This window comes from Arenibacterium halophilum (assembly GCF_005938225.1).
GTDB lineage: Bacteria > Pseudomonadota > Alphaproteobacteria > Rhodobacterales > Rhodobacteraceae > Arenibacterium > Arenibacterium halophilum.
In genome coordinates this window covers 339338-397008 of record NZ_VCPC01000001.1, presented here as the reverse complement: position 1 = coordinate 397008, position 57671 = coordinate 339338, and the positions used below count along the sequence as shown (strand labels likewise).

48 protein-coding genes, 3 tRNA genes and 2 pseudogenes (1 of these 53 cut by a window edge) are annotated in these 57671 nt (G+C 62.0%); 30 read left to right on the top strand and 23 right to left on the bottom strand.

Features of this window, described 5'->3' with window-relative positions:
* Positions 1–68: 68 nt before the first annotated feature.
* The 3 genes from FGK64_RS01905 to FGK64_RS01895 all read left to right on the top strand — a co-directional run bounded on the left by FGK64_RS01905 (position 69) and on the right by FGK64_RS01895 (position 3876).
* The gene (locus FGK64_RS01905) at positions 69–554 is read left to right on the top strand and encodes a (2Fe-2S)-binding protein (protein WP_138862109.1); all 486 of its coding nucleotides are present in this window, start codon (positions 69–71) and stop codon (positions 552–554) included.
* Between the two features lie 74 nt (positions 555–628).
* Positions 629–2992, top strand: a complete 2364-nt coding sequence (locus FGK64_RS01900) for a xanthine dehydrogenase family protein molybdopterin-binding subunit (protein ID WP_138862108.1) — start codon at positions 629–631, stop codon at positions 2990–2992.
* Positions 2993–3090: 98 nt separating this feature from the next.
* Complete coding sequence (locus FGK64_RS01895) at positions 3091–3876, top strand: FAD binding domain-containing protein (RefSeq protein WP_138862107.1); 786 nt, start codon at positions 3091–3093, stop codon at positions 3874–3876.
* Positions 3877–3938: 62 nt separating this feature from the next.
* On the opposite strand, the gene infC is transcribed toward FGK64_RS01895, so the two are convergent.
* The 8 genes from infC to cysG all read right to left on the bottom strand — a co-directional run bounded on the left by infC (position 3939) and on the right by cysG (position 11672).
* Entirely contained in the window at positions 3939–4400 is a 462-nt protein-coding gene (gene infC / locus FGK64_RS01890) for a translation initiation factor IF-3 (RefSeq protein ID WP_246057690.1), read from the bottom strand.
* Between the two features lie 197 nt (positions 4401–4597).
* Entirely contained in the window at positions 4598–6019 is a 1422-nt protein-coding gene (locus FGK64_RS01885) for a calcium-binding protein (protein WP_138862105.1), read from the bottom strand.
* 144 nt (positions 6020–6163) lie between these two features.
* Positions 6164–7021, bottom strand: coding sequence for a ferredoxin--NADP reductase (locus FGK64_RS01880; RefSeq protein ID WP_138862104.1), 858 nt, complete (start codon positions 7019–7021; stop codon positions 6164–6166).
* A gap of 68 nt (positions 7022–7089) precedes the next feature.
* Complete coding sequence (locus FGK64_RS01875) at positions 7090–7491, bottom strand: DUF934 domain-containing protein (RefSeq protein WP_138862103.1); 402 nt, start codon at positions 7489–7491, stop codon at positions 7090–7092.
* Positions 7488–8240: a phosphoadenylyl-sulfate reductase gene (locus FGK64_RS01870; protein WP_138862102.1), complete on the bottom strand. Its 753-nt coding sequence runs from the start codon at positions 8238–8240 to the stop codon at positions 7488–7490. Before FGK64_RS01870 ends, FGK64_RS01875 begins: the two co-directional genes overlap by 4 nt.
* Positions 8241–8253: 13 nt before the next feature.
* Positions 8254–9918 (bottom strand): nitrite/sulfite reductase, encoded by a 1665-nt coding sequence (locus FGK64_RS01865; protein WP_138862101.1) that lies wholly within the window; start codon positions 9916–9918, stop codon positions 8254–8256.
* A 48-nt stretch (positions 9919–9966) separates the two neighbouring features.
* Positions 9967–10278 (bottom strand): DUF2849 domain-containing protein, encoded by a 312-nt coding sequence (locus FGK64_RS01860; RefSeq protein WP_138862100.1) that lies wholly within the window; start codon positions 10276–10278, stop codon positions 9967–9969.
* Positions 10278–11672, bottom strand: a complete 1395-nt coding sequence (gene cysG / locus FGK64_RS01855) for a siroheme synthase CysG (protein ID WP_138862099.1) — start codon at positions 11670–11672, stop codon at positions 10278–10280. Before cysG ends, FGK64_RS01860 begins: the two co-directional genes overlap by 1 nt.
* 157 nt (positions 11673–11829) lie before the next feature.
* Here cysG and FGK64_RS01850 point away from each other — a divergent pair, with 157 nt between their 5' ends.
* From FGK64_RS01850 to FGK64_RS01820, 7 genes are all read left to right on the top strand, one after another.
* The gene (locus FGK64_RS01850) at positions 11830–12303 is read left to right on the top strand and encodes an Lrp/AsnC family transcriptional regulator (protein ID WP_138862098.1); all 474 of its coding nucleotides are present in this window, start codon (positions 11830–11832) and stop codon (positions 12301–12303) included.
* A 126-nt stretch (positions 12304–12429) separates the two neighbouring features.
* Positions 12430–14121 carry a sensor histidine kinase gene (locus FGK64_RS01845; RefSeq protein ID WP_246057646.1) on the top strand — a complete coding sequence of 564 codons (1692 nt, stop codon included), beginning with the start codon at positions 12430–12432 and terminating at the stop codon, positions 14119–14121.
* A complete protein-coding gene (locus tag FGK64_RS01840) occupies positions 14121–15341 on the top strand; it encodes a sigma-54-dependent transcriptional regulator (protein WP_138862096.1) in 1221 nt (406 codons plus the stop codon). The genes FGK64_RS01845 and FGK64_RS01840 overlap by 1 nt, the downstream gene beginning before the upstream one ends.
* A gap of 267 nt (positions 15342–15608) precedes the next feature.
* A complete protein-coding gene (locus FGK64_RS01835) occupies positions 15609–16610 on the top strand; it encodes a DctP family TRAP transporter solute-binding subunit (protein ID WP_138862095.1) in 1002 nt (333 codons plus the stop codon).
* A 102-nt stretch (positions 16611–16712) separates the two neighbouring features.
* Complete coding sequence (locus tag FGK64_RS01830) at positions 16713–17399, top strand: TRAP transporter small permease (protein ID WP_138862094.1); 687 nt, start codon at positions 16713–16715, stop codon at positions 17397–17399.
* A gap of 6 nt (positions 17400–17405) precedes the next feature.
* The gene (locus FGK64_RS01825) at positions 17406–18836 is read left to right on the top strand and encodes a TRAP transporter large permease (protein ID WP_138862093.1); all 1431 of its coding nucleotides are present in this window, start codon (positions 17406–17408) and stop codon (positions 18834–18836) included.
* 68 nt (positions 18837–18904) lie between these two features.
* The gene (locus FGK64_RS01820) at positions 18905–19771 is read left to right on the top strand and encodes a DUF1206 domain-containing protein (protein WP_138862092.1); all 867 of its coding nucleotides are present in this window, start codon (positions 18905–18907) and stop codon (positions 19769–19771) included.
* Here the strand turns inward: FGK64_RS01820 and tpiA are convergent.
* The 4 genes from tpiA to FGK64_RS01800 all read right to left on the bottom strand — a co-directional run bounded on the left by tpiA (position 19768) and on the right by FGK64_RS01800 (position 21760).
* Positions 19768–20526 (bottom strand): triose-phosphate isomerase, encoded by a 759-nt coding sequence (gene tpiA / locus FGK64_RS01815; protein WP_138862091.1) that lies wholly within the window; start codon positions 20524–20526, stop codon positions 19768–19770. The genes FGK64_RS01820 and tpiA overlap by 4 nt on opposite strands.
* A gap of 102 nt (positions 20527–20628) precedes the next feature.
* Positions 20629–20952 carry a TfoX/Sxy family protein gene (locus FGK64_RS01810; protein WP_138862090.1) on the bottom strand — a complete coding sequence of 108 codons (324 nt, stop codon included), beginning with the start codon at positions 20950–20952 and terminating at the stop codon, positions 20629–20631.
* A gap of 5 nt (positions 20953–20957) precedes the next feature.
* The gene (locus FGK64_RS01805; protein WP_138862089.1) at positions 20958–21326 is read right to left on the bottom strand and encodes a HesB/IscA family protein; all 369 of its coding nucleotides are present in this window, start codon (positions 21324–21326) and stop codon (positions 20958–20960) included.
* Positions 21327–21397: 71 nt separating this feature from the next.
* Positions 21398–21760 (bottom strand): SUF system Fe-S cluster assembly protein, encoded by a 363-nt coding sequence (locus FGK64_RS01800; RefSeq protein WP_138862088.1) that lies wholly within the window; start codon positions 21758–21760, stop codon positions 21398–21400.
* A 168-nt stretch (positions 21761–21928) separates the two neighbouring features.
* Here FGK64_RS01800 and FGK64_RS01795 point away from each other — a divergent pair, with 168 nt between their 5' ends.
* A complete protein-coding gene (locus FGK64_RS01795) occupies positions 21929–23521 on the top strand; it encodes a DUF1217 domain-containing protein (protein ID WP_138862087.1) in 1593 nt (530 codons plus the stop codon).
* Position 23522: 1 nt separating this feature from the next.
* Here the strand turns inward: FGK64_RS01795 and FGK64_RS01790 are convergent, their stop codons facing one another.
* The gene (locus tag FGK64_RS01790; RefSeq protein ID WP_138862086.1) at positions 23523–23789 is read right to left on the bottom strand and encodes an NfeD family protein; all 267 of its coding nucleotides are present in this window, start codon (positions 23787–23789) and stop codon (positions 23523–23525) included.
* Positions 23786–24679, bottom strand: a complete 894-nt coding sequence (locus FGK64_RS01785) for an SPFH domain-containing protein (protein WP_138862085.1) — start codon at positions 24677–24679, stop codon at positions 23786–23788. The genes FGK64_RS01790 and FGK64_RS01785 overlap by 4 nt, the downstream gene beginning before the upstream one ends.
* Before the next feature lie 111 nt (positions 24680–24790).
* Here FGK64_RS01785 and tgt point away from each other — a divergent pair, with 111 nt between their 5' ends.
* The 7 genes and pseudogenes from tgt (at position 24791) to FGK64_RS01750 (ending at position 32257) form a co-directional block, all read left to right on the top strand.
* Positions 24791–25918 (top strand): tRNA guanosine(34) transglycosylase Tgt, encoded by a 1128-nt coding sequence (gene tgt / locus FGK64_RS01780; protein ID WP_138862084.1) that lies wholly within the window; start codon positions 24791–24793, stop codon positions 25916–25918.
* Positions 25919–26143: 225 nt separating this feature from the next.
* A complete protein-coding gene (gene lon / locus FGK64_RS01775) occupies positions 26144–28555 on the top strand; it encodes an endopeptidase La (RefSeq protein WP_138862083.1) in 2412 nt (803 codons plus the stop codon).
* Between the two features lie 401 nt (positions 28556–28956).
* Positions 28957–30243 (top strand): annotated as a pseudogene (locus FGK64_RS01770) (IS3 family transposase).
* Positions 30244–30308: 65 nt separating this feature from the next.
* A pseudogene (locus FGK64_RS01765) lies at positions 30309–31148 on the top strand (integrase core domain-containing protein); the annotation flags it as partial.
* A gap of 255 nt (positions 31149–31403) precedes the next feature.
* Positions 31404–31478, top strand: a tRNA-Val gene (locus tag FGK64_RS01760).
* A gap of 38 nt (positions 31479–31516) precedes the next feature.
* On the top strand, positions 31517–32083 hold the full coding sequence (locus FGK64_RS01755; protein WP_138862082.1) for a histidine phosphatase family protein: 567 nt from the start codon (positions 31517–31519) through the stop codon (positions 32081–32083).
* A gap of 98 nt (positions 32084–32181) precedes the next feature.
* Positions 32182–32257: transfer RNA gene (locus FGK64_RS01750), tRNA-Val, on the top strand.
* A 96-nt stretch (positions 32258–32353) separates the two neighbouring features.
* On the opposite strand, the gene FGK64_RS01745 is transcribed toward FGK64_RS01750, so the two are convergent.
* Complete coding sequence (locus FGK64_RS01745; RefSeq protein WP_138862081.1) at positions 32354–34405, bottom strand: putative bifunctional diguanylate cyclase/phosphodiesterase; 2052 nt, start codon at positions 34403–34405, stop codon at positions 32354–32356.
* Between the two features lie 173 nt (positions 34406–34578).
* Here FGK64_RS01745 and FGK64_RS01740 point away from each other — a divergent pair.
* A tRNA-Asp gene (locus FGK64_RS01740) sits at positions 34579–34655 on the top strand.
* A gap of 26 nt (positions 34656–34681) precedes the next feature.
* Here the strand turns inward: FGK64_RS01740 and FGK64_RS01735 are convergent.
* Positions 34682–35431, bottom strand: coding sequence for a hypothetical protein (locus tag FGK64_RS01735; protein ID WP_138863028.1), 750 nt, complete (start codon positions 35429–35431; stop codon positions 34682–34684).
* 120 nt (positions 35432–35551) lie between these two features.
* On the opposite strand from FGK64_RS01735, the gene FGK64_RS01730 reads away from it, so the two are divergent.
* Positions 35552–36436 carry a glycosyltransferase family 2 protein gene (locus FGK64_RS01730; protein WP_138862080.1) on the top strand — a complete coding sequence of 295 codons (885 nt, stop codon included), beginning with the start codon at positions 35552–35554 and terminating at the stop codon, positions 36434–36436.
* Here the strand turns inward: FGK64_RS01730 and FGK64_RS01725 are convergent.
* Entirely contained in the window at positions 36421–37311 is an 891-nt protein-coding gene (locus FGK64_RS01725) for an alpha/beta fold hydrolase (protein ID WP_138862079.1), read from the bottom strand. The two genes, FGK64_RS01730 and FGK64_RS01725, sit on opposite strands and share 16 nt — an antisense overlap.
* A 3-nt stretch (positions 37312–37314) precedes the next feature.
* A complete protein-coding gene (locus FGK64_RS01720) occupies positions 37315–38691 on the bottom strand; it encodes a M20/M25/M40 family metallo-hydrolase (protein ID WP_138862078.1) in 1377 nt (458 codons plus the stop codon).
* Between the two features lie 534 nt (positions 38692–39225).
* Between FGK64_RS01720 and hemA the strand changes: the two genes are divergently transcribed.
* The 3 genes from hemA (at position 39226) to ispG (ending at position 43083) form a co-directional block, all read left to right on the top strand.
* Positions 39226–40449, top strand: coding sequence for a 5-aminolevulinate synthase (hemA, locus tag FGK64_RS01715; RefSeq protein WP_138862077.1), 1224 nt, complete (start codon positions 39226–39228; stop codon positions 40447–40449).
* A 127-nt stretch (positions 40450–40576) separates the two neighbouring features.
* Positions 40577–41857: a helix-turn-helix domain-containing protein gene (locus FGK64_RS01710; RefSeq protein WP_138862076.1), complete on the top strand. Its 1281-nt coding sequence runs from the start codon at positions 40577–40579 to the stop codon at positions 41855–41857.
* Positions 41858–41949: 92 nt separating this feature from the next.
* Positions 41950–43083 (top strand): flavodoxin-dependent (E)-4-hydroxy-3-methylbut-2-enyl-diphosphate synthase, encoded by a 1134-nt coding sequence (gene ispG / locus FGK64_RS01705; protein WP_138862075.1) that lies wholly within the window; start codon positions 41950–41952, stop codon positions 43081–43083.
* A gap of 43 nt (positions 43084–43126) precedes the next feature.
* Here the strand turns inward: ispG and FGK64_RS01700 are convergent, their stop codons facing one another.
* The gene (locus tag FGK64_RS01700; RefSeq protein ID WP_138862074.1) at positions 43127–43879 is read right to left on the bottom strand and encodes a DsbA family protein; all 753 of its coding nucleotides are present in this window, start codon (positions 43877–43879) and stop codon (positions 43127–43129) included.
* A gap of 110 nt (positions 43880–43989) precedes the next feature.
* On the opposite strand from FGK64_RS01700, the gene FGK64_RS01695 reads away from it, so the two are divergent.
* The 5 genes from FGK64_RS01695 to FGK64_RS01675 all read left to right on the top strand — a co-directional run bounded on the left by FGK64_RS01695 (position 43990) and on the right by FGK64_RS01675 (position 51942).
* Positions 43990–45147, top strand: a complete 1158-nt coding sequence (locus tag FGK64_RS01695) for a pyridoxal phosphate-dependent aminotransferase (RefSeq protein WP_138862073.1) — start codon at positions 43990–43992, stop codon at positions 45145–45147.
* A gap of 17 nt (positions 45148–45164) precedes the next feature.
* Positions 45165–46403, top strand: a complete 1239-nt coding sequence (locus FGK64_RS01690) for an N-acetylmuramoyl-L-alanine amidase (protein ID WP_425456590.1) — start codon at positions 45165–45167, stop codon at positions 46401–46403.
* A gap of 96 nt (positions 46404–46499) precedes the next feature.
* Entirely contained in the window at positions 46500–49052 is a 2553-nt protein-coding gene (locus FGK64_RS01685) for a penicillin-binding protein 1A (protein ID WP_138862072.1), read from the top strand.
* A gap of 77 nt (positions 49053–49129) precedes the next feature.
* The gene (prfB, locus tag FGK64_RS01680) at positions 49130–50254 is read left to right on the top strand and encodes a peptide chain release factor 2 (RefSeq protein ID WP_138862071.1); all 1125 of its coding nucleotides are present in this window, start codon (positions 49130–49132) and stop codon (positions 50252–50254) included.
* 263 nt (positions 50255–50517) lie between these two features.
* On the top strand, positions 50518–51942 hold the full coding sequence (locus FGK64_RS01675) for a calcium-binding protein (protein WP_138862070.1): 1425 nt from the start codon (positions 50518–50520) through the stop codon (positions 51940–51942).
* A 113-nt stretch (positions 51943–52055) separates the two neighbouring features.
* Here FGK64_RS01675 and FGK64_RS01670 read toward each other — a convergent pair whose 3' ends face one another.
* The 4 genes from FGK64_RS01670 to FGK64_RS01655 form a co-directional block, all read right to left on the bottom strand.
* The gene (locus FGK64_RS01670) at positions 52056–52853 is read right to left on the bottom strand and encodes a helix-turn-helix domain-containing protein (protein ID WP_171053949.1); all 798 of its coding nucleotides are present in this window, start codon (positions 52851–52853) and stop codon (positions 52056–52058) included.
* 184 nt (positions 52854–53037) lie between these two features.
* Complete coding sequence (ilvN, locus tag FGK64_RS01665) at positions 53038–53598, bottom strand: acetolactate synthase small subunit (protein WP_138862069.1); 561 nt, start codon at positions 53596–53598, stop codon at positions 53038–53040.
* A gap of 12 nt (positions 53599–53610) precedes the next feature.
* Positions 53611–54222 carry a hypothetical protein gene (locus FGK64_RS01660; RefSeq protein ID WP_138862068.1) on the bottom strand — a complete coding sequence of 204 codons (612 nt, stop codon included), beginning with the start codon at positions 54220–54222 and terminating at the stop codon, positions 53611–53613.
* Positions 54222–55976, bottom strand: a complete 1755-nt coding sequence (locus FGK64_RS01655) for an acetolactate synthase 3 large subunit (protein WP_138862067.1) — start codon at positions 55974–55976, stop codon at positions 54222–54224. The genes FGK64_RS01660 and FGK64_RS01655 overlap by 1 nt, the downstream gene beginning before the upstream one ends.
* A gap of 396 nt (positions 55977–56372) precedes the next feature.
* On the opposite strand from FGK64_RS01655, the gene FGK64_RS01650 reads away from it, so the two are divergent.
* Together FGK64_RS01650 and FGK64_RS01645 are read left to right on the top strand one after the other, a co-directional pair.
* On the top strand, positions 56373–57350 hold the full coding sequence (locus FGK64_RS01650) for a capsular polysaccharide export protein, LipB/KpsS family (protein ID WP_138862066.1): 978 nt from the start codon (positions 56373–56375) through the stop codon (positions 57348–57350).
* 257 nt (positions 57351–57607) lie between these two features.
* Positions 57608–57671: the beginning of a TRAP transporter substrate-binding protein gene (locus FGK64_RS01645; protein WP_138862065.1), read on the top strand. 1025 nt of this gene lie beyond the right edge of the window; the window shows 64 of its 1089 coding nt (coding positions 1–64); the start codon lies at positions 57608–57610; its stop codon lies off the right edge, out of view.

Here is a 57671-nt window from a genome sequence, read left to right as displayed (position 1 = left end):
CCGGTTCTCAAATCCGCGGCGCCATGATTAACTCCTTCCGACTAGGCAATCCTTGAGGGGAGGAACTGATGACGCAGGTAACCATAAACGTGAACGGCAAGCCAATGAGCGGCACGGTCGAGGGGCGCACCCTTCTGGTGTCGTTCCTGCGCGAGCAGCTGGGCCTGACCGGCACCCATGTCGGATGCGACACCAGCCAATGCGGCGCCTGCGTGGTTCATGTGAACGGCAATGCCGTGAAATCCTGCACCATGTTCGCGCTCGAGGCCGACGGCGCCGAGGTGTCGACCATCGAAGGCCAGGCCGCCCCCGATGGCACCCTGAACACCATCCAGCAGGCGTTTCAGGATCACCACGGCCTGCAATGCGGCTTCTGCACACCCGGTATGGTGATGAGCGCGGCGGCCCTGCTTAAGGACAACCCCAAACCCTCCGAGGCCGAAATCCGCGAATACCTGCAGGGCAACATCTGCCGCTGCACCGGGTATCATAACATCGTGAAGGCCATCCTTGCCGCCTCGGGGCAGGACACGGGCGCCATCGCCGCCGAATAACAGGGACATCTGCGGCACCGGCGCCGGCAGAGGAGGCCGCGCCCGGTCAGCCGCCTGACGGGAGGATTACCAGAATGCCGAAGGATCATGGAATTGGCGCCAGCACCAAGCGCCGCGAAGACGTCCGCTTTCTGACCGGAGAGGGGCGTTACACCGACGATATCAACCTGCGCGGGCAGGCCTATGTGTATTTCCTGCGCTCTGATGTGGCGCATGGCAGGATCACCAGCATCGACACCAAATCTGCCAGCGAGATGCCGGGCGTCGTGCGCATCTTCACCGGGGCCGATTTCGAAGGCGTGGGCGGTCTGCCCTGCGGCTGGCAGGTCACCGACCGCCACGGCGAGGTGATGCAGGAACCGGGCCACCCGATCCTGGCGCAAGGCAAAGTGCGCCATGTCGGCGACCCGATTGCCGCCGTGGTGGCCGAGAGCCTCGGGCAGGCGCGCGACGCCGCCGAAGCGATCGCGCTCGACATCGAGGAACTGCCGGCTGTAATCGATATGAAGGCCGCGCTGGCCGAAGGCGCCACCAAGGTGCATGACGATCTGACCAGCAACCTCTGCTATGACTGGGGTTTTGTCGAAGACAACCGTGATGCCGTGGCCAAGGCCATTGACGAGGCGGCCCATGTCACCACGCTGGAGCTGAAGAACAACCGCCTTGTCGCCAACCCGATGGAGCCCCGCGTGGCGGTGGGCGACTATGAACGCGGCACCGATCACAGCACGCTTTACACCACCAGCCAGAACCCCCATGTGATCCGCTTGCTGATGGGCGCCTTCGTGCTGGGCATCCCCGAACACAAGCTGCGCGTGGTCGCGCCGGATGTGGGCGGCGGGTTTGGCACCAAAATCTTCCACTACGCGGAAGAGGCGTTCTGCACCTTTGCCGCCAAGGCGATCAATCGGCCCGTGAAATGGACCTGCTCGCGGTCCGAGGCGTTCATCTCCGACGCCCATGGCCGCGATCATGTGACAAAGATCGAACTGGCGCTGGACGCCGACAACAACTTTACCGCGATCCGCACTGAAACCTATGCCAACATGGGCGCCTACCTGTCGACCTTTGCGCCCTCGGTGCCCACATGGCTGCACGGCACGCTGATGGCGGGCAATTACAAGACGCCGCTGATCTACGTGAACGTCAAGGCGGTGTTCACCAACACCGTGCCGGTCGATGCCTATCGCGGCGCCGGGCGGCCCGAGGCGACGTATCAGCTGGAGCGCGTGATCGACAAAGCCGCGCGCGAGCTGGGCGTGGATCCGATTGCGCTGCGGCGGCAGAACTTCATTACCGAATTCCCCTATGCGACGCCCGTCGCAGTGGAATACGACACCGGCGACTACAACGCCACGATGGACAAGCTGGAAGAGATTGCCGACATCGCGGGCTTCGCCGCCCGCCGCAAGGAAAGCGAGGCGCGCGGCAAGCTGCGCGGGCTGGGCATCAACTGCTATATCGAGGCCTGCGGCATCGCGCCGTCGAACCTTGTCGGGCAGCTGGGCGCGCGCGCGGGCCTGTATGAATCGGCCACCGTGCGGGTCAATGCCACGGGCGGGCTGGTCGTGATGACGGGCAGCCACAGCCATGGGCAGGGGCACGAAACCTCGTTCCCGCAGGTGATTGCCGAGATGATCGGCATCGACGAATCGATGGTGGAAATCGTGCATGGCGACACCGCCAACACGCCGATGGGCATGGGCACCTATGGCTCGCGCTCCATCGCGGTGGGCGGGTCGGCCATGGTGCGCGCGGCGGAAAAGATCATCAACAAGACCAAGAAGATCGCCGCCCACCTGATGGAGGCCTCCGAGGCCGATATTGAACTGAAGGATGGCGCCTTCAGCGTTGCAGGCACCGACAAATCGGTCGCCTGGGGCGATGTCTGCCTGGCCGCCTATGTGCCGCACAACTACCCGCTGGAAGACATCGAACCGGGGCTCGAGGAAACCGCGTTCTACGATCCGGCCAACTTCACCTATCCCGCCGGCGCCTATGCCTGCGAGGTCGAGGTGGACCCCGAGACCGGCAAGGTCAGCATCGAGCGGATGATGGCGGCGGATGATTTCGGCAATATCATTAACCCGATGATCGTCTCGGGGCAGGTGCACGGCGGATTGGCCCAGGGCATCGGGCAGGCGCTGCTGGAAAACTGCGCGTACGACGAAGACGGCCAGCTGCTGAGCGCGACCTACATGGATTATGCGATGCCACGTGCCGCCGACGTGCCGATGTTCGAGGTGGACCATTCCGCCAAAACACCCTGCACCCACAACCCGCTGGGCGTGAAGGGCTGTGGCGAGGCCGGGGCCATCGGCTCTCCGCCGTCGGTCGTCAACGCGGTGATCGACGCGTTGCAGTCGGGCGGCAAATCGGTCACCCATATCGACATGCCCCTGTCGCCCGCGCGGGTCTGGGCGGCGATGAACGGTTGAACGGATAACGGCGCGGCGGTGGGGCAGAGCCTTGCCGCCGCGCGATGACACCATATGGCACCCGGGCCCACGTGCCCGGAGACCGAAGGAGCAAGACGATGTACAATTTCGAATTCGTGAAACCGACAACGGTGGCCGATGCGGTGGCCGCGCTGGCCGAGGAAGACGCGCAGGCGCTGGGCGGCGGGCAAACCCTGATCCCGACGCTGAAACAGCGCCTGGCCGCGCCCAGCAAGCTGGTCAGCCTTGCGGGCATCGCCGAGATGAAAGGCATCTCGCAAGAGGGCGACGTCCTGGTGATTGGCGGCGGCACAACCCACGGCGCGGTGGCCGAAGGCGCGGGCGCCTATCCGGGGCTGGCGGCGCTGGCCGCGCGCATAGGCGATCCGGCGGTGCGCAACCGGGGCACCATTGGCGGCAGCATTGCCAACAACGACCCATCGGCCTGTTACCCCGCGGCGGCACTGGGCAGCGGCGCAACCATCGTGACCAACGCGCGCGAGATCGCGGCCGATGACTTTTTCCTAGGCATGTTCACCACCGCCCTGGACGAAGGCGAGATCGTGACCGGGGTGAAATTCCCGATCCCGCAGGCGTCGAACTATCAGAAGTTCGAACAGCCCGCGTCGCATTTCGCCATGGTCGGCGTGTTTGTCGCGCGCTTTGCCGACGGAGTGCGGGTGGCGGTCACCGGCGCCTCGGAAGAGGGCGTGTTCCGCTGGACCGAAGCCGAGGAGAAGTTGTCGGCCAATTTCAGCGCCGATGCCATCGACGGGTTGAGCGTGCCCGCCGACGGCATGATCGGCGACCTGCACGGCACCAAGGAATACCGCGCGCATCTGGTGGGCGTGATGACCAAGCGCGCCGTCAAGGCCGCGCAGTAAGGCAACAAAAAAGCGCCCTGTTGCGGCAGGGCGCTTTCGACATCTTCGGCAAACCGGGCGGTTTACTTGTTCGGCAGCGGGCCGATCAGCATCACCATCTGGCGGCCTTCCATCTTGGGGAAATTTTCCACCCGGCCGATTTCCTTGGTGTCTTCCGCCACACGTTCCAGCAGCTCGCGGCCCAGATTCTGGTGCGCCATTTCGCGGCCACGGAACCGGAGCGTTACCTTCACCTTGTCGCCGTTTTCCAGGAACTTGACCACGTTGCGCATCTTGACGTCATAGTCGTGCGTATCCGTGTTCGGCCGGAACTTGACCTCTTTGATCTCGATGATCTTCTGCTTCTTGCGCGCTTCGGCTTCGCGTTTCTGGGTCTCGTACTTGAATTTTCCGAAATCCATGATCTTGCAAACCGGCGGAGTCGCGTTCGGCGAAATCTCGACCAGGTCCAGTCCGGCCTCTTCGGCCAGTTGCATCGCGCGCGAGGGCGATACCACACCGACGTTTTCACCGTCGGCGCCGATCAGGCGGATTTCAGGGGCGCGAATTTTGTCGTTGACGCGCGGGCCGGTGTCACGGGTGGGCGGCGCGTTATGAGGTCTGCGGGCTATGGAATCGTTCCTTTGTCAGTCAATATCTGGAGCGGCAACGTAAGCTGCACGCCCTGCCGGTTCAAGGTGCAATCAGGGGGCGAGAGCCCCGGAAACGCCGGTTTATTGCGTTAAAATAGGAAATTGGCGCTGTCGTCGATCTGGTCGATGGTCGCACCCAGTACGCGGATCACGATCTGGTTGTCGGCACCGTCGTCACCCAGAGCCACGCGGACAAAGCCGGATCGCTGGCGAATATCCAGATCGTCGAATGTCAGGCCCGTCCCGGAGAACACCATCAGGTCGCTGCCAGCGATGAAATCGGCGATACGGTCGGTGCCGTCGCCCATGGCAAAGACAAACCGGTCGGAGCCATTGCCGCCCTCAAGATAGTCGTCGCCCGTGCCGCCGCGCAGGATGTCGGCACCCTTGCCGCCGAACAACTGGTCGTTCCCGGCCTCGCCCAGCAGCCGGTCGCGGTTGCCTTCTCCGACGAGGGAGTCTCGGCCCTTACCGCCGCTGAGCACATCGCGCCCGCGGCCACCCACGAAGTCGTTGGCCAGGTCGTTGCCGATGATCGTCAGGTGTTCGACGTCGTTCATTTGAAGAACGGCCGTTTTGCCGGCAACCTCCCAGCTGCCATAGCCGCCGCCGTTGGTATCGCGATAGGCGGCATTGCCGCGCATCTGTGACAGGTCGAGCGTGATATGGTCGACGCCGTCGCCCGCGTTCCAGCGGTAAAAGCCGGTGGCCTTGGCGATCAGCGTGAAATCGTCGTCGCCCGCGCCCGAGGTCACATCAAAGGTTTCGACGCGCCGCACCGCCATCCCGGTGTCAAAGGTGGATTTTCCGCCCGACTGCAATGTGAATTCGGAGTCGGTGTCACCGGTGAATTGCAACCTGAGTGTGTCGAACCCCTTGCCACCATCAACGTAATCGCTCGAATTGGTCGAAGTCGTCTCGTGACCGATGCCAAGCGTGTCGTTTCCGCCTCCGCCCAGGATGCGGTCCTCTCCTGTCAGGTCCTCGATGGAGTCGTTCCCCGCGCCGCCTTTCATCACGTCATTGCCCAGCCCGCCGCCAAGCCCGTCGTCACCGCCGTTGCCGACAAGAATGTCATTGCCGTCACCGCCGCCGATCCAGTCCTCGCCCGCGCCGCCGATGATGTGGAAGCGTTCCATGTTGTAGGACGCGACCGAGAAGGAACTGTCGGTCAGGCTGACATCAAACCGGCCCGAGTTGTATTTAGTAACGCGAATGGCGGCCTCTGGCCCACGATCCGATAGGTCGACCCGCAGCAGGTCGTCGCCGCCGTTGCCATCGGCCACATTCGTGCCGGTTCCGGTGAAGATCAGCGTATCGCGCCCCGGACCGCCCGACAGGTCGTCGTCGCCATTGCCCGAATGCAGCACATCGTTGCCCAGGTCGCCGGTGATCAGATCGTTGCCGTCGTTGCCATACAGGACGTCATTGCCGCCAAATCCGTGGATCGTGTCATTGCCGGGCGTGCCGTTCAGGATGTCGTCGCCCTCGGTTCCGGGTTGCAATGTCATGGCTGTGAAAGTCCTGTTTAAATCGCGTCGCTCCAAGGGGATAAACGCGAAACGGCCGCCCGATCAAGGCGGCCGTTTTCAAAGCGAAAGGAAAGGCCCGGCATGTGGCGGGCCGGGCACTGGGCACGCAAGGCCGGGCCCTACCTAGCCGACGAAGGCCTTCTCGACCACGTATTCCTTGGGGTCGGAATTGGCGCCTTCGCGCAGGCCAAAGGATTCCAGAACGTCCTTCATGTCCTTGTTGAAATCCAAACTGCCGCAGACCATCGCGCGGTCAGTTTCGGGCGCGATCGGGTCGATGCCGAGGTCGGCGAACACGCTTCCGTCCTGCAGTTTCGTGGTGATGCGGCCCATGCGCGGGCTGCCCTGACGGGTGGTGGTGGGGTAGTATTTCACCTTTTCACCGACCATCTCGCCGATCAGCGGGTCGTCTTTCAGGCTGTCCACCAGCTCGCGGCCATAATCCAGTTCGGCCACGTCGCGGCAGGTGTGGGTGATGATGACTTGATCGTATTTCTCGTAGGTCTCAGGCTCGCGCAGCAGCGAGGCGAAGGGCGCGAACCCCGTCCCGGTCGAAAAGAACCACAGCCGCTTGCCCGGCAACAGCGCGTCATGCACCAGTGTGCCGACGGGTTTAGGGCGCAGGATGATCTGGTCGCCGGGCTGGATGTGCTGAAGCTTTGATGTCAGAGGGCCGTCCTGCACCTTGATCGAGTAGAACTCCAACTCCTCGTCCCAGGCGGGCGAGGCGATGGAATAGGCGCGCAGCAGCGGTTTTTGCTTGCCGGTCTTCGGATCCGGGTCGCCCATCAGGCCGATCATCACGAATTCGCCCGACCGGAACCGCAGCGATTGCGGCCGCGTCACGCGGAAGGAAAACAGCCGGTCCGTCCAATGCTTGACCGAGGTGACGGTCTGCGCATCGGGCAGGGCCGGGGTGGCGGGGGCTTTGACGGGGGTCGCTTCGGTCACGGTCTCGGTCGCAGATGTCATTTTTGTCATGAATCGATCCGGCGCAGGCGCCGGCCTCTTGCCAATAAAGCGGGAAGGGTTGGATTGAAAGGGGGCGATCAGCCGCGCAGCCGCGCCTGATAGTCGCCCTGTTCCCATTTTGCGCGGGCCAGCCACTGGTCTTCGGGCTGGCGCGCGGCCAGCGTGTCGTCGATTTCGACCTCGTCGAACCCGGACCGGCGCGCCATCGCGTATTGGTCGGCCAGAACGTGACCGGCGGCGCGCAGGCGCCCGCCATAGCCCATCAGCCGCAGGCGGCGGGCAATGGAAAATCCGCGCCCGTCGGCGGAACTTGGGAATTGCACGCGAATCATGCTCACGCCGTCCAGCCGGTCGGCCAGCGTGCCCGGATCGGTGTCGGATGCCAGATCAAGCGCGGTTGCGCCGGTGTCTTCGGGCGTGCCGTAGCTGCCGGTGAAGTCGTCGGATGTAAAGCCGGTGTCGATTACGATAACTGTCATTGTCCTGCCCCCAGGCGTACCATCTTGCCGTTTACGAAGTGGATGCCACATTCGTCCTTGTTCTGATCGCGCCAGCGTCCGGCGCGCGGATCCTCGCCCGGTTTGACGGGCGATGTGCAAGGCGCGCAGCCGATGCTGGGATAACCCTTGGCCACCAGCGGATGCCGGGGCAGGCGGTTTTCTTCCATATAGCTGCGCACGTCCTCGGGCGCCCAATGCGCCAGCGGGTTGACCTTGATCCGGCCTGTGCCGTCCTCGACCTCGAAGAAGTCCAGCGCGGCGCGGGTGCCCGACTGGAACCGCTTGCGCCCGGTGATCCAGCCGTCGAATTCCGCCAGCGCGGCGTTCAGCGGCCGGGTCTTGCGCAGGTCGCAGCAGGCGTCGGTGTCGCGCAGGTGCAACGTGTTGTCGGGATCCTCGGCCGCGATGTCGGCGGCGCGGATCACCCGCAGGTTGGTCAGGCCCAGCCGTTCGCTTACCTCGGTCTGATAGACCAGCGTTTCAGTGAACAGCATTTCCGTGTCGATGAACAGCACCGGCACGTTGCGCTCGATCACGGCGGCCATGTGCAGCAGCACGACGGATTCGGCGCCAAAGCTCGACACCAGCGCGATCTTGCCGGTATCCCTAAGCGCGGCGCGCATCACGTCGGTGGCGCTGTGGTGGCGCCACCGGTCGTTCAGCGTGGCGACGCGCTGGCGCAGCGCCGCGTCATCGGCCGCCTGTACGGCCTCTTGAAGGGGGGGCATATCTGGTTTCCGGTCAAGCGGCATTGGCTCTGGCCTCGGGATACAGCGCCGCCTTGAATGGCGCGGCACCCAGGCGTCGATATGACTGAAGAAAGGTTTCTTCTGGGCTGGCGCGCAGATCGAGATACCCCAGCACCAGCCGTTCGATGGCCGGAACGATGTCGTCCGCCGAAAACCCGGGGCCCGCCCGTTCGCCGATGGCCGCCGTTTCGGTGGCATCGCCGCCCAGCGTGATCTGGTAGTTTTCCACGCCCGCGCGGTCCAGCCCGAGGATGCCGATATGGCCCACGTGGTGATGGCCGCAGGCGTTGATGCAGCCCGAGATCTTCAGCTTCAGCTCGCCGATGTCATGCTCCAGCTTCAACTCGTCAAAGCGGGTCGCGATGTCCTGCGCGATCGGGATCGAACGGGCCGTGGCCAGCGCGCAGTAATCCATGCCGGGGCAGGCGATGATATCGGAAATCAACCCGATATTCGCGGTGCCAAGCCCGTTGGCGCGCAGCCGTGCGTAGAGCGCGGGCAGGTCGGATTTGTGCACATGCGGCAGGATCACGTTCTGTTCGTGGCTGATGCGCAGCTCGTCGTGGCCGAACTCTGCGGCAAGGTCCGCCATCACGCGCATCTGGTCAGCCGTGGCATCGCCCGGCGTCTTGCCGTGCGCCTTGAGGCTGATCGACACGATGGCATAGCCCGGCGCCTTGTGGGCGGTCAGGTTGGTATCGGCCCAGGACCGGAACAGCGGGTCGCTGGCATAGGCGGCGTCAAAGGGCTCGACCGGCGCGCGGCGGAAGGCGGGGGCGGCGAACATCGTCTCGATCTGGGCCAGAATTTTCTGGTCGACGCCGGAAAACGCCTTGCGCCGTTCGATGAATTCCTTCTCGACCTCTTCGCGGATCGTGTCGATGCCGTTTTCATGCACGGTGATCTTGATGCGGGCCTTGTACTTGTTGTCGCGTCGCCCGATGCGGTTGTAGACCGACAGGATCGCCTCGAGATAGGGCAGCAGGTCGGCCTTGGGCAGGAACTCGGCAATGACCTTGCCGATCATCGGCGTGCGGCCAAGGCCACCGCCCACGATCACCTGAACGCCGGTGTCGCCATCCCGGCGCAGGATGCGCAGGCCGATGTCATGGGCGCGGATCACGGCGCGGTCCTGTTCCGAGGCAATCACGGCAATCTTGAACTTGCGGCCCAGAAACTGGAATTCGGGGTGGTCAGTGGACCATTGGCGCAGCAGCTCGGCCAGCGGGCGGGGGTCTTCGACCTCGTCCGCCGTGGCGCCTGCGAAATGGTCCGAGGTCACGTTGCGGATGGTGTTGCCGCTGGTCTGGATGGCGTGCAGGCCAACCTCTCCCAGCGCGTCCAGCATGTCGGGAATGTCGCGCAGCTTCGGCCAGTTGTACTGAATGTTCTGGCGCGTGGTGAAGTGGCCATAGCCCTTGTCCCACTTTTCGGCCAGAAGGGCGAGCTGGCGCATCTGCGCCGAATTCAGCGTGCCATAGGGGATCGCCACGCGCAGCATGTAGGCGTGCAGCTGAAGGTAGACACCGTTCATCAGGCGCAGCGGCTTGAATTCATCCTCGGTCAGCGAGCCGTCGATGCGGCGCTCGACCTGCGCGCGGAACTGGGCGTTGCGCTGGGCCAGGAATTCGGTGTCGAAGTCGTTGTATTGGTACATCTGCTAGTCCTCGGCCCCCGGTGGGGCGATTGGTGTCTGGCTGCGCCTTCAGGAGGCTTTTTCAAGATCGGCCTGTTTGCCGTGGTTGTAGTTCGACGGGCCGGTCATGCGGAAATCTTCGCGAAAGTGCACGGGTTTGGGTCCTTCGGGGCCGACCTTCACATCGGCCAGATAGGCGCCGACGATTTCGCCCGCCTGCTGTTCCGCAAAGGACAGGCGCTGCTTCGCGGGATCTTCCTCGCGCAGAACTTCGGCCTCGCTCAGGTAGCGCGACCATTGGTTGTCGGCGGTCTGATAGATCACGTCGCCTTCCAGCAGGTGGTTGGCGGTGACGACCTTGGGGGTGAAGGCGCGGGGCATCAGGCAAGTTCCTTGTGCAAGTCAGACAGGTGATGGCTGGCGGCGCGAGGGGCCAGTCCGTAAAAGGTCAGCGCGGGGCCGGTCAGATCGGCGGCGGCCAGGTCGGCCGGCAGTGTGGCCAGCGTGCTGGAGACAATGCGCTGATCGGGGCGCGAGGCGTTTTCGACCACCGTCACTGGCGTGGCGCGGTCGGCCCCATGCATCAGCAGGCGGCCCTGGATGAAGCGGGCCGATTTCTTGCCCATGTAGATCGCGGCCACCTCTCCGGGGCGGGCCAGCGTGGCCCAGTCGTGATCGGCAAAGCCCTGCATGTCATGCCCGGTCAGCAGGCGGACCGATGTATTGCGTCCGCGCCGCGTCAGGCTTTGCCCGATCGAGGCCACGGCGGCCGAGGCCGAGGTGATGCCGGGCACGATGTGCCAGCCGATGCCCGCGCCATCCAGCGCGTCGATTTCCTCGTCCAGACGGCCGAACACCGTGGCATCGCCCGATTTCAGCCGCACCACCTGCGCGCCGCTCGCGCCATGTTCCACCAGCAGGTCGTTGATGCGTTCCTGGGGGGTCGAGGCGCCAAAGCCTTCCTTGCCCACGTCGATCATCAGCGCCTCGCGGCGGGCCAGTTCAAGGATGCCGGGCGTCACCAGCCGGTCGTACAGAACCACGTCGGCGGTATCGAGCGCGCGGCGCGCCTTCAGCGTCAGCAGCTCGGGGTCGCCGGGGCCCGCACCGACAAAGGCCACATGCCCCGCGCGCGATTTGCGCGACAGGTGGTCGGCCAGCAGATCGTCCAGCGCGGGTGCAACGCCGGCTTCGCCGCCATCGGCCATCGCACGCGGACCGGCGCGGAAATAGTAATCGGCCCAGAAATCGCGGCGCGCGCGGCCCAGCGGCAGTGCCTCGGCGGCCTTGCGAAATGCCTTGCCCAGACGCGCCAGCGGGCCCAGCGTTGCGGGCAGCTTCGCCTCCAGCTCGGCCTTGATGGCACGGGCCAGCACGGGGGCGGCGCCCTCGGTGCCGATGGCAACGGTCACGGGGTCGCGGTCCACGATGGCGGGGGTGATGAATTCGCTGTGCTCAAGGTTGTCGACCACGTTGACCAGCGCGCCCTCGGCCCGGGCGATGGCGGCGGTGCGTTCATCCTCTGCCGCGTCTTCGTCGGCGGCATAGAACAGCGCCGCGCCAGTCACGTCACCCGGGGCCAGCGCCCGGCGGTGCAGGTGTAGCCGGCCTTGAGCGGCCCAATCAATAATCTCGGGCGCAGGGTCGGGGGCATAAACGTGGATCTGGGCGGGCGTCTTCAGTAGCAGCCTCAGTTTCGCCAGCGCCGCCGCGCCACCACCCGACAGCACAACCGAACGGTCGGACAAGGACAGGAAGATTGGAAAATGTTGCATCTGGCGGCCCGTGATCCTTGGTCTGCATGGGTTTGACTTGCCCCTTAATATAGGAAATATTCCCAATCTGACGCCACCAGCTGCGGCAAATAAGGACATATGTTCCATCTGGCGTGCTGCACAGAACAATCGGACCAAATCGAAGGGGCAATGCGGAATGTCGGTGCGAATTGACGAGGTGGACAGGAAAATCCTGGCCGAGCTACAGCGCGATGCCAGCCAGTCGCTGGACGATATTGCCAAGGCTGTGGGCAGTTCCAAGACCCCGGTGTGGAACCGAATCCGCAAGCTGCGCGAGGCGGGCGTGATCGGCCACCAGACCGTGCAGCTTGATGCCGAGGCGCTGGGATTCGAGGCCTGTTTCTTTGTGCTGATCCGCACCAGCGAACACGAGGCCGAGTGGCAGGCAGATTTCCTAAAGGCGCTGCGCGGCCGCCCCGAAGTGCAGGAGGCGCACCGCCTTGCCGGTGACATCGACTATATCCTCAAGGTGCGGGTCAAGAATGCGCGCGCCTATGACGCTTTCTATCAGGCGCTGATTTCCGAGGTGCGGGTGCATAATGTCACCGCGTTGCTGTCGATGGAGGAAATCAAATCCACAACCATGCTGCCACTGGATCAGATCGCCTGAGGCGCCTTGCCGTACAGGTGGTGCGGGCGCTAGTTTGACGGCATGATCGGTGTTCCCCTGAAACCCTCGCGACTCCGGCGGCCCAACCGGATTGTCGCCGCCTTCCTGCTCGGGGTGGGGGTGCTGATGGCAGGCGTATGGCACAATGGCTACCGTCAGGCGCTGGAACAGCTCGCTCGCCGGGCCGAGGCCGATCTGGCCCTGGCAAGCGACCGGCTGAGTTCGCAGTTGCAGATCTATCAGGAAATCGCGGTGATGACGGCCGATCACCCGGCGCTGCAACACCTGACAACCCCGGGCCGGATCGAGGCGGCCAACCGCGTGCTGCGCCGCGTTGCCGACAAATCGGGCGCGCGCGATGTTCTGTTTGCCGATACATCGGGCCGCGTGATGGCGGGGGCCACAGAGGGCGAAACCCGATCAATCGCCGGCACGCCGTACTTCCGGCGCGCGATGAATGGCGCGCTGGGCACCGGGATCGGCCCTTACGGCACCGATACGGATCGCGCCTATTTCTATGCCGCGCCAACCTTTGAATACACCGGCGGTGTCAGCGGCGTGCTGGTCTTTGTTGCCGATGTCGAACTGATCGAGCGCGGCTGGCGCGGCGATACGCCGGCGGTGTTTTTCACTGACAGCGCGGGAGAGGTGTTCATTTCGAACCGGTCAGAACTCCTGTTCTGGCGGCGGGCGCCGGGGCAGGTGGGGATCAGCCGGCCGTCCGGCGGCGACAGTGCATTCGATGTCAGCCTGATCGGCGGGCAAGAGGTCTGGCATCTGGGGTGGGGGCCGTATCTGCCCGAACGCGCGCTGCACCTGTCGCGCGATCTACCGGTGCTCGGTCTGGGCGGAGAGGTTCTGGTGGATGTGGCGCCGGTGCGGCGGATGGCGTGGTTGCAGGCCTTTGCTGTCGGGGGCATCTGCCTTGCCTTCGGAGCGTTGCTGTATCTTGCAGGCGAGCGGCGGCGCAACCTGGCGCGGGCCAATGCGGTGCTTGAAGCGCGGGTCAGCGAGCGGACGGCAGAGCTGTCCGAGGCCAACCGCCATTTGCGTGAAGAGGTGATTGTGCGGCAAGAGGCCGAAGCGGCGCTGAAACAAGCGCAGGCCGATCTGGTGCAGGCGGGCAAACTGAGCGCGCTGGGCCAGATGAGCGCGGGCATCAGCCACGAGTTGAACCAGCCGCTGATGGCGATCCGGTCCTTTGCCGACAATGGCAGCCAGTTTCTGGACCGCGGGCGCACCGATGTGGTGGCCGAAAACCTTGGGCGGATTTCGATGATGGCGGCGCGGATGGCGCGCATCATCCGCAACCTGCGCGCCTTTGCCCGCAATGAATCCGAACCGGTCAGCCGGGTCGATCTGGTGCAGGTTGTGGCCAGCGCCATAGAAATGACAGAAGCGCGGCTGCGCAGCGACGCGGTAACGCTTGAATGGGATGCGCCGCCGCTGCCGGTTTATGTGCGCGGCGGAGAGGTGCGGCTGGGGCAGGTGGTGGTGAACCTGATCACCAACGCCGCCGATGCCATGGCCCGAGGGGACCGGCGGCGCATCGCGATCACGCTGGATGACGGCGGTGACAGGGTGCGCCTGAAGGTGCGCGACCACGGCCCGGGCATCGCCGCGCCGGAAAAGCTGTTTGAGCCGTTTTATACCACCAAGGCGGTCGGCAGTTCCGAGGGCATGGGTCTGGGGCTGTCGATTTCCTATGGCCTTGTGCAGAGCTTTGGCGGCGATATACGGGGTGAAAATCTGGACGATGGCGCGGTGTTCACGGTGACGCTTGACCGATGGGACGACAGCGCCGAGGCGGCGGCATGATGCGCAATACGGTACTGTTGGTGGATGACGATGCAACGGTGCGTGAGGCGCTGGCGCAATCGCTGGAGTTGGCCGATCTGACGGCGATTCCGGCGGGGTCGTTCGTTGTGGCAAAGGATCACATCCAACGCAGCTTTCCCGGTGTCATCCTGTCGGACATGCGCATGCCGGGGCGCGACGGGTTCCACCTGCTGGATTACGCCCACAAGGTGGACCCCGATCTTCCGGTGGTGCTGCTGACCGGTGAGGGCGACATCCCCATGGCCGTGGCCGCGATGGAGCGGGGGGCTTTCGATTTCCTTGAAAAGCCCTGTGCGCCGGGTGACCTGGTGGCCGTGCTGGAACGCGCGCTGGTGGCGCGTCACCGGGTGCTGGACGCACGGGCCGAGATGGCGCGCGCGCAATCGGGCGACCCGGCGGCACGGCTGATCTTTGGCATCTCGGAGGCGTCACACGCCCTGCGCGATCAGGCCCGGCGTGTCGCCCGCGCCGACACCGAGGTGTTGGTGACCGGCGCGCCCGGCAGCGGCATCTCCAAAATCGCCGAAGTCATCCACCTGTGTTCGCCGCGCGCACAACGGCCGTTTGAAAAGCGGGCCGCCGACGGGCTGGACCGGGCCGCACTGACGCAGGCGATGGAAGCCGCCTCGGGCGGGACGCTGTTCCTTGACGAGGTTGCCCGCCTGCCGGCAGACACGCAGATCGCGTTGATCGAGGCCTTGGAAACCGGCAATGGCGATGTCCGGCTGATGGCGGGAAGCACCGTTTCACTGGATCCGTCCAGCCTGAATTCCGAACTGTATTACCGGCTTGAAGTCAGCCAGGTGCGCGTCCCGTCGCTGGCGGAACGACCCGAGGATATTCCGGTGCTGTTCCGTCGATATGTCGCCCAGGCGGCGGAACAGTCGGGGTTGGTTGCGCCCGATATCTCACCCGAGCATCTGGCGGCGCTTATGGCACAAAGCTGGCCGGGCAATACCCGTTCGCTGATGAGCGCGGCAATGCGGTTCGTTCTGGGCATGCCGGGCGAGGTAAGTGAGGCCGCCGAGATGGGTCTGGTCGAGCAGTTGGCCCGTGTTGAACGGGCGCTGTTGGTGGCGGCGTTGGGGCGGCAGAACGGCAACGCGACTGAAACGGCCCGGGTGCTGAAGCTGCCGCGCAAGACGTTTTACGACAAACTGGCGCGTTATGGCATTCGGGCCGAAGACTTCCGCAGGTGAGGGTGTGCGTTGCGTGTGCGGATTTCCGCACAATGTGCGCCGGGCGATGTGCGGATATCCGCACTTTGATCATTGAAGTGTTCGGAATTCACGTTCAAAATATCGACTATCTATTTGTTATATATTAAAAAAATTGAAATTTTTTCCACCGCGCCACAGCGCCGTTGAGCGAGGCCCGCTGGGGCGGTTCACTGCCGTTTGACGCATCGAATCACGGTGCGGAGGGGCCTGCGGGCCCTGCGGACATGAACTCGGGAGGAGTATCCGATGAAAATCGTAACCGTTGCCGCCACGGCCATGGCACTGTCGCTATCTGCCACTGCGGGCTTTGCCCAGTGTGACGATGGCGAGATGGTGATCAAGTTCAGCCATGTCACCAACACCGACCGTCACCCCAAGGGTCTGGCGGCCTCGCTTCTGCAGGAGCGGGTGAACGAAGAGATGAACGGCAAGGCCTGCATGGAGGTCTATCCGAACTCGACGCTCTACAACGACGACCAGGTGCTGGAAGCGATGCTGCAGGGCGACGTGCAGATGGCTGCGCCCTCGCTGTCGAAATTCGAAGCCTTCACCAAGCAATTCCGCATTTTCGATCTGCCCTTCATGTTCAAGAGCATCGAAGCTGTGGACGCGTTCCAAAACTCGGAAACCGGGCAGGCGATGAAGGAATCGATGGCGCGCCGGGGCCTGATGGGGCTGGAGTTCTGGCACAACGGGATGAAGCAGTTTTCGGCCAACAAGCCGCTGGTCGAGCCCGGCGATGCGGCTGGTCTGAAATTCCGCGTGCAGCCCAGCGATGTGCTGGTCGCGCAGATGAAGGCGCTGGATGCCTCGCCGCAGCCGATGGCCTTCTCGGAAGTCTACGGTGCGCTGCAGACAGGTGTTGTGGATGGACAGGAAAACACCTGGTCGAACATCTACGGCCAGAAGTTTTTCGAGGTGCAGGATGGCAGCACCGAAACCAACCACGGTGTGCTGGACTATCTGGTTGTGACGTCGGTCGACTGGCTGGACAGCCTTGACGCCGAAACGCGCGATCAGCTGCTGACCATCCTGAGCGAGGTCAGCAACGAGCGCAACGCCGCTGTTGGTCAGGTCGACATGGAGGCACGTCAGGCGATTCTGGACGCGGGCGGCGAAATCCGCGAGCTGACCGCCGAGCAGCGTCAGGCATGGGTCGATGCGATGAAGCCGGTCTGGGCCGAGTTTGAGGCAGACGTGGGCGCCGACAACATCGCCGCAGCCCAGGAAATCAACGCATCGATGTAAGCGCGTATCGTCGGCCCGCCCTGTGATCGGGGCGGGCCGGTTTGCCGGCCGGAGGGGCCGGACAGGGCGCACTACGCCCAACAGAATCCTCGGGGGGACAGCATGTCAGGACCGTCGCACTACCGGCCGAAGACCGCCTTCGGCCGTTTCGTTCATTCGATCGAGGAAACGGCGATTGCCGTGATCCTCGGGCTCATGACCTTGATCACCTTCGTCAACGTCGTGCTGCGCTATGTGTTCAACGAATCCTTGATCTGGGGGCTTGAAGTCACGCTGATCCTGTTTGCCTGGCTGGTTCTGCTTGGCATTTCATACGGGTTCAAAGTGACATCGCACCTTGGGGTGGACGCGCTGATCAACCTGTTCGACTCACGCAAGCAGCGCGTTTTCGCGATCATCGCCGGGCTTGTCTGCGTGGCTTATGCGCTGCTGCTGCTGAAAGGCGCGTGGGATTACTGGGCCCCCTTTGCTGCGCTGCAACCGACCGAGGGCCGCTGGCTTCCAACCGGCTTTACCACCGGGGTGCGCGACCGCGCCTTTTACGTCACAGACCAGGTGCCGATGTTGGGCATCTTTCGCTGGCTGGAGGGCGCCATCAACTATGGCGAAGCCTATGACAAGCTGCCGCGCGTGATCCCCTATGTCATCCTGCCGTTTTCCACCGCGCTGATCGTGCTGCGTGTGGTGCAGGCGCTGATCGCCGTCATCGGCGGGCGTCAGACCAGCCTGATCGTCAGCCACGAAGCCGAAGATGCGGTGGCCGATGCCGCCCAGAAGACCGGAGTGTAACCTGCTATGGATGTCGTCCTTCTGTTTTCAATGGTCATGGCCTTCCTGCTGATCGGGGTTCCGATCGCGGTATCGCTAGGCATGTCCTCGATCATCTTCCTGCTGGCGTTCTCGGACACATCGCTCGCGTCCATCGCACAGTCGCTCTATCAGGCGATGGCGGGGCACTATACGCTGCTGGCCATTCCCTTCTTCATCCTTGCCTCGTCCTTCATGAGCACAGGCGGCGTGGCGAAACGGATCATCCGCTTTTCCATCGCCTGTGTCGGGCACCTGCGCGGCGGGCTGGCAATTGCGGGCGTCTTTGCCTGCATGATCTTTGCCGCGCTGTCGGGGTCGTCTCCGGCCACCGTGGTGGCCATCGGCACAATCGTGATCGCGGCAATGAAGCAGGCCGGGTATACCAAGGAATTCGCCGCCGGGGTGATCTGCAACGCGGGCACGCTGGGCATCCTGATCCCGCCGTCCATCGTGATGGTGGTCTATGCCAGCGCCACGGATGTCTCGGTCGGGCGGATGTTCCTGGCGGGCGTCATTCCGGGCCTGCTGGCAGGTGTCATGCTGATGGTGACGATCTATATCATGGCCATCGTCCGCGACATGCCCAAGGGCGAATGGCAGGGCTGGGGCGAGATCGGCGCCAGCTTCCGCGAGGCGTTCTGGGGGCTGATGCTGATCGTCATCATCATGGTCGGGATCTACGGCATTCCGGGCGTGACGGGCGCGATCTTCACCCCGACCGAGGCAGCCGCCGTGGCGTCCGTATATGCGGCCATCGTGGCGCTGTTCGTCTATCGCGACATGGGCCCGCTGAAGGCGCGCGCGGCGCAAAGCCTGTCGGCGGCGGCTGTTGACGGCGCGCCCTCGCGCCCGTTGACGCTGCTCGACAAGCCCTATGCCATCGTCACCGCCTTCTTCCACCGCGACACCCGCGATACGCTGCTGGAGGCGGGCAAGCTGACCATCATGCTGATGTTCATTATCGCAAACGCGCTGATCCTGAAGCATGTTCTGACCGATGAACAGATCCCCCAGCAGATCGCCAGCGCCATGCTGAGCGCGGGCTTTGGCCCGGTGATGTTCCTGATCGTGGTGAACGTGATCCTGCTGATCGGCGGGCAGTTCATGGAACCTTCGGGGCTGATCGTGATCGTCGCACCGCTGGTGTTCCCAATTGCGATCCAGCTGGGGATCGACCCGATCCATCTGGGCATCATCATGGTGGTGAACATGGAAATCGGGATGATCACGCCGCCGGTGGGGCTGAACCTGTTCGTCACTTCGGGCGTGGCGGGGCTGTCGATGATGGGCGTGGTCCGGGCGGCGCTGCCCTTCCTGATGGTGCTTTTCGTCTTCCTGATCCTGATCACCTATGTGCCGTTCCTGTCGACATGGTTGCCGATTTCGCTGATGGGGCCTGAGATCATCACCAACTAAAGCTGGCCCTTCGGGAACCAATCCGGCACATCGCGCGTCCTTCCTGTATCCACAGGGAGGGCGCTTTCATGTCAGATCAGGCACCGGACTGGGTCATTCCCGTCATGCGCGCGGGCTATTTCGCGCGGGCAGCCGTTTACACGGCGGTCGGGGGGCTGGCGCTGGGCGCCGCGATTGATGGCGACGAAGCCGAAGGCACCACCGATGCGCTGGCCGAGCTGCTGGGCGAAGGCTGGGGTGTGCCGCTGCTGTGGGGGATTGCACTGGGGCTGTTTGCCTACACGATCTGGCGGTTGATCGACGCCTGGATGGATTTGGAACGCTACGGCAATGATGCGAAGGGTCTGCTGTCACGCGCCGGGTTGGTGGTGACAGGGGTGATCCATGCCGGGATCGGGGTGTCGGTTGCCACTGTCGCCCTGCGCGGCAAGGATAGCGGCGAAGGTGGCAGCGGCACCGAAAGCGTGACCGCGCAGATCCTTGCTATGCCCTATGGCGTCTGGCTGGTCGCGGGGGTCGGTGTCGCCACCATCGGGGCGGGTGTGTATTACGTCTGGAAGGGCGTGGCCGAGAAGTACAAGAAACAGATCCGCCTCACTCCCATGTCGCTGAAGCTGAGCCCCGTGATGAAATTCGGCTGTATTGCCGAAGGCGTGGTGATCGCGATCATTGGCGTGTCGATCGTCTTTGCCGCATTGAACACCGATCCGCAGCAAGCCAAGGGCCTGGGCGAGGCACTGGGCACCCTGCGCGCCGCCCCGTTCGGCCGCCTCCTTCTTGGAGCGGTCGCACTGGGCTTGCTGGCCTTTGCGGTGGAAAACGCGGTCGAAGCGATCTACCGCGCTATTCCTGCTCTCTCTGAACGCAAGCTGAAAACGCTGGCCACGGACGCCAAGCTGAAGGCGGCCCGCCACTTGCGTCGTGTCACAAGCTAGGCTTTTGCTGCCTGTTCCAGCGCCGTGACGATGGGCGAGAAATCGGCCGCCGTCAGGCTGGCGCCACCCACCAACGCGCCATCCACGTTCGAGACGGCGAATATGTCGGCGGCGTTCCCGGCCTTCACCGATCCGCCATACAGCAGCCGAACCGACCGCGCGACGCCCGCGCCAAAGCGGCGCTCCAGGCGGGCGCGGATGAAATCATGCACCTCGCCGATTTCGTCCGTGGTGGGCACCTTGCCGGTGCCGATGGCCCAGATCGGCTCATAGGCCACCACAAGATTCTGCCCGGTCACCAGATCGGGGATCGACCCGGACAGCTGGCCGCCGATGATATCCAGCGTATTGGCTGCTTCGCGCTGGGCCAGTGACTCTCCGACACAGACGATCACGCCCAGCCCGGCGTCAATGGCGGCCCGCGCCTTGTTGCGCACATCGCTGTCGCTTTCGTCGTGATCGGTGCGCCGCTCGGAATGGCCGACGATCACCCATTTTGCCCCGGCATCTACCAGCATGGCGGCGCTGACATCGCCGGTGTGCGCGCCGGTCTCGGCGGCGTGGCAATCCTGCCCCCCGATGCGGATCTTACCGTCGGCCACTGTCTGGGCCGCGCGGTTGACCAACGTGTGCGGCGGACAGATCAGAATATCGACATCACCTTCGCCATGGGCTGCGGCCAGATCCGCCAGAACGCCCAGATCGCCCGAGAGGCCGTTCATCTTCCAGTTGCCTGCCGCCAGTTTCCGTCGCACCCGCCACTCTCCGTTTTTGTTCGGTTCAGCGCCTGTGGTAGCATCGCCGCCGGGGCGAAACAATCTGGCGGATGCGGAATGCCAAGGGATCGTCCCGCAGGCTTAAAGCTCGGCCAAGGCCCGGCGCGCGTGCGCGCAGGCTTCATCGGGATCGTCCAACAGGGCAGGGGGGATGACCCAATAGGGCATCGCGGTGGATGCGCCATTGGCGCGGGTATGCACCCAGCGGTCCCAGCCCTGCGCGCTCACCTCGTCACGAAAGCTGCCGACGGCCTTCAACAGCAACTCTCCATCGCTGCGCATCAACGCGAACACGGTGCCGTCCCGATACAGGCACATGCCGCCGAACATGCGGCGGGTGGTCAGCGGGCCAAGACCTTCGAACAACTCAAGCGCAAAGGCGATATCGCTGTCGGATATCGCCATGCGCGTCAGTTGCCGGTTGGCAGGGTCATGTCATTGAACTTGATCGACTCGCCGCAGCCACACGCCTCGGCCACGTTCGGGTTGTTGAACTTGAACCCGGATTCCAACAGGCTGGTCTGATAGTCGATTTCGGTGCCGAACAGGAACATCTGCGCCATTGGGGCGATCATCACCCGGGCGCCATCCTGTTCCACGACTTCGTCGTTCGGGTCCGTGTCCGAAACGTAATCCATGGTGTATTCCATGCCCGCACAGCCGCCCTTCTTCACGCCGATCCGCAGGCCGGAATGGCCCGCGCGTTGCATCAGGCGGGAAATCTGTGTGGCCGCCGCCGGGGTCAGGGTGACGGCCTGTTTGCCGGGAATACCGAACATGTAAACACCTCTATCCTTACCCCATCAACCTAGGGGCTTTGCGGTGCCGTCTCAAGTGCGCGGCAGCGCGCCTACATGAAACCCAGCTCGAGCCGGGCCTCGTCGCTCATCATTTCCATGCCCCAGGGCGGCTCCCACGTCAGTTGCACATCCACCTGTTTGACACCGGGGATCGGTTCGATGGCATCGGCCAGCCAGCCGGGCATCTCTCCGGCAACAGGGCATCCGGGTGCGGTCAGCGACATGATGATCCGAACCTCGTTTTCCTGATTTATATCAATGGTATAGATCAGTCCAAGCTCGTAGATGTTAACCGGGATCTCCGGGTCGTACACCGTACGGCACGCCTCGACCACTTGATCGTACAGGGGGTGATCGGTCGACGAGGGCGCAATCAGCGGCGCGCCTTCAAGGGCTTCGGGCGTCTGGGTCATCGGGGCCTCGGTCTGTTATCCGAGGATTTATATAAGATTTCCACCCGCGCACGTAAAGGCCGTGTGGTGCGCGGCGATTGGTAGAATTGTCTGAACAACCACTTGTTAACGGTTGGCCGCTACCACCATCGCGGGCGGCTTTGTGCACAGGTGCGGAAAGGTCAGGATATGTTTACTCCCACGGTGATCGGAACCGGTCTTGCCGGATATGGCTTCTTGCAGCGCACCCGTGGGCAGCAGCAGGCGCTGTATGCGCAATCGCCTCAGGTCACCCGCGATACTCAGCATTTCATGGACAAGCTGAAGGTTGTGCAAAGCTCGGAACAGCTGATGGAAGATCGCGCGCTGCTGCGCGTGGCACTGGGGGCTTTCGGTCTGGACGAGGACATCAACAACCGCGCCTTCATCAAGAAAATCCTTGATTCCGACCTGTCCGACAGCGGCTCGCTGGCCAACAAACTGGCCGATAACCGTTACCTGGCCTTTGCCAAGGCGTTCAATTTCGCGGGCGAGGCGCCGCAGCTGGAAGGGCTGAGTTCGGCGAGCGAGGTGATGGAAGAACTGGCCGGTCTGAAAACCGCCGATGATCTGCTGCGTCGCCCGGCCTTGCTGACAGCGGCATTGTCGCAATTCGGGCTGGAGGGGGACCGGAGCAATACGTTCTTTTTGAAACAGGTTTTGAACTCTGACGTGACAGACCCGGCATCCTTTGCCAACCGCTTGTCCGATCCACGCTATGCCGAGATGGCTGAAGCCTTCGGTTTTGCCGAGAAACTGGCGCAGAAAGACACGATTTACGGATTTGCCGCCAAATTTGACGGGGTGGCGGGTAGTATAAAGACGGCGGATGACCTTTTCGCCGAACCAGAGCTGCTGGAGGCCACGCTGGACATTTTCGGGCTGGAAAATGATATCTACCGCCCGGACTTCCTCCGCGAGGTGCTCGAGTCTGACCTGGGCGATGCAGCTTCAGTCGCCAACACGCAGGACGATACCCGCTATCTGGCCTTGGCAGAGGCGTTTGGATTTCACGCCAGGGCCGAGGCAGAGGCCGTGAACGCGCCTTACACCAGTCGGTTGGAAAAACTGGTTGAAACAGTGAACGCTCGCGCGACGGTGATCGGCTCGCCGTCAGAGCTGTTTTCCGATATCGGCCTGATGCTGGATACATTTGCCTTCTTTGATCTGCCGTCGCGGGCAGACGGCGCTCAATTTGCGGCCAAAATCCTGAACTCGGATCGTGACAACCCGTTGTCGTACCTCAATCTTGAGCAGGATCAGCGCTATCACGCATTCGCCGATGCCTTCATCATGAAGCCCGAAACCGAAGGCCGGGTATACCCTGCCGGGTTCGCCGAAGGCATCGTGCAGAATTATCTGGACCGGCAATTCGAAATCCAGATCGGACAAAGCGATGCATCGATGCGGGTTGCCATGTCACTGGAACGCGAATTGAACGATACGGTGAAAAACGCGCTAAGCACCGATGCCCAATGGTACGGGGTTCTGGCGTCGAAACCGCTGCGCGCGGTGTTTGAAACGATCTTTGGCCTGCCGCCCAGTTTTGGCGCGCTGGATATCGACCGGCAGTTGAATGACATGAAGGTGCGCGCGCAGAACTACTTCGGCACCGATGATCTTGCCGATTTTACTGACCCCGATTTGATGGATCAGCTGCGCAACCGCTACCTTACCCTTAGCGGCGTTCAGAACACTGCTCAGGTCGGCAATTCGGTTCTGACGCTGCTCGCGGGAAATTAGGTCAGTCGTTGATATCGCGGTCGAAGTATTTCACGCCATGTGGCCGCGCAAAGATGCGCCGCAGCACCAGCCATGCGACCAGAGACAGGGCCGAGAAGAGAAGCACCATCAGGGGGAGCGACAGCGCCAATCCGATGTTCAGGATCAACATGCTGACCGCCAGCGCGCCGATCGCGAAACCCAGAAAGATGAACCCAGGAACCATGACCTCGACGATGCCCAACACGATCGCGACACAAAGCCAGGCCCACCAGATCGTCCAGATCATCCCCGGCCCCCTTTCAGCATCTTGAAGGCATCGCCAAAGGCCTCAAGCGCATTGGCAGGCAGGATGATCGTTTGCTGGCCGTCACCGGCGCCCAGCTTGTTCAGCGCCTCGACCTGTTTCAGCGCAACCTGATACTGTGCCGCTTCCAGCCCGTTTTCCTTGATCGCGGCAGCAACGACGCCCGTGGCATAAGCTTCGGCATCGGCTTGAATGCGGCGGGCCTTGGCAACCTGCTCGGCGGCGTAAAGTTCGGCATCGGCCTGCAACTCGACCGCGCGTTTTTGCCCTTCGGCGCGAGTCACCTGCGCGCGACGTTCGCGTTCGGCATTCAGCTGCTGCAGCATCGCATCACGGGTGGCCTGATCCAGGTTCACGTCAAGGATTTCGGCCCGCGTGACCTCGATGCCCCAGTTGTCGACAGCATCTTCCACGCTGGTTTTGATCGTACTGATCAACTGGTCGCGGTTTGATTGAACGTCGTCCAAGTCCATCTTGCCGATTTCCGCGCGCACGATCCCGGCCACCGTCGTGGCAATCGCCGCATCCACGTCGCGGATTCGGTACACGGTCTTTTCCGGCTCGATGATGCGGTAGAAAACGGATGTATCGACCTGCACCAACACGTTGTCGCGGGTGATTGCATCTTGACTGGCGGTAGGCAGCTGGCGTTCGAGGATCGAGATGCGATGCGCCACAACATCCAGAAACGGCACGGTAAAGTTGATCCCCGGGCCAAGCACCGAATGCAGGCGGCCAAACCGTTCGACGACGTATTTTTCGGATTGCGGCACAATCCGCACGCCCTTGACGACGATCACCACCAAAAGGATCGCGCCCAGAATATAGGCGAGGTTGCCGGTCAAAAGGTCGATGATGTCCTGTTCGCTCATGCGCTTGCCTCAAAGGAATAAACAACAGTTTGTATTTGAGCGGTTCAGCCAGGTTTATCAAGCGCCCGGGTCACCGTTGCGGGCGGGCCCGCGCGGGTTTATAGCGCGCGCATGACCGGATTTTCTTTTTCCCTCTCGGCCACCGACGGCAAGGCGCGCACCGGCGCGATCACCACGCTGCGTGGCACGATCCGCACGCCGGCCTTCATGCCTGTGGGCACCGCCGCGACCGTCAAGGCGATGCTGCCCGAAAGCGTGGCGGCCACGGGCGCCGACATCCTGCTGGGCAACACCTATCACCTGATGCTGCGCCCCGGCGCGGAACGGGTCGACCGGTTGGGCGGTCTTCATGAATTCATGAACTGGTCCAAGCCGATCCTGACGGATTCCGGCGGCTTCCAGGTGATGAGCCTGGCGGGCCTGCGCAAGCTGACCGAGGAAGGCGTAGCCTTCAAAAGCCACATCGACGGTTCGCGGCACATGCTGACACCGGAACGGTCGATGGAAATTCAGCGCCTGCTGGGAAGCGACATCGTGATGTGTTTCGATGAATGTCCCGCTTTGCCAGCCGAAGAAAAGGCCGTGGCCGAGAGTATGCGCCTGTCGATGCGCTGGGCGCAGCGGTCGCGCGATGCTTTTGGCGACCGACCGGGCCATGCATTATTCGGGATTCAGCAGGGTGGCGTGACGCGGGATTTGCGCGCGGAAAGTGCTGAGGCACTGCAAGAGATTGGTTTCGATGGCTACGCCGTCGGTGGGCTGGCCGTGGGTGAGGGACAGGAGATCATGTTCGATGTGCTTGATTTCGCGCCCGATATGCTGCCTGTCGACAAGCCGCGATATCTGATGGGCGTGGGTAAGCCCGATGATATCGTCGGCGCCGTCAAACGCGGGATCGACATGATGGATTGCGTTTTGCCGTCGCGCTCGGGGCGCACGGGGCAGGTGTTTACGCGCCGTGGCGTGGTGAACATCAAGAACGCGCGCCATGCGGATGATCCGCGCCCCTTGGACGAAGGCTGTTCCTGCCCGGCCTGCCGGGGCTATTCGCGCGCCTATCTGCACCATGTGTTTCGTGCGCAAGAGATGATTTCGGGGATGCTGCTGACCTGGCACAACCTGCAGTACTATCAGGATCTGATGGCTGGAATGCGGGAGGCGATTGCGGCGGGCACTTTTTGCGACTGGGAAAATCAGTTCCACGCCGACCGTGCGCTGGGTGATATCGAACCGGTCTGAGCGGGCGACCCGCCGCTTTCCTAGACTTAGCGTTACTTTCCTTTGCAGGAGCACCCCGGGCGACAGTGTGCCCCGTTGCACATCGCCCCACGACACGTCATGGTGACCACAATAATGGCTTGAAATGAGCAGGGCGGGGCCACAGGTTATCTATCCGTAAACAGGAGACGGCTATGGTTGCCTGACTTAGGGACCTCGCCGCCTTGCCAAGAATAAGGAAAGAGCATGAAAGAGCCTCTTAACGCGTCCTATCCGGTGCTGCCGCTGCGTGACATCGTGGTATTCCCGCACATGATCGTGCCGCTTTTCGTCGGACGAGAGAAATCGGTGCGCGCCTTGGAAGAGGTGATGGCGGACGACAAGCAAATCCTGCTGTCGAGCCAGATTGACCCGAGCGAGGATGATCCCGAGGCCGATGGCATCTATGACGCCGGTGTGCTGGCCAACGTGCTGCAATTGCTGAAACTTCCCGATGGCACTGTGAAAGTGCTGGTCGAAGGGCAAGCGCGGGTGCGGATTACCGAGTATTTGGAGAATGATGAATTCTTTGAAGCCCGGGCCGAGTACCTGACCGAAATTCCCGGAGACGTGACCACGACCGAGGCGCTGTTGCGCGCGGTCGGTGACGAATTCGAACGCTACGCGAAAGTTCGCAAGAACATCCCCGAGGAGGCTCTGGCCGCCGTCGGCGAATCCACCGAACCGGCGCGTCTGGCCGATCTGGTTGCCGGCCATCTCGGGATCGAGGTTGAGCAAAAGCAGGAGCTGCTGGAAACCCTGTCGGTCAGCGACCGGCTCGAGAAGGTCTATGGCCTGATGCAGGGCGAGTTGAGCGTTCTGCAGGTCGAGAAGAAGATCAAGACGCGCGTCAAATCCCAGATGGAGAAGACGCAGCGCGAATATTACCTGAACGAACAGATGAAGGCGATCCAGCGCGAGCTGGGCGATGGCGAGGATGGCAGCAACGAAGTTGCTGAGCTGGAACAGAAAATCCAGGAAACCAAGCTGTCGAAAGAGGCGCGCGAGAAGGCCGACGCCGAGCTGAAGAAGCTCAAGAACATGTCGCCGATGAGCGCCGAGGCCACGGTTGTACGTAACTACCTTGACTGGATGCTGTCGATCCCGTGGGGGGTCAAATCGCGCGTCAAGAAAGACCTTGGCCGCGCCCAGGACATTCTGGATAACGACCACTACGGCCTTGAAAAGGTGAAGGAACGGATCGTCGAATATCTGGCCGTGCAGCAGCGCAGCAAGAAGATGAAAGGCCCGATCATGTGCCTTGTCGGCCCTCCGGGCGTTGGCAAGACATCGCTTGGCAAATCCGTGGCAAAGGCAACCGGGCGTGAATTCATCCGCATCAGCCTGGGCGGTGTGCGTGACGAATCGGAAATCCGCGGCCACCGTCGGACTTATATCGGGTCGATGCCGGGCAAGATCATCCAAGCGCTGAAAAAGGCGAAAACCACCAACCCGTTGATCCTGCTGGATGAAATCGACAAGATGGGCCAGGATTTCCGGGGCGATCCGGCCAGCGCGATGCTCGAGGTGCTGGATCCGGAACAGAACGGCAGCTTTGTCGATCACTACCTCGAGGTCGAATACGACCTGAGCAATGTGATGTTCCTGACGACATCGAACAGCTACAACATGCCGGGGCCGCTGCTGGACCGGATGGAGATCATTCCGCTGGCGGGCTACACCGAGGATGAAAAGCGCGAGATCGCGAAGCAGCACCTGATTTCCAAGCAGGTGAAGAACCATGCACTGAAAGGCAAGGAGTTCGAACTGACGGATGACGCGCTGACCGAGATTATTCGCACCTACACGCGCGAAGCGGGTGTGCGGAACCTCGAACGCGAAATCGCCAAGGTTGCGCGCAAGTCACTGACGCGGATTATCAAGGGCGAGGCAGAGTCGGTCACGGTGACTCCCGAAAACCTTGACGAATTCCTTGGTGTGCCGAAGTACCGCTTTGGCCTGGCCGAACAGGAAGACCAGGTTGGTGTGGTGACGGGGCTGGCGTATACGAGCGTTGGAGGCGAATTGCTGAGCATCGAAGCCTTGCGCCTGCCGGGCAAGGGCCGGATGAAAACCACCGGTAAGCTTGGGGACGTGATGAAGGAGTCGATCGACGCAGCGTCGAGCTACGTGCGCTCGATCAGTCCGAGCCTTGGGATCAAGCCGCCGCGCTTCGATCACTGGGATATTCACGTTCACGTGCCCGATGGTGCCACCCCGAAAGACGGCCCTTCGGCCGGCTTGGCGATGGTGACTGGAATCGTGTCGGTCCTGACGCAGATACCGGTCCGCAAGGATATCGCGATGACGGGTGAGGTGACGCTGCGCGGCAACGCAAGCGCCATCGGTGGGCTGAAGGAAAAGCTGCTGGCGGCGCTGCGCGGGGGCATCAAGACGGTGCTGATTCCGGAAGAAAATGCGAAGGATCTTCCTGATATTCCGGATAACGTAAAAGCCGGGCTCGATATTGTTCCCGTCAAGCATGTATCCGAAGTGTTGAAGCACGCCTTGGTACGGCAACCCGAGCCTATTGAATGGGACGAGGCCGCCGAAGAGGCTGCGATTGCAGCGGCGGCAGCAGAGAAGGCTGGTTTGGCAGGGAGCCCGACCGCGCATTGATCTTGCTGATCTAGCTGAAAACGCTCCCGGTCTGAACACCTGGCTCATTTCGGAATCTGGGACGCAACTGCAACGGCTACCGAGGAGATCCTCGGTAGCCGTTTGGTTTTTCGATCATATTTTTCAGGGTCACCCACAAGAGCTACGGGACGTTTGTCCCGATGCAACAGTGAGCAGAAAAGTCGTTTTGGGATTTCGTTGCCGGGCAAAACGGCCAACATCTTAGTCGGTCCTGAAGGCCTTCTTGGCACATCAAAACCGAAAGATCGGAGATCGAATGGTCAAGACGTTCCAGCATATGAGCCTTTCTCAAGCATACTCTGCCGTTTTGGCAGACCTAGACCTGTCGCGGTTAGGTGCCGCTCTTTTGATCGCATCGTGTGCAGCAAAGAAGACGAGCTATGGGCACAGGAAGAACGGATGAATTTCGCAAAGAGGCGGTGCGAATTGCTCTGACCAGCGGGCTGACACGGCGACAAGTTGCTGACGATCTGGGCGTTGGGCTTTCGACCTTGAACAAGTGGGCAAACGCGCACCGTGACACAGATGTGGTATCGCCCGAGGATCGCGATCTTGCGCAGAAGAACGAACGGCGTCTGCGCGAGAACCGCTTCCTCAAGGAGGAGAGGGACATCCTAAGAAAAGCCACCCAGTTCTTCGCGAGCCAAAAGCCATGAGGTTCAGGTTCATCCGCTGCCCGGCAGGGTCATGCGCAGCATGATCCCGAGAGGGGAAGAACAGCGCGGCGCCTTCCCGATCGACCGGCTTTTTCAGGTCATGAACGTCAGCACGCGCGGATTGCTGTCTTTCCGCAGCCGGCCTGCCAGCCACAGGCAGCGCACGGATATGGTTGTGCTGGCGCATACCAAGGAACAGTCGCGCTTGAGCCTGGGCAGCTACGGCAGGCCCCGAATGACCGAAGAATTGAAGGAGGTCGGTGTCGATGTCGCGCACCGGCGCGTCGGTCGATCCTCTCGGCAGATTGCTTGGCAATCGCCTGCCGGGCAGTGGGTGCGCGAAAACGGGATTACTGTTTTAAGAACGCGCAAGTTCAAGGTGGAGGAGGGTCAGGAAATGATCCGGGGGATCATTTCCCCAACGACGCACAGACAGTGATCATACGTTCAACATCGCTCCGAACCTGCTGGATCGCGACTTCAATGCGGCCGGGCCGAACCGGAAATGGGCGGGCGACATCAGCTACTTCTGGACCCGCGAGGGGGGTATATCTGGCGCTCGCCATTGCCCTCGGACCAATGGCGGACAATGGCTCGCTCCTCGATCTACAGTCCCGCCGCGTGATCGGCTGGGCCGTCAGCAATCGCATGAAACGCGATCTGTCGATCCGGGCGTTGAGCACGGCAATTGCATTCAGAACTCCCCCCAAAGAGTGCATTCACCCCACGGATCGCGGCAGCCAATACTGTTCGCACGACTATCAGAAAATCCTGCGCCAGCATGGCTTCCAGGTCTCGATGAGCGGCAAGGGAAACTGCTATGACAACGCGACTGTCGAGACGTTCTTCAAGACCATCAAGGCTGAGCCGATCTGGCGACGGTCATGGGAAACACGGCGGCAGGCTGAGAAGGCAATCTTCGAATACATCAACGGCTTCTGCAATCCGCGCCGGCGTCACTCAGCACTGGGCTGGAAGAGACCGGTCGCCTTCGAACGAAAAGTGGCTTAAACGAGCACCTGTAGCGGCACAAATTCGCGACAGGTCTAGTGTCGATCCCTAGACGGTCCGGCGCGCGCCCGCCGGATTGCCCCGAGATCCGCAAGAAATTGCAGGAGATTGCAGGCAAGCGGCGTCGGTTCGGCTATCGTCGGATCGGCGTCCTGATCGAACGCAAGGGCATAATCATGAACTGCAAGAAGCTGTATCGGCTTTACCGGGAGGAAGGGCTATCGGTGAAGGGACGACGTGGCCGCAAGCGGGCCCGCGGCACACGCACACCGATGCCGGAGGCGGCGCGCCCAAATGCGCGCTGGTTGCTGGACCATCTGTCGGACAGCTTCGGTGCTTCACGCAAGTTCGCTCGCCATTGTTCTTGAACCAAAGGCGCAAAATGGGTCGCCCTGGCGGTGATCGACGATTGCTGCCGCGAAAACCTGTGCCTTATGGCTGACACCAGTATCTCGGAAGCTCGTGTCGCCCGCGCACTGGATGCGCTGGTGCGGGTCTACGGATAGCCGGGTTGCTTCGTCAGTGATAACGGGACGGAGTTCACAAGCCGGGCCATCCTGAGATGGGCCGACCAGAAAGATGTGCCGTGGCATTACATCGACCCTGGGAAACCGCAGCAGAACGCTTTGATCGAGTCGTTCAACGGCAGCCTGCGCGACGCGCTATTGAACGATGAGAGCTTTGACACTTTGGACGATGCCCGGCGAAAGCTGGCGCTGTGGCGATATGCTTGAAAGGCTGTCAGGCCGCATTCGTCGCTCGGAAACCAGACGCTACTGCAAGCGCGCCGAGCGCTTGAGCAATTTGAGGGTTCCGCGCCAGGCGCGCTTGCCCAAACCGGAACCCATGATTATCAAAATCAAACCCGCAGACACTCGTTACGAACGAGGGACCGGCAGGGGTAGGTCACTAGAACATTGGTTTTGCCCGAAAAAAACGAAAAGGTTTCTTGCCCGCATCAACTGTGTCGCACTATTGGAGGGGAGAAACGGTTGACCGCCGAGAAACAGCCAGATTCTCGGCGCTCGTGTCCCAGATCCCGGAACGAGCCACTCCACGCCGGGGGCGCTTTTCTTTGGCATGAATTCGCGCTCGAAGATAAAAACTTTCAAGTCCGGGACTTGCGGATCACTCCGGCACCGGCTAAGACGCGCGGCGTTGGGTGATTAGCTCAGTGGTAGAGCGCTTCGTTCACATCGAAGATGTCAGGAGTTCAAATCTCTTATCACCCACCATTCTTACCGTTCGGCGCAATCTGGTCGATGCAGGCAAGATGGCTCAGTTTCCTACTATCTTAGGTCTGCGGCACGGCGAAACCGAATGGAATCGCGAAGGCCGCTTTCAGGGTGGCTTTGACAGCAGTCTTACGCCGCTTGGACGCCGTCAGGCTGGCGATCAACGCGCCATTCTTCAGCAGTTGGATCTGTCCGGGTATCAATGGTTTTGTTCGCCGCAGCCGCGCGCAGTTGCAACAGCGCAGATCGTCAAGGGCCGGTCGTCGGAGTTTTATCTTGAACCCAGCCTGCGCGAGATCGCTATGGGCGACTGGGCCGGACGCTCGCGCGCGGAAATTGCGGCGGTGAACCGTGACCTGGATCTGGCGGGACTGGCCGTATATTGGCACTTGCCCGGTGGAGAGACACCCGGGGACGTTGCGAAGCGTGTCGAAGCTTTCCTCGAGAGGCTGAGTGGCCCGGCGGTGATCGTGACGCACGGGGTGACCCTGCGCTTGTTGGCCTGCGTCTATTTCGGTAGGGACCTTGTCGAGTTCGGTACGTTTCCGGCGGATCACGGTGTTGTCTACCGCCTTGATCCATCCGGTTTCCAAGAGCTGACATAATCGGACGGTGCGGCTAAAGACATCAATCGGTGCGGCGCGTATGACATGCGATTGGCCGCTTGCAATGGTCCGTGACCTTGGCTAAACCGCGCGTATCCGGGTGATTAGCTCAGTTGGTAGAGCGCTTCGTTTACACCGAAGATGTCGGGAGTTCGAGTCTCTCATCACCCACCACCCCTCAGCTCTATGTCTTGATTGACGCGCACGAAGCGAGCGGGCTGCCCGTGTCGTTATCCTCCGAGAACATTTGTAGCTCGACACGGTGAAGCGTTAGCCAAGCCCGGCTGCGCGGTGCAGGGGGGCATCGACGATTTTTCGCATCTCTTCGTAGGTGAGTGGCGCGCCGAAGAGGAAGCCCTGCACTTCGGTGCAGTGTTCGCGCAAAAGAAATTCAAGCTCTTCGCGCTTCTCGACACCCTCTGCAAGAACGGGAATATCCAGCGCTTGGCCCAGGATCAGGGTCGAGCGTACGATTGCGGCGCGCGTTGGATCTCCATCGACGCCATCTATGAAGCTACGGTCGATCTTGATCTTGTCGAAGGGGAAGGTTTGCAGCGTCGCCATAGAGGAGTAGCCGGTTCCGAAATCATCCATGGCAATGCGTACGCCCATCGCTTTGAGCCTGTGCATCACGTCGAGTGTGTTGCGCTGGTCGTCGATGATACTGGCCTCGGTTATTTCAAGTTCCAGCCGATCCGGGGTCAGACCGGTTTCCAGCAGGATATCAGCCACGGTTTCAACGAATGACGGCTGCACCAGTTGCTGCGGAGCGACGTTCACCGCGATACGCACAGGCCGGTGCCACGTCACGGCCTCGGTGCATGCCTTTCGGAGGACCCATAGACCGATTTCGCGGATCAGCCCCGTTTCTTCGGCAATTGGGATGAATTCGGATGGAGGAATATTACCTCGTTCGGGGTGATTCCACCGCAAGAGCACCTCGAACCCCACGGGCGCTTGCGAGCGGACGTCGTTTTGCGATTGATAGACCAAGTCTAGCTGATTGCGTTCGATCGCCATCCGCAGATCACGCACCAAAGAGATTCGTGCGCGGTTCTCGCGGTGCATGTCGTGTTCGAAGTGGCGAATCTTGACGTATGGGTCAGTTTTGGCCCGGTACATCGCAAGATCCGAGAAGTGCATGATCTTCGTCAGGTCGCTGCTGTCTTCGGGATAGCAGGCAAAGCCGACACTGGCGCCAAGGCGCAGGCTGGCACTTTGGAAATACAATGGCTCCGGCACTTGCGCGCGCAGTCGTACCGCGAAGGCGCGCACCTCTTCCACGCGGGCAAAGTCTGTTTTGACAGCAACAAACTCATCTCCACCGGTACGCGCAATGAACTCGCGGTCTGACAGAGCGCGGCGAAACCGACCTGCCAGGGTGCACAGCACTTCGTCACCGGCGACATGCCCATGTACGTCATTGATTTCTTTGAACTTGTCCAAATCCAACGTCAGAATGGCAACGGCTTGTATCCGCCCGGCGCCAAGGTCGCGCGCGCAGCGGTCGATATGGCGTGACAGGCTGAGCCGGTTTGGCAAACCCGTAAGGTTGTCGCGCAGCGACGCCGTCATCAGCTGGCGCCGGGTGTCATTTGTCAAAATGGTCTCGAGCAGAAAAAAGGCTATTCCCATTCCGTAGAATAGCGCGACCACCGCAAGTACCAAGGCGGCGAGAACGCTGTCCGGCAGAACCTGATCCGGAACTGCGACCCTTGGGTCCAGCCGGATCCGGATCGCGGCCATGCCTGTCAAATGGGCCAGCAGGATCGTCGTCGTCAGCATGGCGGTTCCCCCCGCCCAGCGCAGGCGCAACGGGATTCGGAGGATTCCCGCATTGAACGCGGTCGCCAGAAAAGACGCCGAGGCAACCATCGCAATGATATATCGGGGCGCAAAATCGACATGCCCCTGCAGTATCATCGCATCGACGCCAACCTGATGCATTGCGACGATTGTCAGACCAAGGATCGCGCCGGCCATGTAGTGGCGGAACGGCAGTTTTTGCGCGATGCCGACAAGGTAGGACAAGACAACACCAAAGATCGCGACCAAAAGGCTGATGCCGGTCAGAACCACGCCATAGGCATGCGGTACACCGGGATCGTAGGCGATCATCGCGATGAAGTGCGTCGCCCATATGGTGGTGGCGCAGGTCGACGCGATGATCGCAATCTGAACGGCTTTCAGTATCGGGCGCTGTGACCAGCGCCGCAGCAGCAGCCTGACCGTCAGGCCGGATCCGACGACGCACACCGCGATGGCGGTTAAAAGGATCCCGGTATGATGTTCTTGGGTAATACACTCGACAAGGCGTTGCATCTGTCCGTTCCGATGGTCCGGCATCTGGATAGGCGGGGTTTCCTAACATTCGGTTTCGGATGTCGAATTCACGTGCCAGACCAGGCCCTGAACCTATTCGGAAAGAACTTTGCATTTTCTTCCAAAAAGTCGCTTGACGCCCCCCGGTGCATGGCCTATTCCGCAGCTCACGCGCGGTTGTAGCTCAGTTGGTTAGAGTACCGGCCTGTCACGCCGGGGGTCGCGGGTTCGAGCCCCGTCAACCGCGCCACTTTCCCCCTTTATGTGAAAGTGGCGCTATCGCGCCGAATATCCCAGCGCCGCCTCCGTGGCGGTGTCGAGCTGTGACCACATAAAACTACGGTCCCCCTCCGACAGTGCGTCGGGCCGCGCAGGTCGTAGTTCAACCGATGCTTTAAATCTGGCGCCCAATCGTTTGACAACAGGACGGAAAGTGGCCTTTCGCGATGGTAGCTCAAGCCGTTGCCGGATCATGTTCAGCGCCCGTTCCGGATCAGCTTGTGCGATCTCGAGGCGCAAAAGGATACAGGTGCAGTTGTGGTTCAGGAAACCCAGCAAACCGTTCAGCTTGGCGCGCCGTAACGCGAAAAGATTAGGGTGAGGAGCCCCGTTTACGGGATCCCGGTCGGCGTGAAGAGGCTGCCCAAGGCTTGTTTCTGGCAGGTCGAAGTAGCGCGACCGATCTACGATGGTTTCCCAAGGGTGGCGGATGAATTCTGCAAAGGCCAGGCGCTGCATATCCGGTGTCGTGTGCCAGGGTTTATCGTACATCGACAGCGCCCACGGCTCGGGTGCGCGCACCACGCAGATCACGGCCAGATCGCGCGGAACCGCCGGCGGGGCGGCGCAAGTGTGTTTCCAGCCCAGCGCTTCGGTCGGTTCCAGTGCCGTGTTCCGCCCAAGCAGCCGTTTCACGAAATTCGTGCCCGAGGACCGTTCGCCCAACACTTGAAACCGCCGCACGGGCGCCACGGGTCCTACCGAGGCGATGCCGGTGTTGACGAAGTCTTCGGGAATCGGGGTCATAACGGGCGGGCCTTTATGGTCTGGTGGCAACGCGCGGGCGCTTTTAGCGTGGGGCCAGTTTTCTTGCCGCCTCATACTGCGTAGATATCCGGCAAAACGAAAGCGGCTTCGGGGGTGTAGATGCAGACTGTGGCGGCGCTGACGATGGTGCGTGACGATGCGTTTTTTCTGTCGGCTTGGCTGAAGTACTACGGCGGGCTGCTTGGGCGCGAAAACTGCTATGTGGTCAACCACGGCTTCGGCGCTGATGTCGCGCGACTGGCCGATGGATGCAATGTGATCGGCATTCCCGGTGACGCACACAAGAACTTCGACATGAAGCGTTGGCGCATGTTGAACAACTTCGTGATGGGGCTTCGCTGCTACTACGACCATGTGATCGTCGGCGATGTTGATGAGCTTGTCGTGCTGGACCCGTCAGAGGGCACGGACCTGCGCGGCTACCTCGCCGGGATGCCCACCAACCGGGTGCTCACGCCTCTGGGGCTCGAGGTGATTCATCGGATCGACTGTGAACCGGAGGATATTGGCGATCCGGCGCACAATCCGATCCTTGGCCCGCGCCGTCACGTGCGACCGGCGCCGCATTATTCCAAGCCTTGTGTGATTTCGGCCGGAACCAAGATCGCGCGGGGCGGCCATTTTACACAGTATGACAAGCTGCACACGCCGGATGCGATGTATCTGTTGCACCTGAAGTTCTGCGATTTTGCCAATTACGCCAACGTGATGGACAGCCGCAACGCGGTGACCGAGGCGACTGGCGCGGGCGTGCGCGAGGCGTCCATCGGGCGACATTGGTTTGCCGAGGCGCGCGGAGAAGACCGCGCCGTGTTCGAGGCGTTTGCCAACTTGCAAATGCAGGACGGATTCGAGATGGGGCCGCTGCGCAAGCGGATGCATCGCAGCTGGAAGGCGCGGGGCGACACCGGATTTTACGAATTCGACCGCTCGGACCCTGGCACGCAGTATATATTACCCGAACGCTTTTACGGGCTGGTCTGAAGCCCGCGCAGAAACCCAAGCAGGGCACTGGCAGTCTCGGCGGCAAAAATCTCGGGGAAGAAATGGCCGCCGGGCATCGGGATCGCCCGCATGTCAGTCAGCCGGTCAGCCCATGTGGCGCCAACATCATAATGCCGCGCCATCACGCCATCGCTCCCGAACAGCACCAGCGCGGGGCAATCGACGCGGCGGCCCCGGTCGATTCCATCGTGCAGCATGTCCGTCTCGATCGCGGCGCGATAATCATTGCACATGGCGGCAATCGTGTCGGGCCAGCGCCATGCCTGCCGATAGGCAAACAGCGCCTCGGGTTCGAACGCGTCCAGCCCGGCCGGATCCAGCCCGGCCAGCAGCGATTCAAAGTAGTGGTCCGGATCGTGGGCGATGATGGCTTCGGGCAGGGGGGCGGGCTGCGACAGGAAGAACCAGTGGTAATAGGCGCGCGCGAGTTTCGGCGTCAGCGTTTCCAGCAGGTGCAGGGTGGGGATGATATCCATCAACGTCAGGCTGGCCACCGCATCGGGGCAGTCCAGCGCCAAGCGATGCGCAGTCCGCGCGCCCCGGTCGTGGCCGACAATGTGGAAGGTGTCATGCCCCAATTCGCGCATCAGCGCGACCTGATCGGCGGCCATCTCGCGGAACGTGTACTGCGCGACGCCTTCGGGCTTCGAGCTATCGCCATAGCCGCGCAGATCGGCCGCCACCACGGTGAATTCACCCGTCAGCGCGGGGACGATCCCATGCCACATGGCGCGCGTTTGCGGAAACCCGTGCAGCAGCAGCAGCGCCGGGCCGCTGCCGCCGTGCGAGCACGACATCGTCTGCCCGTTCACCTGCACCTGCGCATCAGTCAGGCCCGGTAGCGTCTGCGCCATCGCCTAGCCCTTCGTCAGCGCGTCCAGCACGCGCGCCCAGCTGCGGATGCCTTTGTGAAAGCTTTCCATATCGTATTTTTCATTCGGCGAATGGATCTGATCGTCGTCCTTGCCAAAGCCGATCAGCATCGGTGTGGTGTCCAGAATGTTCTGGAAATGCCCGGCAATCGGGATCGAGCCGCCACAGCCGATATAGGCAGCCGGATCGGGCCATTCGTCCGACAGCGCCTGGCGCGCCTTTTCAAACGCCGGGTCGGAAATGTCGAAGGCGCCCGCCTGGGAGGCGCCATGTGCATGGAATTCGACGCTGCAATCCGGCGGCAGCATGTCTGTCACCATCTTGCGGAAGCTTTCGCGGATCGCGTGCGGATCCTGTGTGCCGACAAGGCGGAAGCTGATCTTGGCGTGGGCTTCCGAAGGCAGGACGGTTTTGAACCCATCGCCGGTATAGCCGCCCCAGATGCCGTTCACCTCGCAGGTGGGGCGGGACCAGATCATCTCAAGCGGGGTGCGATCCTGTTCGCCGGCCGGGGTGTCCAACCCAACATCGCCAAGGAACCCGGCATGATCGAATGCCAGCCCCTGCCATTGCTGGCGCAGTGCGTCGGGCAGTTCGGGCACGCCGTCGTAGAACCCCGGCACCGTGATGCGGCCGGTGTCGTCATGCAACGCCGCGATGATGCCTGAAAGCACGCGGATCGGGTTGATCGCGGGGCCGCCGTACATGCCCGAATGCAGATCACGCGAGGGGCCGGTGATCGTCAGCTCTTCGCCCAGCAACCCGCGCAGCATGGTGGTAATCGCGGGCACGCGCGATTCGAACAGCCCGGTGTCGCAGATCAGCGCGATGTCGGCGCGCAGCTCGTCGGCGTTTTCTTTCATGAACGGCACCAGCGAGGGCGAGCCGCTTTCCTCTTCGCCTTCAAGGAAGAACGTCAGCTTGCAGGGCAGGGCGCCGTTCACCGCCTTCCACGCGCGACACGCCTCGATAAAGGTCATCAGCTGGCCCTTGTCGTCGGCGGCGCCCCGGCCCCGGATCACGCGGCCCTTGTCGGTGTCCTCGATGGCCGGGTCGAACGGGTCACGCGCCCAGAGGTTCAGCGGATCGACCGGTTGCACATCATAGTGTCCGTAAAACAGCAGGTGCGGCCCGTCGCCATCCAGGTGGCCCACCACCATCGGATGCCCGGGCGTGACGCGTTTCTGCGTGTCGATCCCCAGCGCGTTCAGATCGGCCACGAGCCAGTCCGCCGCGCGGTCGCAGTCGGCCTTGTAGGCCGGGTCGGTCGAGATCGAAGGGATGCGCAACAGGTCAAGCAGACGGTCGGTTGCTGCGGGCAGATCGCTGTCGATCTGGTCAAGAACGTCTTGAAGGGACATGGGGGCCTCACCTCTGGAATTCGCGTGTTTTTCGCGCCAGACCGTAGCAGCCGCGCGCAAAGTGTCCAGTATGGCAGGCTGGTTTCGATTTTAGTTGAAAACCGGGTATTTGGTTCCGGGTTGCGTTATAGCGAAGTGCCACCGTCGAAAGTGCCGGTTTTTTCAATCCAATAGTCCGTCCGGTGGGCCATCTGGCGCCACCGGACCCGTGAAATTGCACGGCCGCCGTTAACGAATGGCGGGGGTAAGCCCTTGGTGCTAATGTTTAAAACGAAATTGGTTAACAAGGGTCACACATGGCAGCGGAAAACGCGACCTGCCACGAAGAAGATCATGCAACCTCTGGCTGTATGCCGCCAGTCTGGAATTCCTGACCCGCAAGCAAAAGATAGGTTTGATCTGAATCAAGGATGCGACATGTCGCCCCCCTGTAAGAGGTTGATCCACGGGGACGTGAGTTGTATCCGTTCTAAACTGTGAATACGGGCCTTGGGCATGTCCCGTGACAAGGCTGCGAAAGACTGGAGACATCCAATGAATTACGACGCGAAACTCGATGATGCGATCGGGCGCCTACATGAAGAAGGCCGCTATCGTACCTTTATCGATATCGAACGTCGCAATGGCATGTTTCCGCACGCCGTCTGGACCCGGCCGGACGGGTCCGAGCGTGACATAACCGTCTGGTGCGGCAACGACTATCTTGGCATGGGGCAGAACCCGGTTGTTCTGGACGCCATGAAAGAAGCCGTGGATGCCGCCGGCGCCGGGTCGGGCGGCACGCGCAACATTTCGGGCACAACCGTCTATCACAAGCGGCTCGAGGCCGAACTGGCCGATCTGCACGGGAAAGAGGCGGCGCTGCTGTTCACCAGCGCATATATTGCCAATGATGCCACGCTCTCGACCCTGCCCAAGCTGTTCCCGGGGCTCATTATCTATTCGGACGCGCTGAACCATGCCTCGATGATCGAAGGCGTGCGCCGCAACGGCGGGGCCAAGCGTATCTTCCGCCACAATGACGTCGCCCACCTGCGCGAGTTGCTGGAAGCCGACGACCCGAAGGCGCCGAAGCTGATCGCCTTTGAATCGGTCTATTCGATGGATGGCGATTTCGGCCCGATCGAGGCGATCTGTGATCTGGCGGATGAATTCGGCGCGTTGACCTATATCGACGAGGTCCACGCTGTGGGCATGTACGGCCCGCGCGGGGCAGGGGTGGCGGAACGCGACCGCCTGATGCACCGTCTGGACATCATCAATGGCACGCTGGCCAAGGCCTATGGCGTGATGGGCGGCTATATCGCTGCCAGCGCCCGCATGTGCGACGCGATCCGGTCCTATGCGCCGGGTTTCATCTTTACTACCTCTCTGCCGCCGGCTGTGGCGGCTGGTGCGGCGGCTTCGGTGGCCTATCTGAAACGCGCGACCGACCTGCGTGAAAAGCACCAGACCGGCGCGAAAATCCTGAAGACGCGCCTGAAGGCGATGGGCCTGCCGATCATCGACCATGGCAGCCATATCGTGCCCGTGATCGTGGGCAATCCGGTCCACACCAAGATTCTCAGCGACATGCTGCTGGAAGACCACGGCATCTATGTTCAGCCGATCAATTTCCCCACGGTCCCGCGCGGAACCGAGCGGTTGCGCTTTACGCCTTCGCCGGTGCACGGACCCAAGGAAATGGATGCCCTGATCCGTGCAATGGATAAACTCTGGTCGCACTGTGCGCTGAATCGCGCTGAATTGGCCGGGTGATACCGGCAATTCTGTGCAAGGCGCCAAGGCTGTGCTAACGTCTTCTTAATGAAAAGCGTAGACGAATCGGTGGGACGGTTCCAATACGATTGGATTGGCAAGATGCAGGCGGAATGGGGCAGCAGGCATGATTGGGCGCAGATCCCCGCGCAAGGCTGGTATTGACGAAAAATTGTTGAAGCCCAAAGGCTTCGATGATTTCGAACTGCGTCTTGGCGATACCATGCGCGGCGAACGCGCCACCATGGGCAAATCGCTTCTGGATGTGCAGCGCGAGCTTCGAATCAAAGCGTCTTACATTGCCGCCATTGAAAATTCTGACCCATCGGCCTTTGACACGCCCGGGTTTATCGCCGGTTACGTTCGCTCTTACGCCCGCTACCTTGGGATGGACCCCGATCACGCCTTTACCGCCTTCTGTGAAGAAAGCGGCTTTGCCGTGGCCCACGGCATGTCGGCCGAGGCATCGGTGGTCAAGAAATCCGGGCGCGACGATCCGACCGCCAAGATCAAAGGCGCGCGCGATCCTTTTGCCACGCCGCACGGAGCCTTTGCTCCCAACACCGACAGTATCTTCAGCCAGATCGAGTTGCGCGCCGTCGGCTCGACCCTTGTTCTGGTCGCGCTGATCGCCGGTATCGGCTATGGCGGATGGGCCGTTCTAAAAGAGGTGCAACAGGTGCAATTCGCACCGGTCGAACAGGCACCCGTTGTCCTGTCGGATCTGGACCCGCTGGCGGAAGCCCGCACCCGTGCTCCGTCTGCCCGCGCCGCGCGAGAAGAAACCGCAGGCGCGCCAACCGCGCCGAATGCCGATGCCCTTGACCGTCTATATCGGCCGCAGGCACTGGACGTTCCGGTTCTGGTTGCACGGGATGCTCCGATTTCCACGTTGGATCCGCGCAATGTCGGTAGCTTTGCCGCGCCCGAGCAACCGGTCAGCGATCCGCGCAGCACCAACAGCGATATCGACAATGCAATCGCGCAGGCGCTGGGTCTTGGCCAACCAGATACGGTGACCGCTGGCGCCTCACCGGCCATGCCGCAGGTGGTCGAGACGCCTTCGGCCGCTTTGCAGGTGGTGGCCGTGCGTACGTCTTGGGTGCGCATCCGGTCGTCCGACGGCACGGTGATTTTTGAAAAGACCATGCAACCGGGGGAAACCTGGCAGGCGCCGCTGACGGAAGAACCGCCGACGCTGCGTACCGGCGAAAGCGGCGCGATCTATTTTTCGATGAATGATCGGTTCTATGGCCCCGTGGGCCAGACCGGGGCGATCACCTCGAACCTGCCGCTGTCGGTGGCCAGTTTGCAGGAAACCTATCTGCCGGTCGAGATTGGCGAAGATGAAGGCCTTGTGCGTTATGCCGAGGCGCGCGGGCTTGTGTCGCAGCCCATCGCTGACTGACGACGCCGCCTTGCCCATAGGGCTTTGCCGTCTTATCTAGGGCGCGAAACGGGGCGCAAAACGGCGTCCGGAGCATCCCGAAAGGCCGCACCATGTCGTTGAACCATGTCCGCCCCTGGCGGAACATCTACCGCCGCAAGTCCCGGCAGATCATGGTTGGGTCGGTGCCAGTGGGGGGCGATGCGCCGATTTCGGTTCAAACCATGACCAACACGTTGACGACCGATGTGGCGGCAACCGTTGCGCAGGTGCAGGCCGCGGCCGAGGCGGGAGCCGATATCGTGCGGGTCTCCGTGCCCGACCAAGAGTCGTCGCGCGCGCTGCGCGAGATCGTGGCCGAAAGCCCGGTGCCCATCGTGGCCGACATTCACTTCCACTATAAACGCGGGATCGAGGCCGCCGAGGCGGGCGCCGCCTGCCTGCGGATCAACCCGGGCAACATCGGGTCGCCCGAGCGCGTGCGCGAGGTGATCCAGGCCGCGCGCGATCACAACTGTTCTATTCGCATCGGCGTGAACGCAGGCAGCCTTGAAAAGCATCTACTTGAAAAATATGGCGAACCTTGCCCCGATGCGATGGTGGACTCCGGGCTGGAACATATCCGCATCCTGCAGGACAACGATTTTCACAACTTCAAGATCAGCGTAAAAGCGTCCGACGTGTTCATGTCGGCCGCCGCCTATCAACAGCTGGCCGAGGCGACGGACGCGCCGATCCACCTTGGCATCACCGAGGCGGGTGGGCTGATGTCGGGCACCATCAAATCCGCCATCGGCCTTGGCAACCTGCTGTGGATGGGGATCGGCGACACGATCCGCGTCAGCCTGTCTGCCGATCCGGTGGAAGAAGTGAAGGTTGGTTACGATATTCTGAAATCGCTGGGCCTGCGTCATCGCGGCGTCAACATCATTTCCTGCCCCTCCTGTGCGCGGCAGGGGTTCGATGTGATCAAAACGGTCGAGGCGTTGGAAAAGCGGTTGGAACACATCAAGACCCCGATGAGCCTGTCGATCATCGGCTGTGTGGTGAATGGCCCGGGCGAGGCATTGATGACCGATGTCGGCTTTACCGGCGGCGGGGCCGGGTCCGGCATGGTCTATCTGGCGGGGCGGCAAAGCCACAAGATGAGCAATGACCAGATGATTGACCACATCGTCGAGCAGGTTGAGCAGAAGGCCGAGCAGATCGAGCTGGAAACGAAAGCGGCGGCCGAAGCCGCCGAGTAATTCCGTTTCTCAACAGTAGGCTAGGGGGCGCTGCTAAAGCGCCTCAGCCGCGCTGATCTTCGACGATCTTCGCCATTTCGGCCGCCGGAAGGTAGCCGCGCAGCAGCTCGTCGCCCAGAACGAAGGTGGGCGTGCCGTTGATCTGAAGGCTGCGGGCCAGTTCGCGATTGTCGGAAATCACGCGCGACACCTCTTCGCTGCCCATTTTTTCGAGGATCGGATCGGCGTCGAGCCCCAGCCCCTCGGCCAGTCGGCGCAGCGCCACGTCACCCATGTCGCCGCTATAGTCGATCAGCGCATCATGCACCTGTTTGTAAGCTTCATCTCCGGCCACCATCTGTGTGGCAATCGCGAAGCGCGAGGAAATCACAGATGCCTCGCCCAGGATCGGAAATTCTTTGATGATCAGGCGGATATTGCCATCAGTTGACAGAAGGCTATCCACCTCGGGCACCGCGCGGCGGCAATAGCCACAGCGGTAATCCATGAATTCCACCAAGGTCACGTCGCCATCGGGGTTGCCGCCGACCCAGCTGACGCCATCGTCAAAGATTTCGTCGGAATACATCGCAACCAGCTGCTTGTCGGCGCCGGCCTGCTGATCGGCGTTGCGCTGTTCCAGCAGTTGAAACGCCTCGACCAGCACCTCGGGGTTCTCCAGCAGGTAGGCGCGTACCGCCTCGCCGAAGGCCGCGCTTTCGCTGTCGCTCATGTCGGCCGGGTCAAAGGCCAAGGCCGAGGTGGTCGAAAACATCGTGGCGGCAAGGGCCAGCGCGGGCAGGGCAAGGCGGGTCATATCGGTCCTTCATCAACTGGGTGTCAGATCTGACGCGGTGTCATCGCGGGGCCATTGACCGCCGGGCCGACATGCGGTCAAACGCGTTCGGCGCACAATGGGAGAAGCTTATGCGAAACTCAACCCGGTCCCAGGTCGATCCCTTCATTGTGATGGATGTGCTGGAGTCTGCCCGCCGCGCCGAAGAGGCCGGGCGCCATATTGTCCACATGGAAATCGGGCAGCCCTCGACCGGAGCGCCCGCAGGCGCACGGCAGGCGTTGGCCGGGGCGCTGGATGAGGGGGCGATGGGCTATACCGTCGCGCTGGGCCTGCCCGCGCTGCGCCAGCGCATCGCGCGGCTGTATGGCGAATGGTACAATGTCGATCTGAACCCGAACCGCGTGGTCGTCACCTCGGGGTCTTCGGCGGGGTTCATCCTTGCCTTTACCTCGCTGTTCGATACCGGCGACCGGGTTGGCATCGGCGCGCCGGGATACCCGTCATACCGGCAGATCCTGCGTGCACTGGGGTTGGAGCCGGTCGACATTCCGACCGCGCCCGAGAACCGCTATCAACCTGTGCCTGCCGATCTGATCGGGCGCAGCCTGCGTGGGCTTATGGTGGCCTCTCCGTCCAATCCGGCGGGAACGATGCTGAACCGGACCGACCTGACGGCGCTGATCGAGGCGAGCGAGACCCACGGCGCCAGTTTCATCTCGGACGAAATCTATCATGGCATCGAGTATGACAAGAAGGCCGTGAGCGCCGTGGAAATCAGCGATGATGTTTACGTCATCAACTCGTTTTCCAAGTATTTCTCCATGACCGGCTGGCGGGTTGGCTGGATGGTCGTCCCAGAGGATCATGTGCGTGTTCTGGAACGCATCGCGCAGAACATGTTCATCTGCGCCCCCCACGCCAGCCAGGTCGCCGCGCTGCACGCGCTGGAATGCGGCGACGAATTGCAGGGCAACCTGGCCGTTTACGCGCAGAACCGCGCGCTGCTGCTGGATGGCTTGCCCAAAGCCGGCTTCGACCGGATCGCGCCGCCGGACGGGGCGTTTTACGTCTACGCCGATGTGTCAGAGTTGACCGATGACAGCCGGGCGCTGGCCGCCGATATTCTGGACGAGGCCGGGGTCGCGGTCACTCCGGGGCTGGATTTCGACCCTGCGCGCGGCAACAGCACGCTGCGGTTTTCCTACGCCGGTTCAAGCGCGGATATCGCCGAGGGGCTGGACCGACTGACGCGCTATATGCACGCGCATTTCCCCGAGCGGTTTTGACGGCTAGGATACCTCTCATGGCAGGCAGGATGAACGCGGGCAGGGCGATGTGGGGGCTGGTGGCCTGGGTGCTGCTGGCTTTGCCCGTTGCGGCGCAGGGGTTCAGTGCGCTGGCGCGGATCGATCCCGCTGCCAGCCAGATCACCGAGGCGGCCGACGGGGGCGTGCAGATCGACCTTGGCCTGCAAATCGGCGTGCCCTTTCGCATTTTCACGTTGGACGAACCGCGCCGTTTGGTCATGGATTTCCGCGAGGTTGACTGGACTGGCCTGACGGCGGCGGACCTAGTTCAAACCGACCGGGTAAGCTCGGTGCAATACGGGGCCTATGTGCCGGGATGGTCGCGCATGGTGGCTGAACTGGCTGCGCCGATGCAGGTGTCAACCGCCGTCATGGCGATTGATCCCGAAAGTGCCGCCGCGCGACTGACCGTGGCACTTCGCCCGGTCTCGGCGCAGGAATTCGCCGCCAGTGCTGGGGCGCCACACGATCCCCAGTGGGATCTGCCTGCGCCGCAGCAGGTGGCCCCCGCGCGCGACCGCGACCCTGATGCACCGCTTGTCGTGGTGCTTGACCCGGGGCACGGCGGCATAGACCCGGGCGCCGAAGTGGAGGATTTGGAAGAAAAAGACCTGATGCTGCGCTTCGCCCGCGAGTTGCGCGAGGTTTTGCTGCGCTCTGGCGGGTTTCAAGTGGTGCTGACGCGCGACGACGACCATTTCGTTTCGCTGGAACGGCGGGTCAGCATGGCCCACCAGAACGGCGCCGATGTGTTCATTTCGCTGCATGCCGACAGTCTGGCCGAGGGGCAGGCGCATGGCGCGACGGTGCATGTCCTCTCGCGCGAGGCATCGGACGCCGCCAGTGCCAAACTGGCTGAACGTCACGACCGCGAAGACCTGCTGTCAGGCGTGGATCTGAGCAACGCCGACGATCAGGTGACCGATATCCTGCTGGATCTGGCGCGGCAGGAAACCCAGCCCCGGACGGAGGCACTGGCGCGATCCGTGGTTGACGCGATCGCCGCCAGCGGCGGGCCGATGAACCGCCGACCGCTTCGGCGGGCCAGTTTCTCGGTTCTGAAGGCCGCCGATATTCCGTCGATCCTGATCGAAATCGGGTTCATGTCGTCGCCGCGCGATCTGACAAACCTGCGTGATCCGGACTGGCGTCTGCGGATGGCGCAGGCCATACGGGCCGGGCTGGACAACTGGCGCCGCGACGACCGGGCGCGAAAGCCTCTGGTGCGACGTTAGAACCGGCATTATTGCGCCAAGGCTGGCCGCTTCGTGTTTTGACCGCCACGTGGCAAGGGCCTATATTGCAGGCGTCGGGCGAGTAAGGGCAGTTACGTGATCAGGTTCATCCTTTCGATATTTGGTGCAGTGTTCACCGTCATCACCATGGGGCTTTTCATGGTGGCCCTGACGGTGGGTGGCGTGTTCTGGATGTATGGGCAGGATTTGCCCAGCCACGAATCCCTTGCCCAGTACAAGCCGCCGACGATCAGCCGAATCTATTCTGGCGAAGGTCAGATGATCGACGAATTCGCACAGGAACGCCGCCTGTTCGTTCCGGCCGAGGAAATCCCCGATCTGGTGAAACACGCCTTTATCTCGGCCGAGGACAAGAATTTCTACACTCACCACGGCTATGATCTGCGCGGCATTGCCGCCGCCGCCTACGAGGCCATACGCTCGAAGGGGGAAAACGTGCGCGGCGCCTCGACCATCACACAGCAGGTGATGAAGAACTTCCTGCTGTCGGGCGACCGTCAGGCCGAGCGCAAGATAAAGGAGATCATCCTTGCCACGCGGATCGAAGGCACTCTGAGCAAGGAACAGATCCTCGAACTCTACATGAACGAGATCTTTCTGGGTCAGAACTCTTACGGCGTGGCTGCCGCCGCGCAGACCTATTTCAACAAAACCCTGAGCGAACTTGCTCCGCACGAGGCGGCGATGCTTGCCTCGATGCCGCAAGCGCCAGGGCGCTATCACCCGGTTCAGGCAAAAGAGCGTGTGACCCAGCGCCGGAACTACGTGCTGCGCGAGATGCTTGAAAATGGATATATCGACGAAGCCACCTATGAAAGCGAAGTCAAGCTGCCGTTGCGCAGTGTTCAGAACGGCGATTTCGAAAGCTTCCGCACCGCCATTCCGCCGCGCAATTACTTCACCGATGAAATCCGTCGCCAGCTGAGCGAGGATTTTGGCGAGGGTGAATTCTTTACCGGCGGTTTCACCGTCCGTGCCACGATTGACGAAGACATGCAGGTGGTGGCCGAACACGCGCTTCAGGAACAGCTGGAAGACTACGACCGGAGTGCAGGCGTCTGGCGCGGCACCGGGGAAACCATCGCCGCCGACAAGCTGGGCGATGAAGCCAGTTGGCGCGCCGCGCTGGCCGAGGTCTCGGTGCCGCGCGATATCACGCTGAACGGAATCTGGTATCCTGCCGTGGTGCTGGAAGTGGGCAGCAACGACGCCCGCATCGGTATTGAAAACGTGCAGGAAGACGAAGACGGCCATTGGATCCCGGCGAAAGACGTGCAGTGGGCCCGCAAGCGCAATGCCGATGGCTCGCTTGGTAAGAAGGCCAGCGTTGCCGGTGATTTGCTGGAGGTGGGCGAGGTGGTGCTGGTGCGCCGCATGACATCCGACAGCGACGGGTCCTTCATTCGCTGGACGCTGCGCCAGCCCTCGGAAGTGCAGGGCGGGTTCATGGCGATGGACGTGAACACCGGCCGGGTGATTGCGATGCAGGGCGGATTTTCCTACCAGGATTCGGTGTTCAACCGCGCCACCCAGGCCCAGCGTCAGCCGGGTTCGTCCTTCAAGCCCTTCGTCTATGCCGCCGCGCTCGATTCCGGATATAGCCCGGCCACCATCGTCGTGGATGCCCCGATTGAAATCAACACGCCGCAGGGCCTGTGGCGGCCGCGCAATTCGTCGAACAAATATTACGGCCCCACGCCGCTGCGCACCGGGATCGAACAGTCGCGCAACCTGATGACGATCCGCCTTGCGCAGGAAATCGGGATGGAGGTTGTCGCCGGCTACGCCGAACGTTTTGGCGTCTATGACAACATGGGCCCATATCTTGCCAACTCGCTGGGGTCCGAGGAAACGACGCTGTACAAGATGGTGGCGGCCTATGCGATGTTCGCCAATGGTGGCGAGCGGGTGATGCCCACACTGGTGGACCGCATTCAGGATCGCTATGGCCGCACCATCTATCGTCATGACCGCCGCACCTGCGTGGATTGCAGCTCTCCTGACGTGCGCCCCGGCGCCGCGCCCCGGATCGAAAGCAACCGCAGCCGGGTGATGGATGCCATCACCGCCTATCAGCTGACTTCGATGATGAAAGGCGTTGTGGACCGCGGCACTGCTGCCGGCGCCATCAACCTGCCGGTGCCCATCGCGGGCAAGACCGGCACCACGAATGATGCGCGCGACGTGTGGTTCATCGGCTTCTCTTCGAACATCGTGGCGGGCTGCTACATCGGGTTTGACCGTCCGCGCCCGCTGGGCCGTCGTGCCTATGGCTCGTCCATGTGCGGGCCCGTGTTCCAGTCGTTCATGTCAGAAGCGGTCAAGCAATTCGGCGGCGGCCCGTTCGAGGTGCCCCCGGGAGGCCATTTCATCAAGATCGACCGCTACACCGGCTCGCGCCTGCCCGACAGTGCTTCGGGCCCTTACGTGGTGGCCGAATACTTCCGCGACGGATGGGAGCCGATCTTTGGCCTTGCCTATGATGGCGGCTTTGCGATGGGGTCGAACCTTCCCCTGTTCGAAGAGGTCGGAGAGAGCGGGCGCCAGGTTACCACCTCGGGCGGCAACACTGTCACCGTGGGGCCAAAGGCCGATTTCGGCACCGTCAGCTCGGGCGGGCTCTACTAGACGCTTGCCCGACGCTTGCCCGTCAGGGCGGCGTGGTCTATCACCCGCTTCTAACCATCAGTACGATCAGGATTCCCATGCGCGCCGAGACGCAGAACACCGTTGCCGAAATCGAGAAATCGCTGGCCCTTCTGGCGCAGCGGATGGATCGCGAGACTGCGCCGCACCGGCTGGAGGAATTCAACGCCCGCGTCGAAGACCCGAACCTGTGGGATAACCCGGACGCCGCGCAAAAACTGATGCGCGACCGGCAGATGCTGGTCGATGCGATGGACACCTATGACGGGATCAAGCAGGATCTGACCGACAATCTCGACCTGATCGAACTGGGCGAGATGGAGGATGACACCGAGGTCGTGAAAGAGGCCGAAGCCGCCTTGAAAACACTGGCCGAGCGCGCCGCCCAGAAAGAGCTCGAGGCGTTGCTGGACGGTGAGGCCGATGGCAACGACACCTTCCTTGAAATCAACGCAGGCGCGGGCGGCACCGAAAGCTGCGACTGGGCCTCGATGCTGGCGCGGATGTACGTGCGCTGGGCCGAGAAAAAGGGCTATAAGGTCGAGCTGCAATCGGAAAGCGCGGGCGAAGAGGCGGGGATCAAATCCGCCACCTACAAGATTTCCGGGCATAACGCCTATGGCTGGCTGAAATCGGAATCGGGCGTGCACCGTCTGGTGCGGATTTCGCCCTATGACAGCGCGGCCAAGCGGCATACCTCGTTCAGCTCGGTCTGGGTGTATCCGGTGGTCGACGACAACATCGAGATCGAGGTGAACCCCGCCGACATCCGCATCGACACTTACCGGTCGTCCGGCGCGGGCGGTCAGCACGTCAACACCACCGACTCGGCCGTGCGGATCACCCACCACCCCACGGGTATCGTGGTGACCAGCTCGGAAAAATCGCAGCACCAGAACCGCGACATCGCCATGAAGGCGCTGAAATCGCGGCTCTACCAAATGGAGCTTGACCGCCGCAACGCGGCCATCAACGAAGCCCATGAAAACAAGGGCGACGCCGGCTGGGGCAATCAGATCCGCAGCTATGTGCTCCAGCCCTACCAGATGGTGAAAGACCTGCGCACCAACCACGAAACCTCGGACACCAAGGGCGTGCTCGACGGCGATCTGGACGGTTTCATGGCCGCCACGCTGGCGCTGGATGTATCGGGCAAGTCGCGGGCTGAAGCGCAGGGCGGGTAGTCCTTCCTGCGCGACGGGGTGTCTGCCGTGTCGTGTTAAAGCACGGATAGAGCTTTGGCAAATGTTTGCGCGCGGCAATTCCGTGCCATGTACATTTGGCTGGCCGATTTCCAATCGGAACGTACCAAGATGTTGCCCTATGACGGTTGCCTGAATCGGTCAGCCGCGTAACATTTGTTCCGGGGACTCTGGGGCGACGTATTTCTATTAGACTTTCCATTTTACGCCTCGATAGAGCCATCACGTATTATGGAGGGAATTGAATGACAGATTTCAATCTTAACGTGACATTCGACGGTGTCACCGACGTTGCAAGGCTGCCGGGGCAGGGAAGCGTTAGCTGGTTCGGAACCGGCCGGACGGGGATGGAGTTCTACAGCGTTTACGCGTCCAGCCCCGATACGCTCGATGCGACCGCGAATATTACCGGGAGCAATTGGCGTATCAAAACGTTGCGCTTGGCAGGTGACGAGCATACGACAACAATCAGGGATCTCGACGCGGGAGAAGATCGCCGTATCGACTTCCTGGAACTCGGCTACAATTCCGATGTCGAACTGATGTCCACGCGCGTGCGCTATATGTACGGCTGGGACGGCGACGAGCACCGTGTCGCGCTGGGCAACGAACAATCCGGCTCCACCTTTGCAGTCAACCTTTACGCCACGCGCAACTTCCTGACGACCGGGAACGCCTACGTTCAATCCATCGGAACCGGTGGCGCGGGAACGGGCAATGGCGATGTGATCTCGATCGGGGCGGGTGGTGCCGGAGCGGTGCAGACTTGGGATCGCCATGACACGGTCACAACCTCGACCGGCTTCGTGGCTCTTGTTTCGACCGACGGCGGAAACGACACGGTGACAATCGGGGCCGGTGGGGCGGAAGCAATCAGGACAGGCGATGGCAACGACACGGTGACAACGGGCGCCGGCTGGGTTGGCTCGCTCCGGACGTCCAGCGGCAATGATACCGTCAATCTGGGCTCGGGCCTTGGCGGACAAATCCTTTTGGGCAGTGGCAATGATGCCGTAACACTGTCCGAGGCAGACCTCGGTCACTACGCTGCCCAGATTCGCGGCAACGACGGCGTCGATACCGTCAGCTTTGCGAACTTCACGGTCGGCGTAACGGTCTCGCTTGATTTCTCGGGATGGCAAAATGTCGGTGCCACCGCCGCAGCGCCCGAGGCTGACGCGGTCGGCTGGTTCGCGATTTCGTCCACCGAAAACCTGACGGGTTCGAACAAGGGCGACACACTCGAAGGCAACGCCTATGCCAACGTCATCCTCGGGCGCGGCGGCGCCGACAGGATGGACGGCCTCGCCGGCAATGACACGCTGAACGGCGGCGGCGGCAATGACAAGCTGTTCGGCGGTCTCGGACGCGACAAGCTGCTGGGTGGCGGCGGGCGCGACACGCTGGAAGGCGGGGCGGGCAATGACACTCTGCGGGGCCAGGCCAAGGCCGATGTCTTCGTCTTCGGCGCCAATTCCGGCACCGACCGTGTGCTGGATTACCGCGACAACGTCGACAAGATTCGGATCGAGGATCACAGCGGAAAATTCGCCTCGCTCGACATCTCGACCAGCGGAGGCGATGCAATTATCGACCATGATGGCGGGTCTATCGTTCTGGTCGGTCAGGCCGGGGCCACGCTTACGGCCAGCGATTTCATCTTCGCCTGACGTGCGCGAACACCGGGGCAGGGGAATCCCCTGCTTCTTTGGGGCATAAATATCCCGGGGGACTCCGCGCAGCGGAGGGGGGCAGAGCCCCCTCCGTCTCCCGCGACACTTTCTTACCTGAACGGGGATTGCACCTTCAACAATCGGCGATGCAGTGGCTGCAGCGCCTCTGCGGTGTGGATGCCCCGGCTTCGGGCGGCCGCAAGGATCGCGCCGGTGTCACGGCCCAGGTGCTCGAATACCATGCGCGTGGCGCGGGTGCTGTCCGTCGCTTCGCGGACCGTGCGTGTGCAATAGCCTACCCAATGATTGTTCTCGAACGACGTGGCCCGCGCCAGAAAGTTCACCGAACAGGTCATTGCGTTGCGCCGCGAAATCACCATCAGGACCCCGTCGTCATGGCGCGAGACATAGCCGCGATATTCCCGGGTATGAAGATCCGTGCTCATCCCCTGTCGCGCCATGCCGTCGCGCGGCTCGAATCCACGAACATAGGCGGTGCCCCGGTCGCGAAACACGTGTACCAGACCAATAACAAAGGCGGTGCTGTCCAGAAAACTATGCCGCGAAAAGCGAAAGAACCCGCTGGGAAAAACCGTTTCGGGCACATGGGCGACTGCGGGGCCAAGAAACGGGTCAAGAAAAGCGCCATGCAGGATCGCGTCATGTCGGGGCAGGGCATCCACCGGCTCTAGCAGAATACGCGCATCCACATCAAAAAACCGGCAAATCCGGTCCAGCACATCGGGTCGGGGAAAGCTTTCGCCAGACAGATATCGGTTGAACTGCGTGCGGTTGATCCCCAGCCGTCGGGTCAATTCAGAAACAGAGGGGTAGGCATCTGCCAACAGGCGCAGATTGGCGCCAAACATGGCGCGAAGCTCGTCCGGAGAGCGCGCAGGCTCGATCATTCGCGTACTCGTCTACTGGGGCCAGGCGCGAGCACCCGGCCGATTACTGCATCGGCTGTCCTGATTTTTGGCCGTTCTGGCGTCATTCCGCACCAGATTTGGCTCTGGTGTGCATCAGAATGTTAACGCGGGCGCTGTGAAAGACAAGAGCGCCCGCGCGGGGGACCTATGTGGAGGGCGAGTCTCAGTCGCCGCGTGACAGGGCCGCAACGCCTGTGCGGGCCACTTCCGCCAGACCCAGCGGGCGCATGAGGTCGGCGAAGGCGTCGATCTTTTCCGGCGCGCCGGTGATCTCAAAAATGAAGCTGTTCAGCGTGCTGTCGACCACGTTGGCGCGGAAGATGTCGGCCAGGCGCAGCGCCTCGACCCGCTTGTCGCCGTCGCCGATCACCTTGAACATCGCCAGTTCGCGCTCGACCGAGGCACCTTCGACCGTCAGGTCGTGCACGTCATGCACCACCACGATGCGGCCCAGCTGCGCCTTGATCTGCTCGATGACCTGCGGCGTGCCCTTGGTCACGATGGTGATGCGGCTGAGGTGCCCGGTGTGGTCCACCTCGGCCACGGTGAGGCTCTCGATGTTGTAACCGCGACCGGAAAACAGCCCGATGACGCGGGCCAGAACTCCGGGTTCGTTTTCGACCAGCACCGCCAGCGTGTGGCGCTCCTCGACCTCGGAAAAGCTGGGCCGCAGGTTATAGGCCGAATGGCTGGTGGCGCCTTTCTTGAGTTGCAGGGCATTCATGGCAGGATCCGTTTATTGGTAATTCAGGTTGATCGTGTTGTAGCCGGGGCGGGCAACGCCTTCGCCGCCCCAGATCTTCAGCTGATAGGCGTAATCGGCGACGATCATGCTATCCAGCACGGCGTCGGGGTTTTGCAGCAACTGCCCCTGATCGTTCAGCCGCCGCGCCGACACCGGGGCGGTGAATGCAAAGGTGACGATCACGTTGGGCCGGTCGGTCAACGCGTAGGAATGAAACCACACGTCCTGACCGTTGGTGGTGGCGAACTGGCCGCGCCCGGTGAAATAGAACCCCGGGCCGCCCAGCATGTCGAGCGCGGCGGCCTGTGTCGTCACGCGAAACCGAAGCCCTTCGCCCTGCACCGGCTGGTGATAGGCAGTGGGAAAGGATTCCATGTAAACGATCGGCCCGGCGGGCACGGCGGTGATCGACAGCTCGACCCCGTTTGGCCGCGCCCACTTCTGGGCCCGGTAGCCGCCGACGTACTGGCTGCCCAGCGGCAGGCCAAGGCGCTGGGTGTTGGCGATGGGCTGGCCGATGTCCAGCCCGCCAAATTCCTGCGCCCCGGCACCCAAGGGCGCCAGTACCACAAGGGCCGCGGCCAGGGCCGCCCGCCACCGCATCAGACCAGCACCGAACCCTTGGCGTCGATCGCGCCCTTGGTTTCGGCGTCGCCCAGCAGCATTTCGTTATGCGCCTTGCCCGAGGGGATCATGGGGAAGCAGTTTTCGTGCTTTTCCACCAGGCAGTCGAAGATCACCGGCCCGTCGTAGTTCAGCATCTCCATGATCGCATCGTCCAGATCGGCCGGGTCCTTGCACAGGATACCCTTGGCGCCAAAGGCTTCGGCCAGCTTGACGAAATCGGGCAGCGCCTCGGACCAGGATTGTGAATACCGCTCGCCGTGCAGCAGCTGCTGCCACTGACGCACCATGCCAAGGCGTTCGTTGTTCAGGATGAACTGTTTCACCGGCAGGTTGTATTGCACCGCCGTGCCCATTTCCTGCATGTTCATCAGCCAGCTGGCTTCGCCCGCGACGTTGATCACCAGCGCCTCGCGGTGGGCCATCTGCACGCCGATGGACGCCGGGAAGCCATAGCCCATGGTGCCCAGCCCGCCCGAGGTCATCCAGTGGTTCGGATCCTCGAAATTCAGGAATTGCGCGGCCCACATCTGATGCTGGCCCACCTCGGTGGTGATGAAGCGATCCTTGCGGTCCTTGGTCAGCGCCTCAAGCCGTTGCAGCGCATACTGCGGCTTGATCGAGGTGGTCGACGGCGTGTAGCGCAGGCACTCGATCTTGCGCCATTCGTCGATCTGACGGTTCCATTTGACCAGCGCCTCGGCGTCGGTCTTGCGGCCGCGCGATTTCCACACCTTCAGGATGTCTTCCAGAACGTGTCCCACGTCGCCCACGATCGGGATGTCGGTCTTGATGACCTTGTTGATCGACGAGGGGTCGATGTCGATATGCGCCTTGGTCGATTTCGGGCTGAAGGCGTCGATGCGGCCGGTGATCCGGTCGTCGAACCGCGCGCCGATGTTGATCAGCAGATCACAGCCGTGGGTCGCCATGTTGGCCTCGTACAGGCCATGCATCCCCAGCATCCCCAACCAGTTCTTGCCGCTGGCCGGATAGGCACCCAGCCCCATCAGCGTCGAAGTGACGGGAAAGCCGGTCGCGTCCACCAGTTCACGCAGCAGTTGGCTCGCCGCCGGGCCCGAGTTGATGACGCCGCCGCCGGTATAGAAAACCGGCCGCTTGGCCTTTTCGATGGCGGCGACCAGCTCGGTGATCTCCTCCATGCTGCCTTTCTGGCGCGGCTGATAATGCGAGGTCGAGGGCTTCGGCGGCGTATAGGTGCCCGAGGCGAATTGAACGTCCTTCGGGATATCAACCAGCACCGGACCGGGCCGGCCCGAGCGTGCGACGTGGAACGCCTCGTGTAGGACGGCGGGCAGGCGGTCGGTGTCCTTCACCAGCCAGTTGTGTTTCGTGCAGGGGCGGGTGATGCCGACGGTATCGGCCTCCTGGAACGCGTCCGAGCCGATGAGGAAGGTCGGCACCTGCGCCGACAGCACCAGGATCGGGATCGAGTCGAGCAGCGCGTCGGTCAGGCCGGTCACCGTGTTGGTCGCGCCGGGGCCGGATGTCACCAGAACCACACCCACCTTGCCGGTCGAGCGCGCATAGCCTTCGGCGGCGTGCACCGCGCCCTGTTCATGGCGGACCAGGACGTGCCGGATATCGTTCTGCTGAAAGATTTCATCATAAATGGGCAATGCCGCCCCGCCGGGATAGCCGAAAATCGTATCCACACCCTGATCTTTCAGGGCCTGAACAACCATCTTCGCGCCGGTCATTTCCTTTGTCATCTTCCTTGCTCCGTTCAACGGCATCGCCGGTCTTTCGACATAAAAAAAGCCCCCGAGGGTGTCGGAGGCGCATGGGTCAGATTATGGTCTACCGTTACCGGCCCATGCGCGTGGTTCCTACAATTACGACCAGAGTATTCATGGTCCGGGGTCTCCTTGCGTGTGGGCGAAGATTAGGAGCCTGATTTCCCGAGGTCAACCGGCAAAAGTTTCGCAAATCTGTCTCTAGGGCGATTTTTTGCGACATATTGTTGCGCAGGGCGGCTGTTTAAGGTGGATTTCGAAAATACATCGGGCCGATTCATAGGGTTTCGTCACCAGGGATTCGCGCCTCACGCGTTTGACCGGGCCGGGCAAAGCTGGTCTTGCTGTCGTAACGGTCCAGAACAGCAAGCCATGTCAAAGCCCCGCATCATCCTGCATCTGAAAGCCGCGCATCTGTCGCGCGATTTTTCGGTGCCGTTCCTGCGGCTGTACGGTGTGATAGAGGATTTGGCGCAGGCGCACGGCATCACGGTCGAACGGCGCCAGCGCGACGGCAATATTCGTGTAGGGACCCATGCGGTTTGCGACGGCCGCTTTGACGATGGCAATCTGCACATCATTGACGACCGCAGCGTGGTGGCTGACAACGTACTGAACGCAGGTCTGGCTTATTTTCGGGGCTACTGGCATCTGGACCCGCGCGGCACGCGGTATCGGTCAGGCATCGCCGGGTTGGTCTATGATGAAAGCGCGGTCCGGTATCGCCCGGCGCGCGACCTGTTCCAAAGGTTGCGGCAACAATACGTCCTGCCGCGCAAGTCGCGCTATCCTCAGCCTGAACAGGTGGAGCTGGTCGAGCCGGGTGTGATCGCAGTGTTCTTCCAAGGCCGCTATCCCATCGACTCGGGCGCGACTGATTTCGACGACTTCGCGATGCTGCGCGCGGTGCTGGCCGGGGCCGGGGGGCGGCGCGTCGTGGTCAAGCCGCACCCGAATGCTAGTACGCCGGACGATCTGGCACAGCTTGACGATCTGGCGCAGAGCCATCCCGACCTGTTGATAACCAACGCAAATGTGCACGATATCCTGTCAGCCGCCTGCGCGACCGTGTCGATCAATTCCACCGTGGCGCTGGAGGGTTACCTGCACCGCACCCCCGCAGTCCTGTTTGGCGCGTCCGACTTTCACCACATCGCCGAAACCGTGACCGACGCACCCGCATTTACTCGGGCCTTGGCTCGGGCGACCGAAAGGCGCGGTGGCTATGCCCAGTATCTGGCGTGGTACTTCCGCGACAACTGCCTGTCGCCCGACGCGCCGGATTGTGCCGCGCGCATCTGGGATCGCTTCACCGCCACTGGGTTTCCGGCTGACCGATTCGGCTCCTGACCGGCTCGAATCACACGCCTCTGATTCGGCGTTGAATCAGGGCTGTTTGGGTTCTGAAATAGTGTCGCAACAATTCAGTAACATTTGCTTCGCTGTCCCATCGCAACTGATTAACTTTTCTATCCAAATGCCCGATTCCCGTGCGGAAACCCGGCTGAAAAGGTATTCACAACGGTGGCCCAAAGGGTAGTGTGACGGCACTCAAATTCCGGCCGCCGGGAACAGGCGGATCGGCAAACCGTTGGGAGGAGTACAACATGGACCGTCGTTCATTTTTGAAGACAACGGCACTGGGTGGCGGCGCTGCGGCGACCACTGCAC

Excerpts from the sequence above, each read along its gene's own strand:
- FGK64_RS01905 (WP_138862109.1), top strand. The coding sequence starts at position 69 with ATGACGCAGGTAACCATAAACGTGAACGGCAAGCCAATGAGCGGCACG.
- FGK64_RS01900 (WP_138862108.1), top strand. The coding sequence starts at position 629 with ATGCCGAAGGATCATGGAATTGGCGCCAGCACCAAGCGCCGCGAAGAC.
- FGK64_RS01895 (WP_138862107.1), top strand. The coding sequence starts at position 3,091 with ATGTACAATTTCGAATTCGTGAAACCGACAACGGTGGCCGATGCGGTG.
- FGK64_RS01885 (WP_138862105.1), bottom strand. The coding sequence starts at position 6,019 with ATGACATTGCAACCCGGAACCGAGGGCGACGACATCCTGAACGGCACG.
- FGK64_RS01880 (WP_138862104.1), bottom strand. The coding sequence starts at position 7,021 with ATGACAAAAATGACATCTGCGACCGAGACCGTGACCGAAGCGACCCCC.
- FGK64_RS01875 (WP_138862103.1), bottom strand. The coding sequence starts at position 7,491 with ATGACAGTTATCGTAATCGACACCGGCTTTACATCCGACGACTTCACC.
- FGK64_RS01870 (WP_138862102.1), bottom strand. The coding sequence starts at position 8,240 with ATGCCCCCCCTTCAAGAGGCCGTACAGGCGGCCGATGACGCGGCGCTG.
- FGK64_RS01865 (WP_138862101.1), bottom strand. The coding sequence starts at position 9,918 with ATGTACCAATACAACGACTTCGACACCGAATTCCTGGCCCAGCGCAAC.
- FGK64_RS01860 (WP_138862100.1), bottom strand. The coding sequence starts at position 10,278 with ATGCCCCGCGCCTTCACCCCCAAGGTCGTCACCGCCAACCACCTGCTG.
- cysG (WP_138862099.1), bottom strand. The coding sequence starts at position 11,672 with ATGCAACATTTTCCAATCTTCCTGTCCTTGTCCGACCGTTCGGTTGTG.
- FGK64_RS01850 (WP_138862098.1), top strand. The coding sequence starts at position 11,830 with ATGTCGGTGCGAATTGACGAGGTGGACAGGAAAATCCTGGCCGAGCTA.
- FGK64_RS01845 (WP_246057646.1), top strand. The coding sequence starts at position 12,430 with ATGGCAGGCGTATGGCACAATGGCTACCGTCAGGCGCTGGAACAGCTC.
- FGK64_RS01840 (WP_138862096.1), top strand. The coding sequence starts at position 14,121 with ATGCGCAATACGGTACTGTTGGTGGATGACGATGCAACGGTGCGTGAG.
- FGK64_RS01835 (WP_138862095.1), top strand. The coding sequence starts at position 15,609 with ATGAAAATCGTAACCGTTGCCGCCACGGCCATGGCACTGTCGCTATCT.
- FGK64_RS01830 (WP_138862094.1), top strand. The coding sequence starts at position 16,713 with ATGTCAGGACCGTCGCACTACCGGCCGAAGACCGCCTTCGGCCGTTTC.
- FGK64_RS01825 (WP_138862093.1), top strand. The coding sequence starts at position 17,406 with ATGGATGTCGTCCTTCTGTTTTCAATGGTCATGGCCTTCCTGCTGATC.
- FGK64_RS01820 (WP_138862092.1), top strand. The coding sequence starts at position 18,905 with ATGTCAGATCAGGCACCGGACTGGGTCATTCCCGTCATGCGCGCGGGC.
- FGK64_RS01810 (WP_138862090.1), bottom strand. The coding sequence starts at position 20,952 with ATGGCGATATCCGACAGCGATATCGCCTTTGCGCTTGAGTTGTTCGAA.
- FGK64_RS01805 (WP_138862089.1), bottom strand. The coding sequence starts at position 21,326 with ATGTTCGGTATTCCCGGCAAACAGGCCGTCACCCTGACCCCGGCGGCG.
- FGK64_RS01800 (WP_138862088.1), bottom strand. The coding sequence starts at position 21,760 with ATGACCCAGACGCCCGAAGCCCTTGAAGGCGCGCCGCTGATTGCGCCC.
- FGK64_RS01795 (WP_138862087.1), top strand. The coding sequence starts at position 21,929 with ATGTTTACTCCCACGGTGATCGGAACCGGTCTTGCCGGATATGGCTTC.
- FGK64_RS01790 (WP_138862086.1), bottom strand. The coding sequence starts at position 23,789 with ATGATCTGGACGATCTGGTGGGCCTGGCTTTGTGTCGCGATCGTGTTG.
- FGK64_RS01785 (WP_138862085.1), bottom strand. The coding sequence starts at position 24,679 with ATGAGCGAACAGGACATCATCGACCTTTTGACCGGCAACCTCGCCTAT.
- tgt (WP_138862084.1), top strand. The coding sequence starts at position 24,791 with ATGACCGGATTTTCTTTTTCCCTCTCGGCCACCGACGGCAAGGCGCGC.
- lon (WP_138862083.1), top strand. The coding sequence starts at position 26,144 with ATGAAAGAGCCTCTTAACGCGTCCTATCCGGTGCTGCCGCTGCGTGAC.
- FGK64_RS01755 (WP_138862082.1), top strand. The coding sequence starts at position 31,517 with ATGGCTCAGTTTCCTACTATCTTAGGTCTGCGGCACGGCGAAACCGAA.
- FGK64_RS01745 (WP_138862081.1), bottom strand. The coding sequence starts at position 34,405 with ATGCAACGCCTTGTCGAGTGTATTACCCAAGAACATCATACCGGGATC.
- FGK64_RS01735 (WP_138863028.1), bottom strand. The coding sequence starts at position 35,431 with ATGACCCCGATTCCCGAAGACTTCGTCAACACCGGCATCGCCTCGGTA.
- FGK64_RS01730 (WP_138862080.1), top strand. The coding sequence starts at position 35,552 with ATGCAGACTGTGGCGGCGCTGACGATGGTGCGTGACGATGCGTTTTTT.
- FGK64_RS01725 (WP_138862079.1), bottom strand. The coding sequence starts at position 37,311 with ATGGCGCAGACGCTACCGGGCCTGACTGATGCGCAGGTGCAGGTGAAC.
- FGK64_RS01720 (WP_138862078.1), bottom strand. The coding sequence starts at position 38,691 with ATGTCCCTTCAAGACGTTCTTGACCAGATCGACAGCGATCTGCCCGCA.
- hemA (WP_138862077.1), top strand. The coding sequence starts at position 39,226 with ATGAATTACGACGCGAAACTCGATGATGCGATCGGGCGCCTACATGAA.
- FGK64_RS01710 (WP_138862076.1), top strand. The coding sequence starts at position 40,577 with ATGATTGGGCGCAGATCCCCGCGCAAGGCTGGTATTGACGAAAAATTG.
- ispG (WP_138862075.1), top strand. The coding sequence starts at position 41,950 with ATGTCGTTGAACCATGTCCGCCCCTGGCGGAACATCTACCGCCGCAAG.
- FGK64_RS01700 (WP_138862074.1), bottom strand. The coding sequence starts at position 43,879 with ATGACCCGCCTTGCCCTGCCCGCGCTGGCCCTTGCCGCCACGATGTTT.
- FGK64_RS01695 (WP_138862073.1), top strand. The coding sequence starts at position 43,990 with ATGCGAAACTCAACCCGGTCCCAGGTCGATCCCTTCATTGTGATGGAT.
- FGK64_RS01690 (WP_425456590.1), top strand. The coding sequence starts at position 45,165 with ATGGCAGGCAGGATGAACGCGGGCAGGGCGATGTGGGGGCTGGTGGCC.
- prfB (WP_138862071.1), top strand. The coding sequence starts at position 49,130 with ATGCGCGCCGAGACGCAGAACACCGTTGCCGAAATCGAGAAATCGCTG.
- FGK64_RS01675 (WP_138862070.1), top strand. The coding sequence starts at position 50,518 with ATGACAGATTTCAATCTTAACGTGACATTCGACGGTGTCACCGACGTT.
- FGK64_RS01670 (WP_171053949.1), bottom strand. The coding sequence starts at position 52,853 with ATGATCGAGCCTGCGCGCTCTCCGGACGAGCTTCGCGCCATGTTTGGC.
- ilvN (WP_138862069.1), bottom strand. The coding sequence starts at position 53,598 with ATGAATGCCCTGCAACTCAAGAAAGGCGCCACCAGCCATTCGGCCTAT.
- FGK64_RS01660 (WP_138862068.1), bottom strand. The coding sequence starts at position 54,222 with ATGCGGTGGCGGGCGGCCCTGGCCGCGGCCCTTGTGGTACTGGCGCCC.
- FGK64_RS01655 (WP_138862067.1), bottom strand. The coding sequence starts at position 55,976 with ATGACAAAGGAAATGACCGGCGCGAAGATGGTTGTTCAGGCCCTGAAA.
- FGK64_RS01650 (WP_138862066.1), top strand. The coding sequence starts at position 56,373 with ATGTCAAAGCCCCGCATCATCCTGCATCTGAAAGCCGCGCATCTGTCG.